General features: G+C 65.6%; 48 protein-coding genes and 1 riboswitch (2 of these 49 running past the window's edge). Of the genes, 22 read left to right on the top strand and 26 right to left on the bottom strand.

The annotated features are described in order from the left end of the window. Nucleotides 1-19, top strand: partial view of a hypothetical protein gene (locus C8J42_RS14230; RefSeq protein WP_132833614.1) — the final stretch only. It extends 221 nt beyond the left edge of the window; only the last 19 of its 240 coding nucleotides appear in the window; its start codon lies beyond the left edge, outside the window; the stop codon is at nucleotides 17-19. 541 nt (nucleotides 20-560) lie between these two features. Further along, complete coding sequence (locus C8J42_RS14225) at nucleotides 561-962, top strand: excalibur calcium-binding domain-containing protein (RefSeq protein WP_243644447.1); 402 nt, start codon at nucleotides 561-563, stop codon at nucleotides 960-962. A 21-nt stretch (nucleotides 963-983) separates the two neighbouring features. Here the strand turns inward: C8J42_RS14225 and ychF are convergent, their stop codons facing one another. Continuing rightward, the gene (ychF, locus tag C8J42_RS14220; RefSeq protein WP_056047251.1) at nucleotides 984-2,081 is read right to left on the bottom strand and encodes a redox-regulated ATPase YchF; all 1,098 of its coding nucleotides are present in this window, start codon (nucleotides 2,079-2,081) and stop codon (nucleotides 984-986) included. A 327-nt stretch (nucleotides 2,082-2,408) separates the two neighbouring features. On the opposite strand from ychF, the gene C8J42_RS14215 reads away from it, so the two are divergent. Beyond that, nucleotides 2,409-3,473 (top strand): NAD(P)-dependent alcohol dehydrogenase, encoded by a 1,065-nt coding sequence (locus C8J42_RS14215; protein ID WP_133020587.1) that lies wholly within the window; start codon nucleotides 2,409-2,411, stop codon nucleotides 3,471-3,473. Nucleotides 3,474-3,666: 193 nt separating this feature from the next. Here C8J42_RS14215 and C8J42_RS14210 read toward each other — a convergent pair whose 3' ends face one another. From C8J42_RS14210 to C8J42_RS14195, 4 genes are all read right to left on the bottom strand, one after another. Further along, nucleotides 3,667-4,272, bottom strand: a complete 606-nt coding sequence (locus C8J42_RS14210) for a TIGR02466 family protein (protein ID WP_133020586.1) — start codon at nucleotides 4,270-4,272, stop codon at nucleotides 3,667-3,669. Next, nucleotides 4,269-4,838: an aminoacyl-tRNA hydrolase gene (gene pth, locus C8J42_RS14205; protein ID WP_133020585.1), complete on the bottom strand. Its 570-nt coding sequence runs from the start codon at nucleotides 4,836-4,838 to the stop codon at nucleotides 4,269-4,271. The genes C8J42_RS14210 and pth overlap by 4 nt, the downstream gene beginning before the upstream one ends. A 249-nt stretch (nucleotides 4,839-5,087) precedes the next feature. Further along, nucleotides 5,088-5,786 (bottom strand): 50S ribosomal protein L25/general stress protein Ctc, encoded by a 699-nt coding sequence (locus C8J42_RS14200; RefSeq protein WP_056488652.1) that lies wholly within the window; start codon nucleotides 5,784-5,786, stop codon nucleotides 5,088-5,090. 252 nt (nucleotides 5,787-6,038) lie between these two features. Beyond that, a complete protein-coding gene (locus C8J42_RS14195; RefSeq protein ID WP_347812412.1) occupies nucleotides 6,039-6,959 on the bottom strand; it encodes a TraB/GumN family protein in 921 nt (306 codons plus the stop codon). Nucleotides 6,960-7,105: 146 nt separating this feature from the next. Here C8J42_RS14195 and C8J42_RS14190 point away from each other — a divergent pair, with 146 nt between their 5' ends. From C8J42_RS14190 to ppdK, 3 genes are all read left to right on the top strand, one after another. Beyond that, on the top strand, nucleotides 7,106-7,945 hold the full coding sequence (locus tag C8J42_RS14190) for a glycine--tRNA ligase subunit alpha (RefSeq protein ID WP_093398883.1): 840 nt from the start codon (nucleotides 7,106-7,108) through the stop codon (nucleotides 7,943-7,945). A gap of 226 nt (nucleotides 7,946-8,171) precedes the next feature. Continuing rightward, entirely contained in the window at nucleotides 8,172-10,634 is a 2,463-nt protein-coding gene (gene glyS / locus C8J42_RS14185) for a glycine--tRNA ligase subunit beta (RefSeq protein ID WP_133020584.1), read from the top strand. Nucleotides 10,635-10,725: 91 nt separating this feature from the next. Then, complete coding sequence (ppdK, locus tag C8J42_RS14180; RefSeq protein WP_133020583.1) at nucleotides 10,726-13,389, top strand: pyruvate, phosphate dikinase; 2,664 nt, start codon at nucleotides 10,726-10,728, stop codon at nucleotides 13,387-13,389. Nucleotides 13,390-13,432: 43 nt separating this feature from the next. Here the strand turns inward: ppdK and C8J42_RS14175 are convergent, their stop codons facing one another. Together C8J42_RS14175 and C8J42_RS14170 are read right to left on the bottom strand one after the other, a co-directional pair. Then, entirely contained in the window at nucleotides 13,433-15,457 is a 2,025-nt protein-coding gene (locus C8J42_RS14175; protein ID WP_243644445.1) for a GDSL-type esterase/lipase family protein, read from the bottom strand. 156 nt (nucleotides 15,458-15,613) lie between these two features. Beyond that, complete coding sequence (locus C8J42_RS14170; protein ID WP_133020581.1) at nucleotides 15,614-17,737, bottom strand: alpha-glucuronidase family glycosyl hydrolase; 2,124 nt, start codon at nucleotides 17,735-17,737, stop codon at nucleotides 15,614-15,616. Nucleotides 17,738-17,891: 154 nt separating this feature from the next. Here C8J42_RS14170 and C8J42_RS14165 point away from each other — a divergent pair, with 154 nt between their 5' ends. Genes C8J42_RS14165 through C8J42_RS14145 form a run of 5 tightly spaced genes read left to right on the top strand, consistent with a single transcriptional unit; the run spans nucleotide 17,892 to nucleotide 25,227 of the window. Beyond that, entirely contained in the window at nucleotides 17,892-20,261 is a 2,370-nt protein-coding gene (locus C8J42_RS14165; protein WP_133020710.1) for a glycoside hydrolase family 3 N-terminal domain-containing protein, read from the top strand. Nucleotides 20,262-20,271: 10 nt separating this feature from the next. Continuing rightward, nucleotides 20,272-21,483: a D-mannonate dehydratase ManD gene (manD, locus tag C8J42_RS14160; protein WP_133020580.1), complete on the top strand. Its 1,212-nt coding sequence runs from the start codon at nucleotides 20,272-20,274 to the stop codon at nucleotides 21,481-21,483. Beyond that, nucleotides 21,477-22,766: an MFS transporter gene (locus tag C8J42_RS14155; RefSeq protein WP_243644473.1), complete on the top strand. Its 1,290-nt coding sequence runs from the start codon at nucleotides 21,477-21,479 to the stop codon at nucleotides 22,764-22,766. Before manD ends, C8J42_RS14155 begins: the two co-directional genes overlap by 7 nt. Further along, nucleotides 22,763-24,175, top strand: a complete 1,413-nt coding sequence (gene uxaC, locus C8J42_RS14150; protein WP_133020579.1) for a glucuronate isomerase — start codon at nucleotides 22,763-22,765, stop codon at nucleotides 24,173-24,175. The genes C8J42_RS14155 and uxaC overlap by 4 nt, the downstream gene beginning before the upstream one ends. Further along, nucleotides 24,172-25,227, top strand: coding sequence for an SMP-30/gluconolactonase/LRE family protein (locus C8J42_RS14145; RefSeq protein ID WP_133020578.1), 1,056 nt, complete (start codon nucleotides 24,172-24,174; stop codon nucleotides 25,225-25,227). The genes uxaC and C8J42_RS14145 overlap by 4 nt, the downstream gene beginning before the upstream one ends. Before the next feature lie 228 nt (nucleotides 25,228-25,455). On the opposite strand, the gene C8J42_RS14140 is transcribed toward C8J42_RS14145, so the two are convergent. The 3 genes from C8J42_RS14140 to C8J42_RS14130 all read right to left on the bottom strand — a co-directional run bounded on the left by C8J42_RS14140 (nucleotide 25,456) and on the right by C8J42_RS14130 (nucleotide 30,720). After that, nucleotides 25,456-28,449, bottom strand: coding sequence for a TonB-dependent receptor (locus tag C8J42_RS14140; RefSeq protein ID WP_133020577.1), 2,994 nt, complete (start codon nucleotides 28,447-28,449; stop codon nucleotides 25,456-25,458). A 203-nt stretch (nucleotides 28,450-28,652) separates the two neighbouring features. Beyond that, nucleotides 28,653-29,384, bottom strand: a complete 732-nt coding sequence (locus C8J42_RS14135) for an FCD domain-containing protein (protein ID WP_133020576.1) — start codon at nucleotides 29,382-29,384, stop codon at nucleotides 28,653-28,655. Further along, entirely contained in the window at nucleotides 29,374-30,720 is a 1,347-nt protein-coding gene (locus tag C8J42_RS14130) for a gluconate:H+ symporter (RefSeq protein ID WP_133020708.1), read from the bottom strand. Before C8J42_RS14130 ends, C8J42_RS14135 begins: the two co-directional genes overlap by 11 nt. Before the next feature lie 285 nt (nucleotides 30,721-31,005). Between C8J42_RS14130 and C8J42_RS14125 the strand changes: the two genes are divergently transcribed. Together C8J42_RS14125 and C8J42_RS14120 are read left to right on the top strand one after the other, a co-directional pair. Next, entirely contained in the window at nucleotides 31,006-31,263 is a 258-nt protein-coding gene (locus tag C8J42_RS14125) for a LuxR C-terminal-related transcriptional regulator (RefSeq protein WP_243644443.1), read from the top strand. Between the two features lie 87 nt (nucleotides 31,264-31,350). Continuing rightward, nucleotides 31,351-34,380, top strand: a complete 3,030-nt coding sequence (locus tag C8J42_RS14120; protein ID WP_133020575.1) for a glycosyl hydrolase family 28-related protein — start codon at nucleotides 31,351-31,353, stop codon at nucleotides 34,378-34,380. A 17-nt stretch (nucleotides 34,381-34,397) separates the two neighbouring features. Here C8J42_RS14120 and C8J42_RS14115 read toward each other — a convergent pair whose 3' ends face one another. The 4 genes from C8J42_RS14115 to C8J42_RS14105 form a co-directional block, all read right to left on the bottom strand. Beyond that, a complete protein-coding gene (locus C8J42_RS14115) occupies nucleotides 34,398-35,603 on the bottom strand; it encodes an MFS transporter (RefSeq protein ID WP_207897136.1) in 1,206 nt (401 codons plus the stop codon). Nucleotides 35,604-35,700: 97 nt separating this feature from the next. Continuing rightward, the gene (locus C8J42_RS14110; protein ID WP_243644441.1) at nucleotides 35,701-37,128 is read right to left on the bottom strand and encodes a deoxyribodipyrimidine photo-lyase; all 1,428 of its coding nucleotides are present in this window, start codon (nucleotides 37,126-37,128) and stop codon (nucleotides 35,701-35,703) included. Between the two features lie 110 nt (nucleotides 37,129-37,238). Then, a complete protein-coding gene (locus C8J42_RS20650; protein ID WP_279388751.1) occupies nucleotides 37,239-37,370 on the bottom strand; it encodes a hypothetical protein in 132 nt (43 codons plus the stop codon). A gap of 140 nt (nucleotides 37,371-37,510) precedes the next feature. Next, nucleotides 37,511-37,912 (bottom strand): GNAT family N-acetyltransferase, encoded by a 402-nt coding sequence (locus tag C8J42_RS14105; RefSeq protein ID WP_133020573.1) that lies wholly within the window; start codon nucleotides 37,910-37,912, stop codon nucleotides 37,511-37,513. 185 nt (nucleotides 37,913-38,097) lie between these two features. On the opposite strand from C8J42_RS14105, the gene C8J42_RS14100 reads away from it, so the two are divergent. The 5 genes from C8J42_RS14100 to C8J42_RS14080 all read left to right on the top strand — a co-directional run bounded on the left by C8J42_RS14100 (nucleotide 38,098) and on the right by C8J42_RS14080 (nucleotide 43,275). Further along, entirely contained in the window at nucleotides 38,098-38,433 is a 336-nt protein-coding gene (locus tag C8J42_RS14100) for a hypothetical protein (RefSeq protein ID WP_133020572.1), read from the top strand. 299 nt (nucleotides 38,434-38,732) lie between these two features. Beyond that, nucleotides 38,733-38,842, top strand: a riboswitch (TPP riboswitch). 71 nt (nucleotides 38,843-38,913) lie between these two features. Further along, a complete protein-coding gene (locus C8J42_RS14095; protein ID WP_133020706.1) occupies nucleotides 38,914-41,205 on the top strand; it encodes a TonB-dependent receptor in 2,292 nt (763 codons plus the stop codon). Between the two features lies 1 nt (nucleotide 41,206). After that, nucleotides 41,207-42,340, top strand: coding sequence for a phosphotransferase (locus C8J42_RS14090; RefSeq protein WP_133020571.1), 1,134 nt, complete (start codon nucleotides 41,207-41,209; stop codon nucleotides 42,338-42,340). Next, nucleotides 42,337-42,894: a nicotinamide riboside transporter PnuC gene (gene pnuC, locus C8J42_RS14085; RefSeq protein WP_133020570.1), complete on the top strand. Its 558-nt coding sequence runs from the start codon at nucleotides 42,337-42,339 to the stop codon at nucleotides 42,892-42,894. Before C8J42_RS14090 ends, pnuC begins: the two co-directional genes overlap by 4 nt. Before the next feature lie 24 nt (nucleotides 42,895-42,918). Further along, the gene (locus C8J42_RS14080; protein ID WP_133020569.1) at nucleotides 42,919-43,275 is read left to right on the top strand and encodes a hypothetical protein; all 357 of its coding nucleotides are present in this window, start codon (nucleotides 42,919-42,921) and stop codon (nucleotides 43,273-43,275) included. 48 nt (nucleotides 43,276-43,323) lie between these two features. Here C8J42_RS14080 and C8J42_RS14075 read toward each other — a convergent pair whose 3' ends face one another. Genes C8J42_RS14075 through C8J42_RS14040 form a run of 8 tightly spaced genes read right to left on the bottom strand, consistent with a single transcriptional unit; the run spans nucleotide 43,324 to nucleotide 50,944 of the window. Beyond that, a complete protein-coding gene (locus tag C8J42_RS14075) occupies nucleotides 43,324-43,716 on the bottom strand; it encodes a hypothetical protein (RefSeq protein WP_133020568.1) in 393 nt (130 codons plus the stop codon). A 53-nt stretch (nucleotides 43,717-43,769) separates the two neighbouring features. Continuing rightward, nucleotides 43,770-44,762, bottom strand: a complete 993-nt coding sequence (locus C8J42_RS14070) for a type II secretion system F family protein (protein ID WP_056488706.1) — start codon at nucleotides 44,760-44,762, stop codon at nucleotides 43,770-43,772. 10 nt (nucleotides 44,763-44,772) lie between these two features. Further along, nucleotides 44,773-45,738: a type II secretion system F family protein gene (locus C8J42_RS14065; RefSeq protein ID WP_056065440.1), complete on the bottom strand. Its 966-nt coding sequence runs from the start codon at nucleotides 45,736-45,738 to the stop codon at nucleotides 44,773-44,775. Between the two features lie 46 nt (nucleotides 45,739-45,784). After that, nucleotides 45,785-47,074: a pilus assembly protein CpaE gene (locus C8J42_RS14060; RefSeq protein WP_056064990.1), complete on the bottom strand. Its 1,290-nt coding sequence runs from the start codon at nucleotides 47,072-47,074 to the stop codon at nucleotides 45,785-45,787. Continuing rightward, nucleotides 47,074-47,706 carry a CpaD family pilus assembly protein gene (locus C8J42_RS14055; RefSeq protein WP_133020567.1) on the bottom strand — a complete coding sequence of 211 codons (633 nt, stop codon included), beginning with the start codon at nucleotides 47,704-47,706 and terminating at the stop codon, nucleotides 47,074-47,076. The genes C8J42_RS14060 and C8J42_RS14055 overlap by 1 nt, the downstream gene beginning before the upstream one ends. A 47-nt stretch (nucleotides 47,707-47,753) precedes the next feature. Beyond that, nucleotides 47,754-49,376: a pilus assembly protein N-terminal domain-containing protein gene (locus tag C8J42_RS14050; protein WP_243644439.1), complete on the bottom strand. Its 1,623-nt coding sequence runs from the start codon at nucleotides 49,374-49,376 to the stop codon at nucleotides 47,754-47,756. A 1-nt stretch (nucleotide 49,377) separates the two neighbouring features. After that, a complete protein-coding gene (cpaB, locus tag C8J42_RS14045) occupies nucleotides 49,378-50,421 on the bottom strand; it encodes a Flp pilus assembly protein CpaB (RefSeq protein ID WP_056064983.1) in 1,044 nt (347 codons plus the stop codon). 49 nt (nucleotides 50,422-50,470) lie between these two features. After that, the gene (locus C8J42_RS14040; protein ID WP_133020566.1) at nucleotides 50,471-50,944 is read right to left on the bottom strand and encodes a prepilin peptidase; all 474 of its coding nucleotides are present in this window, start codon (nucleotides 50,942-50,944) and stop codon (nucleotides 50,471-50,473) included. Between the two features lie 78 nt (nucleotides 50,945-51,022). Between C8J42_RS14040 and C8J42_RS14035 the strand changes: the two genes are divergently transcribed. Both C8J42_RS14035 and C8J42_RS14030 read left to right on the top strand, forming a co-directional pair. Beyond that, nucleotides 51,023-51,970, top strand: coding sequence for an alpha/beta hydrolase (locus tag C8J42_RS14035; protein WP_133020565.1), 948 nt, complete (start codon nucleotides 51,023-51,025; stop codon nucleotides 51,968-51,970). Continuing rightward, complete coding sequence (locus tag C8J42_RS14030) at nucleotides 51,958-53,058, top strand: FAD-binding oxidoreductase (protein WP_279388749.1); 1,101 nt, start codon at nucleotides 51,958-51,960, stop codon at nucleotides 53,056-53,058. The genes C8J42_RS14035 and C8J42_RS14030 overlap by 13 nt, the downstream gene beginning before the upstream one ends. Nucleotides 53,059-53,061: 3 nt before the next feature. Here the strand turns inward: C8J42_RS14030 and rnhA are convergent, their stop codons facing one another. Genes rnhA through ispH form a run of 3 tightly spaced genes read right to left on the bottom strand, consistent with a single transcriptional unit; the run spans nucleotide 53,062 to nucleotide 55,431 of the window. After that, entirely contained in the window at nucleotides 53,062-53,526 is a 465-nt protein-coding gene (gene rnhA / locus C8J42_RS14025; protein WP_056064977.1) for a ribonuclease HI, read from the bottom strand. Further along, nucleotides 53,523-54,473, bottom strand: coding sequence for a homoserine kinase (gene thrB / locus C8J42_RS14020; RefSeq protein ID WP_133020564.1), 951 nt, complete (start codon nucleotides 54,471-54,473; stop codon nucleotides 53,523-53,525). The genes rnhA and thrB overlap by 4 nt, the downstream gene beginning before the upstream one ends. A gap of 1 nt (nucleotide 54,474) precedes the next feature. Next, the gene (ispH, locus tag C8J42_RS14015; protein ID WP_056064973.1) at nucleotides 54,475-55,431 is read right to left on the bottom strand and encodes a 4-hydroxy-3-methylbut-2-enyl diphosphate reductase; all 957 of its coding nucleotides are present in this window, start codon (nucleotides 55,429-55,431) and stop codon (nucleotides 54,475-54,477) included. A 121-nt stretch (nucleotides 55,432-55,552) separates the two neighbouring features. Between ispH and C8J42_RS14010 the strand changes: the two genes are divergently transcribed. Continuing rightward, the gene (locus C8J42_RS14010; protein WP_243644436.1) at nucleotides 55,553-56,191 is read left to right on the top strand and encodes a hypothetical protein; all 639 of its coding nucleotides are present in this window, start codon (nucleotides 55,553-55,555) and stop codon (nucleotides 56,189-56,191) included. Nucleotides 56,192-56,272: 81 nt separating this feature from the next. Here C8J42_RS14010 and C8J42_RS14005 read toward each other — a convergent pair whose 3' ends face one another. Beyond that, nucleotides 56,273-56,881, bottom strand: coding sequence for a DNA starvation/stationary phase protection protein (locus C8J42_RS14005; RefSeq protein WP_107954496.1), 609 nt, complete (start codon nucleotides 56,879-56,881; stop codon nucleotides 56,273-56,275). Nucleotides 56,882-57,047: 166 nt separating this feature from the next. Between C8J42_RS14005 and C8J42_RS14000 the strand changes: the two genes are divergently transcribed. Then, a protein-coding gene (locus C8J42_RS14000) for an ROK family protein (protein WP_133020563.1) crosses the window boundary here: on the top strand, nucleotides 57,048-57,671 show its 5' portion. It continues 291 nt past the right edge of the window; the window shows 624 of its 915 coding nt (coding positions 1-624); its start codon is at nucleotides 57,048-57,050; its stop codon lies beyond the right edge, outside the window.

The raw sequence follows: 57,671 nt of genomic DNA, 5'->3' as shown, positions 1-57,671 counted from the left end.
TACCAAGGCCAACGGCTAGGGCTCAATTGCGGGCATAGACACAGTAGGGAAACATTCGGTCATGCCGATATGCTCACTTCGTTACGCTCGAACCATGGCGGCCCTACTTGTTACCGTAATTGCTGGAAGTTGCAGCAGCTTGCCCAAGCGCCTGAATGTGTCCGAAAGCCGCACCTGCCTAGGCCAAGGAGGATATGAGAGCCGCAGCGCTTTCGGCTTCCCAATCTGTCAATCCCGCTACGCCGATGGCGGAAAGATGTGTGCCGACAAGGCGGATTGCCAAGGTCGGTGTCTCAGAAGCGTCGATGGACCGGGGCAGACACCTATTCCACCGGCTGGCGAAGCAGCAGAGGGGCTATGCCAAGCTGAACGATACAATCCCGGATGTTTCGCGACGATCGAAGGTGGTAAAATCACAGCAGCAGGTGAGGTGTGCGAGGACTGATAGCTACGGCTGCAATCTTATTAACACCGACATCAAGTCTTTCACCATCTTTGCCTTGCCCTAAAACAGCAACCCAACAAACATTCGTAAACCACTACGCCCGTATGGTGGCGTCATGGAGCGTTCCTTTATCACAGTCACGGCAATCGCCTCGACATTGATGTTTGCCGGTGTCTGGAAAGCCACTGAGCCGCAGCCCATTCCTGCCCCGGCTATCGTCGATACCAAGGCGGTCCCCGATATGGCGATCGCCGCGCCGCCGGTGGTGCGGCGACACGCCGTCGCGCCTGCACGGCGCGTAGCAGACGCCGAGCCCTACAACGTCGTTCGCCCAGCATTTGGATCATCGCCACCGGCCCGCCGTTCGACCAGCTCCCAGTCGGAAAGCTCGGTATTCTACAGCGGATGCCGCGAAGTGCGGGCGGCGGGGGCCGCGCCGCTTCACCGCGGTCAGCCGGGTTATCGTGCCGGCATGGACGGTGACGGCGACGGGGTAGCCTGCGAAAACTATCGCTGACCCACCGCCGCCGCCGAACCCTCAGCTATGCAGGAAGTGCATCACGTCGCCGTCGTGGACGACGTACGCCTTGCCTTCCGCGCGCAGCTTGCCGGCCTCGCGTGCCTTCGATTCCCCACCCAGCGCGATGAAGTCGTCGAACGCGATCGTCTCGGCGCGGATGAAGCCCTTTTCGAAATCGCCGTGGATTTCGCCCGCCGCCTGCGGTGCGGTCGCGCCCTCGTGGACGGTCCAGGCACGCGCTTCCTTCGGCCCGACCGTGAAGAACGTCAGCAGGTGGAGCAGCTTGTACCCGGCGGTAATGACGCGGGCGAGGCCGGTCTCCTCCAGCCCCAGTTCGCCGAGGAACTCGCCGCGATCCTCCGCCGGCATCGTCGCGATTTCCGCCTCGATCGCCGCCGACACCACGACCGCCTCGGCGCCCTCGGCCTTCGCCTTCTCGAACACCCGCGCCGACAGCGCATTGCCGTTCGCCGCATCGCCTTCGTCGACGTTGCACACGTAGAGCACGGGCTTCGCGGTCAGCAACTGCGCCTGCGCGAACACGCGCGCCTCGTCCTCGTCCTTCGGCACGGTCAGCCGCGCGGGCTTGCCTTCGCGGAGCAGCTCCAGCGCCTGGCCGAGCACGGCGGCGCCGATCTTGGCTTCCTTGTCGCCCTGCATGCCCTTCTTGGCGAGGTTGGGGACGCGCTTCTCGAGGCTTTCGAGGTCGCTCAGCATCAGCTCGGTATCGACCGTCTCGGCGTCGGCGATCGGATCGACCTTGTTATCGACATGCGTCACGTCGCCGTCCTCGAAGCAGCGCAGCACGTGGACGATCGCGTCGACCTCGCGGATGTTGCCGAGGAACTGGTTGCCGAGCCCTTCGCCCTTCGACGCGCCGCGCACCAGCCCGGCGATGTCGACGAAGCCGAGCTGAGTCTCGATGATCTTCTGCGATCCAGCGATCTTCGCCAGTGCGTCGAGCCGCTTGTCGGGCACGCCGACGTTACCGACGTTCGGCTCGATCGTGCAGAACGGATAGTTCGCCGCCTGCGCCGCGGCCGTCTCGGTCAGCGCGTTGAAGAGAGTGGACTTGCCGACGTTCGGCAGCCCCACGATGCCGCAGCGAAAACCCATGATATGCCCTTGGTATAAGAATGTGGTGGCGCTTTAGGGCAGGGCGGTCCGGAAGGCCAGCAAGGACACCTCTTCCTAATCCTCCCCCGCCAGGGGGAGGTGGTAGGCACTTGCCTGACGGAGGGGGAGGCCGGCGCAACCGCTGTTGCGTGTTCCTCCCCTCCGTCGCTTCGCGCCACCTCCCCCTGACGGGGGAGGATCGGCAGGAGCGGGTCTGATCGAACCACTCGATTGCCGCAATGCAGCAAAATTATCATACCGCTCGGTAGAGATATCGCCGCTCGCTGGTTATCATGAGCCCCTCCCCCAGAAATTCCCAGGAATTCCATGACCACGACCGCCCACGGCTACGCCGCGCAATCTCCCGAAACCCCGCTCGCCCCCTTCAGCTTCGAGCGCCGCGAGCCCGGCAAGACCGACGTCGCGATCGACATCGCGTTCTGCGGCGTCTGCCATTCCGACCTCCACACCGCCAAGGGCGAGTGGGAAGGCACGCTTTACCCCTGCGTCCCCGGCCACGAGATCGTCGGCCACGTCACCGCCGTCGGCAGCGACGTCACCAAGTTCAAGGTCGGCGACGTCGTCGGCGTCGGCTGCATGGTCGACAGCTGCGGCGAGTGCCCGTCGTGCAAGGACGGCGAGGAGCAATATTGCGAGACGACCGGGTTCGTCGGCACCTATAACGGCCCAGATCCCGTGCTCGGCGGGCACACCTTCGGCGGCTATTCGGACAAGATCGTCGTCGACGAAGGCTTCGTCCTGAAGGTCTCGCATCCCGAAGCCGACCTCGCCGCGGTCGCGCCGCTGCTCTGCGCCGGCATCACCACCTATTCGCCGCTCAAGCACTGGAAGGTCGGCCCCGGCCAGAAGGTCGGCATCGTCGGTCTCGGCGGTCTCGGCCACATGGGCGTCAAGATCGCCAACGCGATGGGTGCCGAGGTCTATGTCTTCTCGACCTCGCCCAACAAGCGCGACGATGCCAAGCGTCTCGGCGCGAAGGACCTGATCGTGTCGAAGGACGAAGCCGCGATGGCCGAACACGCCAACAGCTTCGACTTCATCCTCAACACCGTCGCGGCCAGCCACAACCTCGACACGTTCACCGCGTTGCTCAAGCGCGACGGTACGATGACTTTGGTCGGCGTCCCCGAGCACGCGCATCCGTCGCCCTCGGTCGGCAACCTGATCTTCAAGCGCCGCGCGATCGCCGGCTCGCTGATCGGCGGCATCGCCGAGACGCAGGAGATGCTCGATTTCTGCAACGAGCACGGCCTGGTGTCGGACATCGAGATGATCCGCATGGACGAGATCGAACCGTCCTACGAGCGCATGGTGAAGAGCGACGTGAAGTACCGCTTCGTCATCGACATGGCGACGATGAAGACGGCCTGATCGGGCAGGGGGCGGGGCGTTACCGCGCCGCCCTGATTCGAGAGAGCACCGTTCTCCTGCGAACGCAGGAGTCCAGGGTCAGGAACGTCGCACGATGTAACCCTGGGTTCCTGCGTCCGCAGGAAAACACCACCTCCGTCATCCTGACTTTCGTCGGGATGACGAGGTAGCGGCGAGCTGTTTCAGCCCCCAATCACCACCGATAGTTAAAACTGATACTAATCCGCTCGCCCTTGGCAGCATTCGGCACGACCTCATGCCGCAACCAGCTCTCCCACAAAAACACACTCCCCGGCTTAGGCTCGGCATAAACGAACGTCCGCAGATCCTCCGCCGCATCCTCAAGCCGGGTCGGCGCCGCCATCATCATCGGCAGCCGCGGATCCTCCAGCTTCAACGCCCCAGCCCCTTCCGGAATCGCCACATACATCGTCCCCGAAACGACGCTGTGCGGATGGATATGCCCCGAATGCGCGCCACCCGGCTTCAGGACGTTCACCCAAAGACTATCCAGCTTCAACTTCCGCCCGCCCAGATCGAACGCGCAATCCTTCGCGAACTGCGCGACATGCTTGTTCAGCACCCGCACCAGATCCCCGAACCGCGGATCGCGCAACGGCAGGTCGTTCAGCGACGCATACGACGTGTACCCGCGATACCCGTGCGCCTTCGACCACGCGACCCCGGCGCGATCTGCCTTCGCCAGTTCGAGCGCCGCGTCCTCGAGTTCTTCGACCAGATCGTCGTCGCCGAGATCGGCCTCGTAGAACCGCGTGGCAAACAGAGAGCGGGTGGTCATGGCTGCATCCTCAACGCGACATCGTTCATAAAGCGGACGTCGTCGCCTTCCGCCAACCACTTGGCCTCCGCCGCGACCGCGCCGAGCATGTCGGACAACGGCTCGATCTCGGCCTTCGCATAATTCCCGAGCACATAGCCGGTGACGCGATCCTTGTGCCCGGGATGCCCGATCCCCAGCCGCACGCGGCGAAACTCCGGTCCCAGATGCTGGTCGGTCGAGCGCAGCCCGTTATGCCCCGCGGTCCCGCCGCCGGTCTTCACCTTCACGCGGAACGGCGCGATATCGAGTTCGTCGTGGAACACCGTCAGCGCCTCGACGCCGAGCTTGTAGAACCGCAGCGCCTCGCCGATCGCGCGGCCGCTTTCGTTCATGAAGGTGGCTGGCTTCAGCAGCAGGATCTTCTGCGAGCCGATCCGCCCCTCCTGCGTCCAGCCCTGGAACTGCTTCTTGACCGCGCCGAAGCCGTGCACCTCGGCGATCGCGTCGGCGACCATGAACCCGACATTGTGCCGGTGCATCGCATATTGCGCCCCCGGATTGCCGAGTCCCGCCCAGATCTGCACGTGTGATTCTCCAAGAAACGGTCGTTGCCCGTGCCCCTACCGTCATTCCCGCGGAGACGGGAACCCATATTGGCGAACCTCTCGATTCCTCAGAAAGGTCCGAGGGTCTGGATCCCCGCTTGCGCGGGGATGACGGGGAGGGCGAGGGGATGGCGGTTTTGGGTGGTGCGAACAGCTACAAAACGAAACGGGCGGGAAAGCCCTAGCTTTCCCGCCCGCCAGATCATCCTAAGACGAAGGGCTGAACCCTCAGTCCTTCTTCTGCGGCGTGATCTTGTCGTCGTCATTGTCATCGTCGTTAGGCTCAACGACCGGCTCTTCGTCCGAAGCAGCCTCGGCAGCCTGAGCTTCGGCGACTTCAGCCTCGAGCTCTTCGTCCTCGACGGTCGGCACGGTCGGCGGCACGATCGTGGCGATCGCGAAGTCGCGGTCGTCGATCGCGGGCGTCGCGCCCTTGGGCAGCTTCACGTCGCTGATGTGGATCGAATCACCGATCTCCAGACCGGCGAGCGAAATCGTGATCTCGCTCGGGATGTCCGAAGCGTCGACGACCAGTTCGATCTCGTGACGCGTGATGTTGAGGACGCCCTTGCCCTTCTTGATGCCCGGTGCGTCGTCCTCGTCGGTGAACGCGATCGGCACGGCGACCGTCACGGTCGAATGCTCGCCGATGCGCAGGAAGTCGACATGGATCGGGCGATCCGAAACCGGGTGGAACGAGACGTCCTTCGGCAGCGTGCGCACGCCGTTGACCATCACCACGGAATTCATGAAGTGGCCGGTCATCAGCGCCTTCATCAGCGCCTTTTCCTCGAGGTGAACCGAGGTTGGTTCCTGGTTCAGGCCGTAGATCACGGCAGGCACGCGGCCATCACGACGCAGCGCCCGGGAGGCTCCCTTGCCAACCCGGTCACGCGTCTCGGCTGCGAGCGTCAACTGGTCGCTCATCTGTATTCTCCGAAACTCGTTTGTTGTCCTTCCCGCCCACGCCTCCAGGGATGACCATGGACCGGAAGCGCGGGCGCATAGCGGAACTGGCGAGGAAAAGCAATTCTACCCCTCTCCCCTCGGGGGAGAGGGAGGGAGGCGCGCTTGCGCCGGAAGGGTGAGGGCACGCGCTTGCGGCCGACCGTGCCCTCACCTTCCCACTGCTTCGCAGCGCGCCCCTCCCTCTCCCCGGAGGGAGAGGGGTTTAGTCGCTCAATACTTGACCCGCTCGGCCTTCACCCCAAGCTTCGCCAACTGCGCCTGGACGCTATCCTTGCCCGCCAGGTGCCCAGCACCGACCGCGATAAACACAGTCCCCGGCGTCCCGAGTCGAGTCTTCACCCACTCGGCCCAACGCGCATTGCGATCCACCAGCAAAACCTTGGCCACCTCGGGCGAGTCCTTGAGGCTATCGTTCATTTCCTTAGCGAGAGCTTCAGGATCCCCCTTCGCCCACTCGTCCACCATCGTCGCCATCGTGCTCTCGAGCTTGGGCAACTCGTCGATCGTGCTCCCCAGAAACTGGATCTGCGCCTTCTGCGACAGCCCCCCGAAATACCCCAGCTGCTGCTCCGCCGTCTCCAGCCCGATCACCGGCTTCCCCGCAGCCTTCGCCGCCGCCGTAATCACCTGTTCCGGCCCATTAGCCGAGTCGTACCCAAGCTTCGACAGCGGTGCGATCGACAGGTTGGTCGCCGCCAGCCACGGCTTGAACCGATCGAACGCATTCGCCGGCAGCCCCAAATCGGTCACCGCCTTGGCATACGCCGCACGCTTGTCCGCGGGCAGCTGCTCGGTCAGCGTCGGGCCGTCCTTCGACACGCCGGTCGCCATCACCAGCGACTGCATCTTCGCAGGATCGGGCATCACCAGCTCCAGCACCACCTGGTTCGACCGATCGAACGCGGTCTTCACCGCCTCGTCGAACCACGTCATGCCGGGCTTCAACACATGGATCGTCCCGAACAGGTAGATCGTCGTGTCCTTGTCCTTCACCACCCAAAGCGCCGGATCGGCATCGTTCGCGGCCTGAGCCGGCTTTGGCGCGACCTGCGCACAGGCGGGCAGGGCGAACGCCATGGCGATGGCGGACAGCGCGGATCGGAACGAAACGATCTTCGAAAACAGCTTCAAGGTGACGGCATCCTTATCGTTGATGCAGCCCATGTAGGACGCCCGGCCGCAACGCACCACTTGCCTCCCGCACCCCCATCCGCCAAAGCCCGCGCGTGACCCAGCCCCAGATCCAGCCAACGATAAAGCCTCTTAGCTTCCAGCGCATGATCCTCACGCTCCACGATTACTGGAGCGAACACGGATGCCTGATCCTGCAGCCCTACGACATGGAAATGGGCGCGGGCACCTTCCACACCGCGACGACGCTCCGCGCGCTCGGGCCGAAGCCGTGGAACGCCGCGTTCGTGCAGCCCTGCCGCCGCCCGACCGACGGCCGCTACGGCGAGAACCCCAACCGGCTCCAGCATTACTACCAGTATCAGGTCATCCTGAAACCGAGCCCCGCCAACCTCCAGGAACTCTACCTCGGCAGCCTCGCGGCGATCGGCATCGACATGCTGAAGCACGACATCCGCTTCGTCGAGGACGACTGGGAAAGCCCGACGCTCGGCGCCTGGGGTCTCGGCTGGGAGGTCTGGTGCGACGGCATGGAGGTGACGCAGTTCACCTATTTCCAGCAGATGGGCGGCTTCGACATGAAGCCCGTCGCGGGAGAACTCACCTACGGGCTGGAGCGCCTCGCGATGTATATCCAGGACAAGGACTCGGTCTACGACCTGGCGTTCAACGACGCCGGGGTGACCTATGGTGACGTATTCCTGGAGAACGAGCAGGAGATGTCGAAGTGGAACTTCGAGATCGCCGACACGGACTCGCTCTTCGACCAGTTCCGCAAGCATGTCGCCGAATGCGAGAACTCACTGGCCGCCAAGCTCCCGATCCCAGCCTACGAGCAGGCGATCAAAGCCAGCCACATCTTCAACCTGCTCCAGGCCCGCGGCGTAATCTCCGTAGCCGAACGCCAAGCCTATATGGGCCGAGTCCGAGACCTCGCGAAGGGCGCCTGCGCCGCCTGGATGGACAAGCACGGATGGGCAGCATGATGCGCTCGTTAGAAGGTATGTTCACGCGGAGACGCGGAGACGCGGAGCAGAAGGGAGAAGGGGTGTCTCGCTTCCGCATTCTTTCGCCCGTGCTCCAGCCTCATGTTCCGAGACGCCTGCGGCGTCGAACAGCCGCGCGCAGCGCTGAAAGCCTGTCTCCCCTTCTACTCCGCGTCTCCGCGTCTCCGCGTGAACTCAACTCCTTCTTCTTCGCGTGCGAACCCAAATGACCGACTTCCTCCTAGAACTCCGCTCCGAAGAAATCCCCGCCCGGATGCAGTCCAAGGCGCGTGAAGACCTCGCGAAGCTGTTCACCGCCGAGCTCGCCAAGGCCGGCATCGCCACCGGCGCCATCGTCACCTACGCGACCCCGCGCCGCCTGACGCTGATCGCGCGCGACCTGCCGCTCGAGACCGCCGCCGTCTCCGAGGAAACCAAGGGCCCCAAGACTTCCGCCCCCCCCCAGGCGCTCGAAGGCTTCCTCCGCAAAACCGGCCTCACGCGCGAGCAACTGATAGACCGCAACGGCACGCTCTTCGCGGTCACCGAAAAGCCCGGCCGCGCCACCGCCGCCGTTCTGGCCGAAGCGATCCCCGCGATCGTCCGCGCGTTCCCGTGGCCGAAGTCGATGCGCTGGGGCGATGCCTCCGCCAGCACCGAATCGCTCCGCTGGGTCCGCCCGCTGCAAGGCATCGTCGCGCTGCTCGGCGAAGAGATCGTGCCGTTCGAGATTGCCGGCATCGCCAGCGGCGCCGCCACGCTCGGCCACCGCTTCCACCACCCGTACCAGATCACGATCGGCGGCGCGCACGACTATGTCGAGAAACTGCGCGCCTGCCACGTCATCGTCGACCACGACGAACGCGCCACGCTGATCCGCGACCACGCCCGCGAAGCCGCGGCGCAGGCCGGGCTCGAACTGATCGAGGACGAAGGCCTCGTCGCGGAGAATGCCGGCCTCACCGAGTGGCCGATTCCCCTGCTAGGCCAGTTCGATCCCGCGTTTCTCGACGTCCCGCCCGAGGTGATCCAGCTCACGGCGCGCGTGAACCAGAAATATTTCGTCTGCCGCGGCGCCGACGGAAAATTGGCCAACGCCTTTGTCTGTACCGCTAACATCGCCGCCCACGACGGCGGCGCGAAGATCGTCGAGGGCAACCGCAAGGTCCTCGCCGCGCGCTTGTCGGATGCGAAGTTCTTCTACGACACCGACTTGAAGGTCCCGCTCGCAGAGCAGGCGGACAAGCTGTCGAAGATCGTCTTCCACGAAAAGCTCGGCACGGTAGCCGACAAGGTCGACCGCGTAGCGAAGCTCGCCCGCTGGCTGGTAGAAGAGGGCATCGTCACTTCTGCTCCCTCTCCCCTCCGGGGAGAGGGTCGGGGTGAGGGGCTGCCAAGCAGCGCAGCGCCCGGTACTGCCCCTCACCCCAACCCTCTCCCCGCAGGGGAGAGGGAGCAGTTGGCCACCCTAGCAGACCGCGCAGCCCGCCTCGCAAAGGCAGACCTCGTAACCGGCATGGTCGGCGAGTTCCCCGAGCTACAAGGCCTGATGGGCGGCTACTACGCTGCCGCGCAGGGCGAGCACCCGGCCGTCGCCACCGCCATCCGCGACCACTACAAGCCGGTCGGCCAAGGCGACGACGTCCCCACCGACCCGGTAACGGTGGCCGTGAGCTTGGCGGACAAGCTGGATACGATTGCTGGCTTCTTCGGGATTAACGAGAAGCCAACGGGCTCGAAGGATCCTTTTGCTCTACGTCGAGCGGCGCTGGGTGCCATCCGCATCATTACCGTCAACCAACTGCGACTTGGCTTTCGTCGGGCTTTGATTCAGGCACTTACCCAGCACGGCGTGTTTTGGTGGAACCGGTTGCTGGCTGGCGCGCGTCGGGTAGACGAAATTTCGGACGACCGGATGGCAGCGTTCTTTTCCTTGGCATCCCAACACGACATCCAAACGGAAGGTTTGCGGGGCGGGAGTTTAGAGAGCGTTCTGACTGCACGCCTGTCCGAAGACCAAGTACCCGCGGCAGTGTTCGCCTTCGCTGATATGAAGCAGCAAGAGATCGTTCCGTTTTTCGGGGAAAGACTCTCGGTCCAGCAACGCGAAGCCGGCGTCCGGCACGACCTGATCGACGCGGTGTTCGCGCTAGGCGGCGAGGACGATCTCGTCCGCCTGCTCGCGCGCGTCCACGCGCTTCAGGCGTTCGTGACCACCGAGGACGGGGCGAACCTGCTCGCCGGTTACAAGCGCGCCGCCAATATCCTGAAGAAGGAGGCGCCGAAGGACGACGCCGCCTCTTCTGCTCCCATCCCTGAAAGGGAGGGGCCGGGGGTGGGTAGCCCTCGTGGGAACGTCGCGCCCGCCTCGGACCGACCCACCCCCGACCCCTCCCTTCCAGGGAGGGGCGAAGAGGAAACGCTGTCCTACACCCCCGAACCGGCAGAGGCTGCGCTGATGACCGCGCTCGACTCCGCCGAACCCCTCGCCACCGCCGCGATCGCACGCGAGGATTTCGCCGCCGCCATGGCCGCGCTCGCGTCGCTCCGGGCCCCGATCGACGCGTTCTTTGATAGCGTTATCGTCAACGATTCCGATCCCGCCAAGCGATCCGCTCGTCTCGCGCTACTTGAGCGAGTCCGCGCCGCAGTGCACAACGTCGCGGATTTCTCGAAGATCGAGGGGTGATTTGAGGCGAAGTGCAGATGCTCCCAGCGTCTGCACTTTGTGCACTTCCGCGCCGTCTTGCGGGTAAAAACAAACACTTAGAGGACCGACCATGACCCAATATGTGTATCGCTTCGGCGGCGGTGTTTCGGATGGCGGCAAGGGCGACAAGAACCTGCTCGGCGGCAAGGGGGCGAACCTCGCCGAGATGGCGTCGATCGGCCTGCCGGTCCCGCCGGGCTTCACGATCTCGACCGATTTCTGCGCGGTCTATTACGACGAGGGCGGCCAGTTCCCGCAAGGCCTGCGCGACGAAGTCGCCACCGGCCTCGCGCACATCGAGGGCGTCACCGGCAAGAAGTTCGGCGATCCCGCGGACCCATTGCTTGTCTCTGTCCGCAGCGGTGCCCGCGCTTCGATGCCCGGGATGATGGACACCGTCCTCAACCTCGGCCTCAACGACCAGACCGTCGAAGGCCTCGCCGCCAAGTCCGAGGACGCGCGCTTCGCCTGGGACAGCTATCGCCGCTTCATTCAGATGTACGCCGACGTCGTCCTCGAACTCGATCACGGCGCGTTCGAGGAAGCGCTCGAGATCGCCAAGGAAGACCAGGGCTTCACGCTCGACACCGAACTCTCCGCCGACGATCTCCGGAAACTCGTCGCGGAATATAAGGGCCTCGTCGAGAAGCTCTGGGGCAAGCCTTTCCCGCAGGACGTCCACGATCAGCTCTGGGGCGCGGTCGGCGCGGTGTTCGGCTCGTGGCAGTCCGAGCGGGCGAAAGTCTATCGCCGCCTCAACGACATCCCCGGCGGCTGGGGCACCGCGGTCAACATCCAGGCGATGGTGTTCGGCAACATGGGCGACACCTCGGCCACCGGCGTCGCATTCACGCGCGACCCGTCGAAGGGCGACCGCGCCTATTATGGCGAATTCCTGATCAATGCGCAGGGCGAGGACGTCGTCGCCGGCATCCGCACGCCGCAGTATCTGACCAAGACCGCGCGCGAAGACGCCGGCGCCAAGCCCGCCTCGATGGAAGAGGCGATGCCCGAGGTCTATCACCAGCTCGCCGACGTGTTCGACACGCTCGAAAACCACTATCGCGACATGCAGGACATCGAGTTCACGGTCGAGAAGACCAAGCTCTGGATGCTCCAGACCCGCGCCGGCAAGCGCACCGCCAAGGCCGCGCTCAAGATCGCGGTCGACATGGCCAACGAAGGCCTCATCACCCGCGAGGAAGCGATCCTGCGCATCGAGCCGATGGCGCTCGACCAGCTCCTCCACCCGACGCTCGATCCCAAGGCAACGCGCGACGTGCTGACCAAGGGCCTCCCCGCATCGCCGGGCGCAGCCTCGGGCGCGGTCGTGTTCGACGCCGATGCCGCCGAGAAGAAGGCTGCGGACGGCGTTGCGGTGATCCTCGTCCGGACCGAGACCTCGCCCGACGACATCCACGGCATGCACGCGGCGAAGGGCATCCTGACCGCGCGCGGCGGGATGACGTCGCATGCTGCTGTGGTGGCACGCGGCATGGGGCGCCCCTGCGTCTCGGGCGCCGGCACGCTCTCCATCGACGCCAAGGCGAAGATCATGCGTTGCGGCGGCCGCGAGGTGAAGGAGGGCGACCTGCTCACCATCGACGGTACCACCGGCGAAGTGATGATCGGCGCGGTCGCGACCGTGCAGCCCGAACTGTCGGGCGATTTCGCGACCTTGATGGTCTGGGCCGACGAGGTCCGCCGCCTGAAGGTCCGCGCCAACGCCGAGACGCCCGAGGATTGCCGCGTCGCGCGCGAGTTCGGCGCCGAGGGCGTCGGTCTCTGCCGCACCGAGCACATGTTCTTCGAGAGCAGCCGCATCACCAACGTCCGCCAGATGATCCTCGCCTCGGACGAGAAGGGGCGTCGGGTTGCTTTGGAGAAGCTGCTCCCCGAACAACGCAAGGACTTCACCGAGATCCTCGAGGTGATGGCCGGCCTTCCGGTGACGATCCGTCTGCTCGATCCGCCGCTCCACGAATTCCTCCCCCACGAGGAATCCGAATTCGCCGAAGTCGCGACCGCGGCGGGCGTCGACGTCGACACGCTCAAGCGCCGCGCGGCGGAGTTGCACGAGTTCAACCCGATGCTCGGCCACCGAGGCTGCCGTCTCGGCGTGACCTACCCCGAGATCTACGAGATGCAGGCCCGTGCCATCTTCGAGGCGGCGGTCGACGTCGCGGAGAAGTCCGGTGCGGCGCCGATCCCCGAAGTCATGATCCCGCTGGTCGCCACCCGCCGCGAGCTGGAGCTGATGAAGGCCGTCGTCGACAAGGCCGCCCAGGCCGTGTTCGCCGAGAAGGGCCGCACGATCGAATACCTCGTCGGCACGATGATCGAACTCCCCCGTGCAGCCCTCCGTGCTGGCGAGATCGCGGAAGTCGGCGAGTTCTTCTCGTTCGGCACCAACGACCTGACGCAGACCACTTTGGGTGTCAGCCGCGACGACGCCTCGCGCTTCCTCGGCGCCTATGTCGAGCAGGGCATCTACGCGAAGGACCCGTTCGTCAGCATCGACGTCGAAGGCGTCGGCGAACTGATCGAGATCGCCGCCGAACGCGGCCGCAAAACGCGGGCAGGAATAAAGCTCGGCATCTGCGGCGAACACGGCGGCGACCCAGCGAGCATCGCGTTCTGCGAAAAGGTCGGCCTAGATTACGTCTCCGCTAGCCCCTACCGCGTCCCGATCGCCCGCCTTGCGGCAGCCCAGGCCGCGCTCAACAAGAAGTGACGTGAAACCCTCTCTCCCGATCCGCGGGAGAGAGGGACGGCAATCAGCTACACAAGCCCGCCGGCGGACCGGCCAGCGCGGGCTGGGCAGGCGGGCCGGCGAGCGACGGCGTCGGTCCCGGCAGCGAAAGGTCGACCGCCCGCGCATAATAGGGATCGGCTTCCGCTTCGGGCAACGTCACGAAACGAAACCCCATCTCGCGGTACAGCGCGAGTAGCTTCGGCAACATCCGCGCATCGAACGCGCCGACATGCATCAGCAGGACATAGGGAATATCTCGTCCCACCTGAGCCTTGGCCCGCGCCCGTGCCGCCAACGCCGCAGCCCGCGCATCGCCGAGAAAGCTAGCCTCCAGCCTGGCAATCGCCCCCGCATCCCCCTTCACCGAGCAAGCAGCGTAAACTGGGTTCCAGCTAAAATCGTTGAAACTCATAGTCACCGCCGCAGCCCGATACCCCCGAGCCCTGAGGTCGGCACGAGCCGCGTCGCGAACCGCCGGTGTGCTACCCTCCGAAAGGAAAGGATACCGAAACCAATGCCAGTCGGTCCCCTTGGCGGCAGCAGCAAGCGGCGCTTCGTTCCGCACCACATCGGCGGAAAACGCAGCCGCGCCCACCTTGTCGAGATTGGCATGCGAATAAGTGTGGTTGCCAAGCGGCAGGCCAGCGGCGCGCCACGCCGCTATCGCCTTCGCAGCATCATCCGGCGCATCCAGCCCGAAACCCGCATTCAGAAACCCGAACGCCGGCGCCTTTGCAGCGGCCAGCGCCCCGGTAATCGCCTGAATCACATCCACCCGAGTTTGCCCCGGCACGAGCGGACCATGGGCAGGAATATCGTCGAAGGTGAACGCGATGGCAGGCCCCTTGGCCACGCCGCGCTCGGAAGGACCGACCGGCACAGGGGTCGCAGCGCCAATCACCGATCGCGACCGGGTCGACGCGCGTGCGCCGCCGAACAGACTCAGCGGTACGGCTTCACCCATCGTCTTATAGCCAACTTCGGACGGGTGCAGATGGTCACCGGAGTCATACGCGGGGGACAGCCGATCGGGATGCGCCGGGTCGCGCATCAACCGGTCGAAATCGATGACGGCGTCGAACACCCCGGACGTGCGGATGAACGTGTTGACGGCCTGCCGATCCGCCTCGTTCTCCGCGGTGGGATGATAATAGGTGTTGCCACCGAACGGCATCACCGTTCCCCCGATCACCTTGATCCCGTGAGCATGCGCCCGCGCGACGACCTGCGCGAAGCCGGCTGTGATCTGCGCGACGATCGCGGCGTGTTGTGCAGGCGTGGCGGGTGCGTCGCGGGTCAGCACGCCGAGGTCGTTCACGCCCTCCAGCACGATCGCCCAGCGCACGCCGCTGCGTGCGATAACGTCGCGATCGAAACGCGCGAGGAGATTTGGGCCAAGTCCGTCGAGCAGAACGCGATTGCCGCCGATCCCCGCATTGACGACGCCGATCGCGCGTTTTGCCGTAGTTCCGCGAAGCCTCTGCGCGAGCACGTCGGTCCAGCGAGTGTTGCGTTCGGGCTTCACGCCGTAACCGTCGGTGATCGAGTCGCCGATCGCGACGATCGTACCCGCCGTCGGTGCCGCGGCGACCTCGACGTCCGCGAGTGCATACCAATGCGTCGTCGGCGTCGCGCCCGCCAGCGTCGCATCCGCCACCGCGTTGCCGGCCAGCGTGAAACTCGTCGCGCGCGAGCCGGGGTGGCCGGTCTGCGGGCTTGCGGCTTCCGGGAGATATAGGCTGATCGCTAGATCTGCACCGGCTGTGACCGGGAACGCGACAGGGTCGCTGTACATTTCCGCGCCGGGCGGGATGACCGCGTCGCTACGGCCGGAGAAGGTCAGCCGCGCACCGCCTTCGATCCGCGGCGTACCGGGGGCGACCGATCGGGCGACGTGCGCGCCGCCGATCGGCAGTGGGCGCGTGCCGAACGCGTTGGAGAGCCGGATGCGTACGCGCTCACCGCCCGCCGACACCCGCACGACCTGGCGCAACGTGATCGCGCCGGCCCGATCGGCCGGGAGCGCATTGTCCCCCTCGGCGATCATCTGCGACGATCCCCATGTTGCAATCCAATGTGCGTCTCGGGGCGGCGCAGTGTCCCGCGCGCCCGCGCCTGTCACGATAAGGGCGCTCAACACCAACGCTACCGGCCACCGTCTCTTCATCGCGTCCTCGTCCTCTTATTTAGTGTCAGCGCGCAGCTATTGCGGGTTGCCGGGCGCGTACGGAAAGCGCTGTGCCTTGTACCATGCCAAGTCATGTGCGGGTGCCGCGGCGCCCGCCGGTAGCGGCAGGCCGTTGACCGACATCCAATAGGCAAGGCTCGCATCGCGCCACCAGCGCGCCTCGCGCTCTTGGACCGCTAGATGCGTCGCGGTCTTTGCCCAACGCTCGGCATCGACCTCGGTCTTCACGCCGTCCCACTGCCGACGCATGCCGGCCACGTAGCCCACGCCCGCATCGTAATCATGGACCATTTCCGCCCACACCGATCGCCCTGAGTTCGTCCGGTACGTCCAAGGCACATGGTGGAACCACAGCAGGTCGCGCTCCGGCGTCGTTGCAGGGGCGGCCAGCTTGCGGGAAAGCTCGGGCGCGTATTGCGCAACCGCGTTGCTTCCCGTCTTGGTCCGATCGAAGCCGATCCCCGCCTTGTCGGCACGGTGGTAATAGACCGGGTTCCATTCCGGACGCTTGAGGTCGGCTACCCACGGACCGGGGCCGTAGTGATGCCCCGTCGCCATGACGTGTGCTAGGCCGAGCGGGGTCATATAATCGACCACGGCCTCGCGCGATCCCATCATCATCGAGACCACCGGATCGATGACGGCGGGGGAGGGGGCGAACGTCATCGCCGCCCATTCGCGTGCGACCGGGGCGGCGCCGAGCGTCGGATCCCACGCCATCCGGCCGAACGCGTACCAGTTCGCCTGGTTGAACGTCGAGCCCGCCCAGTCGGGGTCGCGGCCGATATTCGCCACGCCCGCCATGCCGGTAAGTCTATGGCCTTCGACCGAGCCATCGACGACCTTCGCCACGGTTTCCCCGGGCGTCCGCATCGTCTGACTGCCGAGCGTCTCGGCGAACATCGGCCCGAGATAGGCGAGGTGCGTTGCGAAGCCGAGATACTCCTTGGTGATCTGGAACTCGATCATCAGCGGGGTCTTGGGCATCGCGCCGAACAGCGGGTGGAACGGCTCGCGCGGCTGGAAGTCGATCGCGCCGTTCTTGACCTGGACGATGACGTTGCGCGCGAACTTGCCGTCGAGTGGCTTGAATTCGGTATAGGCCTGCTTCGCGCGATCATCGGGGTCGGTCTCGGCATAGACGAACGCGCGCCACATCACGATCCCGCCATGCGGGGCGACCGCGGCGGCGAGCAGGTTGGCGCCGTCCGCATGGCTGCGGTGGTAATCGCGCGGGCCAGGCTGGCCCTCGCTGTTCGCCTTGACCAGAAAGCCGCCGAAATCGGGAATGCTGCGATAGATCTCGTCGGTCTTCGCTTTCCACCACGCAGCGACCTGCGGATCGAGCGGATCGGCGGTCTTGAGGCCGCCGAGCTCGATCGGCGCCGAGAACCGCGCCGACAAATATACCTTGATCCCGTACGGCCGAAACACGTCGGCGAGCGCGGCAGCCTTGGCGATATACGGCGCGGTCAGGCTCTCCGCCTTCGCGTTGACGTTGTTCAGGACGGTACCGTTGATCCCGATCGACGCGTTGGCGCGCGCGTAGTCGGTGTAGCGCGGGTCGCGGAAATCGGGGAGCGTCCACCAGTCCCACAGCGATGCGCCGGCATAACCACGCTCGACCACACCATCCAGATTGTCCCAGTGATTGAGCACGCGCAGCTTCACGCGCGGGGTCGAGGTCAGGTCGATTCGGTCGATGCTGCCTCCGGTCTGCAGATGTCGCAGCAACGCGAAGCTGCCGTATAGAATACCGCGATCGGTGTTAGCGGTGACGAGCAGGACATGGCGGCTGCCGATCGTGACCTGGCCAACGCGGTATCCCTCGTCGCCAAGCGCGGCCAAGGGCAAGCGGAGCGCCGCGACGTCGCGATCGTTGGCGGTGGCCAGCAGGATCGTCGGCGTGTTCGTCCCGAACAGGCCCACGCCGCGTCGCAATTCTTCCGCCGCCACACGCAGCGTAGGCGTATCGCCGCGCGACTCGATCGTCGGCACACCGCCTGCATGCGCAGCCGCGGGGGCCTGATGCCGCAGCCAGAGATCATAACCGTCCTCGGCCTGCGCCGGTCCGGTCAAACCAATTACTGCCCCGAACAGCAGCGCGAACTTACCGATCCATCGGCCGAATTGCGTCATAATCCTCTCCCGCCGTTCCGCGCCACATTGACAGGATCGCGGATGATCAGCCATGTTATCGCTATCACGACGACGGCTTCGACAGCAATGCCGCGTTTCATATTAGGAGATAATCTTGGCCGGTACGAAGACAGCAGGGAACGCGCCGACCTTGATGCCGACGCGGCGTGACCTTTTCGGCCTACTCGGCTCGGTCTCCATTACAGGGCTCATTCCCGGCGTTGCGTGTGCCGCTACCGCGTCACCCACCTACCGCGATCCCCGCGCGCCGGTCGATCTTAGGGTACGTGACCTGATGGCGCGGATGACGCTGGAGGAGAAAGTTGGCCAGACCATTTCCTTGTGGGCGACCAAGGCTGACGTGATGGTGTCGGGCGGGCTCGATTTCGACCCGGCGCGGGCGATCGCGGCGTATCCGGCGGGGTTCGGGCAGGTCACGCGGCCGTCCGACAAGCGCGGCGGGCCGTCGGTCGCGGTGACGGCGGGGGGCACCGGGGCCGCGTGGCGGGGGACGGCTTCGACGATCGCGTTCGTCAACGCGGTCCAGCGTTGGGCGCGGGGGACGCGACTCGGCATCCCGGTGATCTTCCACGAGGAATCGCTGCACGGCTACATGGCGCCCGACGCAACGATGTTCCCGCAGGCGATCGGCATGGCTGGCGCGTTCGACCGCGACCTGATGCGGCGCGGACAGGCGATCATCGGTCGCGAGGTACGCGCGCACGGCAGCCACCTCTCGCTGTCGCCGGTCGTCGATATCGCCCGCGATCCGCGCTGGGGCCGGATCGAGGAGACGTTCGGCGAGGATCCGTATCTGTGCGGCGAGATGGGCGTCGCCGCGGTCGAGGGGTTGCAGGGCGACAGCACGACATTGGCGCCCGGCAAGGTCTTCGCGACGCTGAAACACATGACCGGGCACGGCCAACCCCAGGCCGGTAACAATATCGGTCCCGCTCCGATCGGCGAGCGCGAACTGCGCGAGAGCTTCTTCCCGCCGTTTCGCGCGGTCGTGACGCGGACCGGGATCGGCGCGGTGATGCCCTCGTATAACGAGATCGATGGCGTCCCGAGTCATGCGAACCACTGGCTGCTCGGCGACGTGCTGCGCGGCGAATGGGGATTTTCGGGCGCGATCGTCAGCGATTACGGCGCGATCGAGGAACTCGACACGATCCACCACGTCGCGCGTGACCTGAACGGGGCGGCGAAACTCGCGCTGGCGGCCGGCGTCGACAGCGCGCTGCCCGACGGACTGGCCTACCGCACGCTCCCCGCCCAGGTACGCGCGGGGACGGTGCCGATCGCGCAGGTCGACGCCGCCTGTGCGCGCATGCTGGCATTGAAGTTCCGCGCCGGGCTGTTCGAGGAGTCGCCGGTCGATCCCCGCGCCGCCGCTCGCCTGACCGGTAACGCGGAAGCGCGCGGCGTCGCGCTGGAGGCTGCCCGCAAATCGATGTGCCTGCTGACCAACGACGGCACGCTGCCGCTCGCGCCCAAGGGCAAGATCGCCGTGATCGGGCCCAATGCGGCAATCGCGCGGCTCGGCGGCTATTCTGCGCCGCCTCGCCAGTCGGTGACCTTGCTTGACGGCGTGCGTGCGCTCGTGGGGAACGCGGCGACGATCGTCCATGCGCAAGGCGTGTTCATCACCCAGAGCGAGGATCGGTCGCAGGACGAGGTGTTGCTCGCCAATCCGGAAAAGAACCGCGCGCTGATCGCCGAGGCGGTCGAGGTCGCACGCGGGGTCGATACGATCATCCTCGCGATCGGTGATACCGAGCAGACCAGCCGCGAGGGGTTCTCGAAGAACCATCTCGGGGACCGCACCACGCTGGACCTGCTGGGCGAGCAGAACGCGCTGTTCGACGCGCTGCATGCGCTGGGCAAGCCGATCGTCATCGCCGCGATCAACGGCCGTCCACCGAGCTGGCCGGGCGTGATCGCGAAGGCGAACGCGGTCCTCGAATGCTGGTATCCGGGGCAGGAGGGCGGCACCGCGATGGCCGAGGCTTTGTTCGGGCGGATCAATCCGGGCGCAAAGCTTCCCGTGACCGTGGTGCGCGAAGTCGGCCAGGTGCCGTTCTATTACAACCGCAAGCCGTCGACCCAGCGCGGTTATCTGTTCGCAGAGACGACGCCGTTGTTGCCGTTCGGCCACGGACTCAGCTACACGCGCTTCGACGTGAGTGCACCGCGGCTGTCGGCGGCGAAGATCGGCATCGCCGGCAGCGTGGGCGTCGAGGTCGACGTCGCCAATATCGGCCAGCGTGCTGGCGACGAGGTCGTGCAGGTGTATGTGCGCGACCAGGTTTCGTCGGTCGCGCGGCCGGTGATGGAGCTTAAGGGCTTCGAACGCGTGACGCTCGCGCCCGGCGAGCGGCGGACGTTGCGCTTCACGCTCGGCCCCGACGCGTTCGCTTTGTGGGACGTTGACATGCGCGAGGTCATCGAGCCCGGCCTGTTCACGATCATGGCTGGGCCGAGCTCGGCACAGCTAAAAACCGCCATCCTCGAAATCGCCTGAAGGACCTGCGATGCCCAAGATCGTTTCCGCCGGCGTCATCGTCACGTCGCCCGGCCGTAATTTCGTCACGCTGAAGATCACGTGCGATGACGGCACCACCGGCCTCGGCGACGCGACGCTCAACGGCCGTGAACTCAGCGTCGCAAGCTACCTGACCGACCATGTCGTGCCATGCCTGATAGGCCGTGACGCGCACCGGATCGAGGACGTCTGGCAGTATCTCTACAAGGGCGCCTACTGGCGGCGCGGCCCTGTGACGATGGCGGCGATCGCTGCGGTCGACACGGCGTTGTGGGACATCAAGGGCAAGCTCGTGGGGATGCCGGTGTACCAGTTGCTCGGCGGCGCGGCGCGCGATGCGTGCATGGTCTACGCGCACGCCAACGGCACGACGATCGAAGATACGATCGCGGTCGCGAAGGCCGAGCAGGCCAAGGGGTACAAGGCGATCCGGCTGCAATGCGGCGTGCCGGGGCTCGCCTCGACCTACGGCGTCGCCAAGCACGGCGCGCGCTACGAGCCCGCCGACGCCGACCTACCCAGCGAGAGCGTGTGGTCGACCGAGAAATACCTCCGCGTCGTCCCCGAACTGTTCAAGGCCGCGCGCGAGGCGATGGGCTGGGACGTCCACCTGCTCCACGACATCCACCACCGGCTGACGCCGATCGAGGCGGGGCGGCTGGGCAAGGCGCTGGAGCCGTATAATCTTTTCTGGATCGAGGACCCGACGCCGGCCGAGAACCAAGAGGCGTTCAAGCTGATCCGCCACCACACGACGACGCCGATCGCGGTCGGCGAGGTGTTCAATTCGATCTGGGACGCGAAGGACCTGATCCAGAACCAGCTGATCGACTATATCCGCGCGACCGTCGTGCATGCGGGTGGCATCACGCATCTGCGCCGGATCGCTTCGCTTGCGGATTTGTATCAGGTGCGGACCGGGTGCCACGGCGCGACCGACCTGTCGCCGGTGGCGATGGCGGCGGCGCTGCATTTCGGGCTGTCGGTGCCAAATTTCGGCGTGCAGGAGCATATGCCGCACACCGACGAGACCGATGCGGTGTTCCCGCACGCATACAGTTTCGACGACGGCATGATGCATCCGGGCGAGGCGCCGGGGCTCGGCGTCGACATCGACGAGGATCTTGCCGCGACCTACGACTACAAGCGCGCCTATCTCCCGGTCGCGCGTCTCGAGGATGGCACGCTGTGCAACTGGTGAACGGGGCCGCTACTCCAGCGACCGAAAAACCGCGCGGCAAAGTGCGGTGGATCGTCTGCGCGCTTTTGTTCGCCGCCGTCGCGCTCAGCTATATCGACCGGCTCGTCTTGCCGGTGCTCAAGCCCGAACTCCAGGCACGCTACAACTGGAGCGAGCAGGGCTATGCCGATCTCGCGATCGCGTTCCAGGCCGCGTACGGCATCGCTTATGTCCTGTTCGGGCGGTTCGTCGACCGGGTCGGCGCCAAGATCGGCTATGCGGTCGCGGTGACGCTGTGGACGATCGGGCATGTCGCGCATGCGCTGTTCACCAGCGCCGGCATGATGATCTTCGCGCGCATCCCGCTCGCGATCGGTGAGGCCGGCGCATTCCCAGCCGCGCTGGCTGCTGCGAACGAATGGTTTCCGCAACGCGAGCGTGCGCTGGCGATCGGCATCTTCAACGCGGGCTCGAACGTCGGCGCGATCCTCACCCCGTTGATCGTGCCGGTGATCGCCGTGACGTTCGGCTGGCGGATGGCGTTCATCGCGACCGGCGCGCTGACCGTGCTCTGGCTGGTCACCTGGCTCGCCTTCTACCGGTCGCCGCGCAAGCATCCGCGCGTCACCCCTGAGGAACTGGCGTGGATCGAGGCCGATCCCGTGCCCGCCGCCAAGCCTGTTCGCTGGCGCACGCTGCTGCGCTTGCGACAGACCTGGGCGTATATGCTCGGTCGGTTCCTGATCGATCCGGTGTGGTGGACTTTCCTGTTCTGGCTGCCCGATTTCTTCAACCGGCAATACGGTGTGAAGATGCTCGATTTCGGCCCGCCGCTGGTCGCCGTGTACGTGCTGGCGGATGTCGGATCGGTCGCTGGCGGCTGGTTCTCGTCGCGGCTGCTGGCACGCGGCCAGACGCCGAACCGCGCGCGCAAGACCGCGCTGTTCGCCTGCGCGCTGTTCGCGCTACCAATCATCTTCGCCGCGCAGGCACCGGGATTGTGGTGGGCGGTCGCGGCGATCGGACTGGCTTGCGCATGCCACCAGGGTTTTTCCGCCAACGTGTACGCGATCCCCGGCGACCTGTTCCCACGCGGCATGGGCGGATCGGTGATCGGTCTCGGCGGGCTGGCGGGCGCATGCGGCGGCATGCTGATGGCCAAGTTCGCTGGCACGATCCTCGCCGGCGTCGGCAGCTACGGCCCGATTTTCGCGGTCGCCGGATGCGCCTATCTCGTCGCGTTGCTGGTTATCCACCTGCTCGTACCGCACTATACTCCCGTCGATCCGGAACGCCTCGCATGACCCATCCGCTACGCCTCCACCCCGACCGCCTGTTTCCCAGCGAAGGCCGTACCCGTGACATCGCCCGTGCGCTTCATGCGGGGGTGAAGGACCTGCCGATCGTCAGTCCGCATGGTCACACCGATCCGGCATGGTTCGCGCGGAACGAAGCGTTCAGCGATCCCGCCTCGCTGCTGATCGTTCCCGATCACTACGTGTTCCGGATGCTCTACAGCCAGGGCGTGCCGCTCGACGCGCTCGGCGTACCGACGGTCGATGGCAGCCCGACCGAGAGCGATCCGCGGAAGATCTGGAACATCTTCGCGGCGAACTACCATCTGTTCCGCGGCACGCCGTCGCGGATGTGGCTCGACTGGGTGTTCGCCGAAGCGTTCGGAATCGACGTGCGCCTCGAACCCGCGACTGCGGACCTTTACTACGACACGATCGACGCGGCGCTGAAGACGCCCGAATTCCGCCCGCGCGCGCTGTTCGACCGGTTCGGCATCGAACTGATCGCTACGACAGAGAGCCCGCTCGACCCGCTCGAACACCATGCCGCGATCCGCGCGAGCGACTGGAACGGCCGTGTCGTCACCGCCTATCGCCCCGACCCGGTCGTCGATCCCGAGACGCCAGGCTTCGCCGCCAACGTCCGCCGTTTCGGCGAGACCGCGAACGCGGATGTCGGCAGCTATGCGGGCTATCTCGCGGCACATCGCTTCCACCGCGCGCGCTTCCGTGATGCGGGTGCGACCTCGACCGATCACGGTCACCCGTCAGCTGCGACGGCGGACCTGACGCCCGCCGAAGCCGAGGCACTCTATGCGCGCGTCATGGCGCAGCCGACCGCGGCGGAGGCCGAACTCTTCCGCGCGCAGATGCTGACCGAGATGGCGGCGATGTCGGTCGAGGACGGTATGGTGATGCAGCTTCACCCTGCCGTCTCGCGCAGCCACAACGCCTCGGTGCTGGCACGTTTCGGCCGCGACAAGGGCGGCGACATCCCGCTGCCCGGCGAATTCGTCCGCGCGCTGAAACCATTGCTCGACCGGTTCGGCAACGACCCCCGGCTCACGCTGATCCTCTTCACGCTGGACGAGGACACCTACTCGCGCGAACTCGCCCCGCTCGCCGGGCATTATCCGTCGCTGCGGCTCGGCCCGCCCTGGTGGTTCCACGATAGCCCGGAGGGCATGCGCCGGTTCCGCGAACGCGCGACCGAGACCGCCGGCTTCTACAACACGGTCGGCTTCAACGACGACACCCGCGCCTTCCTGTCGATCCCCGCGCGGCACGACGTCGCGCGCCGGATGGACTGCGCGTTCCTCGCGAAACTCGTCGCCGAACACCGGCTCGAAGAGGATGAAGCGCACGAGGTCGCCCGTGCGCTTGCCTACGACCTCGTCAAGCAAGCCTATCGACTATGAAGCAGCCCGTCCTCGAGCGTTGCGCGAAGGAAGCGTTCCAGCCGGGACGTCGCGACATTCTTTTCGGAGCGATGGCGATGGTCGCCGCGCCTGCTTTTGGTGCTGGAGCCGCCGCCGAGCCGCGTATCCAGCGTTTGTCGCCCGCGTTCGACCGAATGGTCGCGCCGGGCACGCGGGTCGAGACGATCGCGACCGGCATTCGCTGGGCGGAGGGGCCGGTATGGGTGGAAGCCGGCCAATATCTGCTGTTCTCCGATCCTCCTGCCAATATCGTCCGTCGCTGGCGCAAGGGTGGACCGGCCGTGCCGTTCCTCGATCCGTCGGGGGCAGGAGGCACCGATCCGAAGCTCATCCGCGAACCGGGCGCGAACGGACTTGCGCTCGACCGTACGGGCCGGTTGTTGATCGCGAACAGTGGTGGGCGCTCGATCGACCGGGTCGATCTGGTTACGCGGCGACGCGAGGTGGCGATCGACCGGTATCAGGGCAAGCGGTTCAACAGCCCGAACGACATGCATGTCGCGCGCGACGGGACGATCTACTTCACTGATCCGCCTTACGGCTTGACCGAAGGCGATACCTCGCCGCTGAAGGAAATGTCGGTGAACGGCGTCTATCGGCTGCGTCCCGGTGGCGTGGTCGAACTGCTCGAGGGCGGCCTGACGCGACCGAACGGCATCGCGCTGTCGCCCGACGAGACGCGACTCTACGTATCGGTGTCGGACGAAATCGCACCCCGGATCATGGTCTACGATCTCGATGCCAAGGGCGTGCGCAATGCCCGGGTGCTGCTCGATGCTAAGGCGATGAAGGCGCGGGGCGGGGCGGGGCTGCCCGACGGCATGAAGGTCGCGCGGGACGGGACGCTGGTGTGCTCGGTGCCCGGCGGAATGATGTTCATGACGCCCGATGCGGAGCCGCTCGCGCTGGTGTCGACTGGCGCGCCCATCGCCAACTGCGCGTTCGGGGAACGGGGGCGGGCGTTATACATGACCGCCAACGACCGCGTCCTGCGCCTGCCGCTCCGTGCGGGTTGGCAAAGCGAGGGCTGATTGCGGCAACTAGGCGGGGCTTGCACCCGTCGCGAAAGAACCTCCCCGGCGAAGGCCGGGGCCCAGGTGGGGAACGAAGGTAACGACGGACGCGCCTCCGTTACGTTGACCTTCCCAACTGGACCCCGGCCTCCGCCGGGGAGGGGGACGCTTTGAAATCGATCGGTTTATACGGGTCCTGCGGCGCTACTGTTCCCCCGGTAGCAATGGCTACCGGGGAGAGGTCGATTAGAACCGGGCGCGGACGCCCAGGCGGTAGAAGCGGCCGAGCGTGTCGTACAGTGCCGGGTTCACGTCGAGGCCGGTGTTGGTCTGCGGCGCGGGCTCTGGGTCGTGATCGAACAGATTGTCGACCTTGAAGAACATGCTGACCTGCTTGGTCAGGTTCACCGAACCGCCGAGGTCGATGTAGAAGGCACCCTTCATCTTGTTATAGTCGATGGTCGGGTGGTTGGCGGTCGAGACCGGGCAAGCGCTGGTGCAGACGACATATTGATTGCCGAACACGCCGTCCGAGAACCAGCGCTCCTGCAGGTTGAGGCTGAAGACGTCGTTGTCGTAGCTCTGCGTCGCCAGCCATTTCCAGTCCGGCGTCGCGCCGTTGTTGGCTCCGGCCTGGTCGACGACGTCAACGCCGGCGATCCCTGCGTCGACGAGGAACTCCTTCACATGCGTACCCAGCACGCGGAGCGTGAAGTTGCCAGGAATGCCGAGCGGCTTTTTCCACTGATAGCTCGCCTCGATGTCGAACCCGCTGGTCTTCCACGATGCCAGATTGAACGGCTGGACGTTGATGAAATTGCCGCCCTGGGTCGGGCTGTTCAGCACGAAGCCTCCGCAGAACGCCTGATTGCCCTCGAAGCAGAAGCGGACGATCTGGTCGGGCGACAGTGTCGAGACGACGCCGTCGAGCTTGATCTTGTAGTAATCGAACGACAGACCGAGACCCGGTGCCCATGACGGGTGTGACAGGACGATACCGACCTCGGTATTGCGCGCGATTTCCGGCGTCAGATCTGGGTTACCGACGGTGTTCTGGAACGCCTGCACGCCGCTACCGGAAAAGGGATTGGTAAAGTTCGGCAGCGTAGTGACGGTCGGTGCGGCAAACAGTTCGGACAGGTTCGGCGCGCGGACGTCGCGCGACGTGACGGCGCGCAACCGGATACCGTCCAACGGCGTATCCCAAGTGCCGCCGGCCTTCCACGCCCAGACCGTGCCCGACGTTGAGTAGTGCGTCACGCGACCGGCGCCGTTCAGGTTGGCACGACCGATGGCTTCGCTGTTGAACAAGGGCAGGTTGAGTTCGAGGAACCCCTCATACACCTCGTACTTGCCGCGGCCGTTCTTATAGTTGCCGGCTGCCCAGTTACTGCCCAGCGCAGAATTCAACAGCGGATCGGCAGGATAGGCGGTGCTGTTGGGGCTAAGTGCGGTTACGCCCGCACCATAGGGATCGCCGTGGACACGGTAGAATTCGCGACGATACTCGCCACCGAAGGCAACCGCCAACGGCCCGGCCCACAGGTTGAGCGGCTCGCCGGAGAAGTTGAGGCTGGCGACGTCCTGCGTCAGCTTGGTGCGCTGGAGCGGTCCGTTGGCAGGCGTGACATAGGCGAGCGCCGATGCCGATGGCACCGCACCGCCGAAGATGTTGATTGGCTGGCATCCGGCGGCGCGCGCGACCGGGTCGGCGCAGACAATCGCGCCGTTCAGCGTGATCGCGTTGGTCGCCGCGACATAGCGGGGCTGCAACACGGTGTTGTCGACGTCGATCGCCGCCTTTGTGATGCCGTGCTCGTAATATGCATCGTAGGTCCAGGGCGTGCTGCCGATCTCGAATTTGCCCTTCAGGCCGCCGACGAAACGGTATTGGCGCCGGTCCGTCTGGACCAGCGGATCGGGGAAGCTGCCGTTGCTGGTACCGAAGTTGAACTGCGTGATCCCTGGAGTCCCGGTAGCGGGATTTATCGCCGTCGCACACCGATCCCGCACCAGCTGCGGCAGGAAGGGGTTGGCGCATTGCACGGTCAGGTTCGGGCGATTGTACCCCGGGCTCGGCTGGTTGCTGGTCTTCACCTGCGCGACGTTGACGGTGACATAGGCCTCGTTGTTTTCGGCAAAGTCGAAGCCGATCCGCCCGAAGCCGTTGAGCCGTTCCAGCGAAGATTTGAGTGATGCGCCCGAGCCCGGCGCGCCCGACAGGTCGCCGCCGACGCAGAAGCTGTTGGCGGGGAAGCAGTTGGTGACGCCGCCGGTGCCGGTCGGACGACCGTTCGAGCCATAGTTGAAATTATACGGCGCGCCGTTCTGGTCGAACGCGATGCCCTGTAACGGGCCGTTGTTGATCAGGCCGAAGCGCGCATATTGATAAGGCTGGGCATAGTCGCGGTAGTTGAACTGCGGCAGGCCGTTGTTCGTTTGTCCGGTGTTGACGAGCGTAGTGGCTCGGTACCAGTCGCGACCCTTGGCGAGGTCGGTGCCGAAATCGCCCGGGCCGACGCCGTCCTCGTCGTCATATTCGCCGCTGACGATCAGGTGCAGCTTGTCGCCGAACAGCGCGGTGCCGAACGCGGCCTGGACCAGGCCTTGCTTGTCGTCGCCGTAATTGGTGATGCCGCCCTGGACGTTCGCCTTGAAGCCCTTGAAGCGCGTGTCGGTGATGAAGTTGACCACGCCGCCCACCGCGTCCGAGCCGTAGGAGGCGGATGCGCCGCCGGTGACGACGTCGACGCGCTTGACCAGCAACTGCGGGAACATGCTGATGTCGGGTACGCCGGAGACGTTGGCGCCGACGACGCGCTGGCCGTCGAGCAGGGTCAGCGTACGGATCGGGCCGAGGCCGCGGAGCGAGAAGGAGCTCAGTCCTTGCGTACCGCTGGACGTGCTGAACGTGCCGGTGGAGGCGCCGGTCGAACCCTGCAGCGACGGCAGCTGCGCGACCGCGTTGAAGATATTGGGCTGTGCGTTCTTGAGGATCTGGTCCTCGCCGATCACGGTTGTCGGCGTCGGTGCGTTGTAGCCGCTCGAGACGATGCGCGACCCTGTGACGACGATGTCCTTGTCCGGCGCGGCCTGCTCTTCTGCAGCGGTCTGCGGGGTCAGCGTCTGAGGCGGCGCTGCCGGATCGGCCGATTGAGTCGAAGCGGGCAGGTCGGACGGCGGGGCAATTGTCTGGGCTGCGGCAGGGGCGCAGAGCAACGCGGTGGCCAGCACGATCATGCTGGTTGCGTTAACATTGAAAGATCCGACTGACCGTCGACTGCGCGTAACCTTGTTCATCCGTCCATCCCCTTGTCGCACGTAGCGCGTGCCGTGGTCCGGCTTGGCGACGTGTCATTCTTGTCGTTCTCTACGATATACTGAGCGCGGTATCATCTACGACCATGGTCGCAGGCGCGGCGCGTGAGCCGAAGCCTGATGCGTCAGGGCATCAGGCGCTTGCGGCCTTGCGAGAGATGCCAGCGCATCGCCAGCGCCGCGCCGTCCGCATCCTGCGCGCGGATGGCTTCGACGATCGCGTCGTGCTCGTCCATCATCGCCTTGATCACTTCCGGCGCACGCGACCGCGAGATGTCGACCCCGGCGCGGAGGATCCGCATCACCGCATCCTGGAGGTGATCGAAGACCGGCAGGAACGCGGCGTTGGCGGTCGCCTCGGCGATCGCGCGGTGCAGCACCCAGTCCTCGTCATGCGCCGGCGCGTTCGACAGCAACGCGGTGCGCAATGCCTCCAATGCGTGTTCGATCGCGTCCATCTGGTGGTGCGACCGGCGTTGTGCCGCGAGCCGCGCCGCTTCCGCCTCCAGTACGAAGCGGACTTCGTAGGTGCCGAGCGTCGCCGCGATGTCGGCCATCTGCATGTGCGACCCGAGCCGCTCCGACGGTCGCCGCTTGACGTAGGATCCCGCACCGCGCCGCGCCTGCGTGATGCCGTCGGACGCGAGCCTCGCCAGCGCCTCTCGGACGATCGTGCGGGACATGCCGAACATCGTCGCCAGCTTGTCCTCGGCCGGAAGCCGGTCGCCGACCGCGAGATGCTCGTCGAGGATGATCTGGACGATCGCTGTATAGGCGCGATCCGCCAGCCTTATGCCGTTCGCGGCGGGCTTGTCCGGGACGATCGGCGGCGGGGTGCTCGGAGTTTCAGATGACATGGCTGAGCGCCAGGACGAACGCGAGGCCGACCACCGAGATCGACGTTTCCAGCATCGACCAGGTGCGGAACGTGTCCGCGGTGCTGGTGCCGACATAGCTTTTGACGAGCCAGAAGCCGGGATCGTTGACGTGGCTGAAGAACACGGAGCCCGCGCCGATTGCGAGCACGACCAGTTCGGGCGATACGCCGGAACTTGCGACCACGCCCGGCATGATGCCGACCGCGGTGATCGTCGCTACGGTAGCCGAGCCAGCCGCCAGGCGTATGCCGACCGCGACCAGCCAGCCGAGCAGCAGCGGCGAGATCGAATACATCAGTACCGTGCGCGCCAGCAGGTCGGACAGGCCTGCGGTCACCAGCACCTGCTTCAATGCGCCGCCCGCGCCGATCGCCAGCAGGATCGCGCCCGCGGCGCCCATCGTCTCGTGCCACACCGCGTTCTGGATCGCAGCCTCGCGCAGCCGGCGGCCGAACAGCAGCGGGAGCGCGATCAGGTTGGTCAGCAACAGCGCGACGACCGGGTTGCTCGCCGCGACCAGCCATGCGGCTCCTTTCATGCCCGGGATCATCTGGCCCAGCTCGCCGGTCGCGATCATCAGCACCGGCAGCAGCACGATCAACAGCGACCACAGCCGTGGCGGCGGGGCGATGCCGAGCCCCGGATCATGCAACACCGGCGCTTCCAGCCGCACGCCGCGCGTGGTGAACTTCGCGAGCAGCGGACCGGAGATGATCGCCGTCGGGATGGCGATCGCGATGCCGTAGAGCATCGTCTTGCCGAGGTTGGCGCCCAGTGCCTCGACCGCCAGCAACGGGCCGGGGTGAGGCGGGACGAGCGCGTGGACCACGCCGAGCCCTGCCAGCGCCGGCATGATAAGCCTCAGTTTCGCGGCATCGCGCTCCGCACCGTCCTTGCCGGTCATCTCCTCGGCGGCCGCGACGACGATCGGCAATAGCAGGACGAGGCCGGTCTCGAAGAAAAGCGGAAGGCCTACAACGATCGCGATGCCCAGCGTCGCCCATGGTGCCGCTTGCTTGCCGGTCAGCTGCAAGGCGCCTTTGGCAAGCGACGCCGCGGCGCCGGACAGATGCAGCATCGCGCCGAGCGACAGGCCGAGCGCGACCACCAGCCCCGTGCCGCCGATGATGTCGCCGACCCCCTTCTGCACCGCCTTGGCGACGTCGGGGAGGGGAAGTCCGGCGAGCAGACCGACGGTGAACGCGCCGCACAACAGGCCGATAAAGGGGTGGAGTCGACCGCGAACGATCATCAGGACGGCAAGGAATATCCCCGCGAGTGCAGCGATCACGAGTCGCATGTCGGGGCTGATCATCGGCATGCGGGTCGCAGTTGCGCGCGCTCGTCCAGTGCTCGTGACATCACGCCCCTCCCGTTGGTCGGCGGCGCCTTCGCCTGCCGATATGATGGCAGATCTGTACGACAGGTCTTTTCGATCTGACAACAAAAAAGGCTTGATTGCGTCCGATCGCACGGCCCATAGTCAAAATCTGTCCAACTGAATCCGCGTAACGGATCACTGGATCAACAGCGACAGCCACCGCGTCTCGGCCACCCATCGGCCGCTACGACTTCGGCCGGCGCACAGGGAGGGATGACCATGGAACGGCCTGGATACGATACGCATCAAGCTTCGGTCGCGACCACTGCCGCGTCGTGCGCCGCGTCGCCGCGCCTGACGCCGACGCAGATCAGGGTCCTTCGCGGGGTCCATTCGGGTCTGCTCAACAAGCAGATCGCCTTCGATCTGGGCATCGCCGAGGCTACCGTGAAGGTTCACATGACCGCCCTTATGCGCAAGCTGAACGTCCGCAACCGGACGCAGGCCGCGATCGTCGCGCAGACGCTGGCGATCTGACACTTGCCTTCGAATACGACCTTCGTCGCAGATGAAGCTGGCCTCCACGAACGGTAGGACTGCTGTCCTGATAACGGGAGACGGACGATGGTTGCGAAATGGCTGCTCTGCGGAACGGCGCTTCTTGTCGCCAGCCCGGCCGTTGCAAAGACCGTGGCTGCAAAGACGGCGGCGCCAACCAAGTCGGTCTCGGTCTATCTCAGCCAGCCCAATGATCCGCAGGCGGTAACCGTCAAGGGCGTCGGCGATGGCCGCGCGGACGATAGCGCGGCGATCCAGCAGGCGATCGACGCGGCGGCGGCTGGGGGTCATGGCGGCGTCGTGTTCTTGCCGTCGGGACGCTACCGGATCACCCGCACGATCTTCATCCGGTCCGCCGTCCGCGTCTTCGGCGTCGGCGCGACCCGCCCGGAGATCGTTCTCGCCGACAATAGCGCGGGCTTCGGATCCGGCGTGGCGGCGATGGTCAGTTTTACCGGCGAGGACCAGTATCGCGTCGGCAAGGCACCCGTACCGCCACGCACCAGCGTGCCGTTCGATCCGGCGATCTTCGACGCGACCTCGAGCACCTTCTATTCCACGCTGTCCAACGTCGATTTTCGGATCGGCGACGGCAATGCCGGTGCGGTCGCGGTGCGCTTCCGAGTCGCACAGCACGGCTATCTTCGGCACGTCGACTTCCATATCGGATCGGGTCTCGCCGGCGTCTATCAGGCGGGCAACGAGTTCGAGAATCTGCGCTTCTACGGCGGTCGCTACGGCATCATGTCGGAGAAGACGTCGCCCGCGTGGCAGTTCACATTGCTCGATTCGGAGTTCCAGGGCCAGCGCGACGCGGCGATCCGCGAGCATGAGGTCGACCTGACTCTCGTCAACGTCGCGATCCGCGATACGCCCGTCGGGATCGAGATCGACCGCGGTTATTCGGATTCGTTCTGGGGTAAGGACGTCCGGTTCGAGAACGTATCGCAGGCGGGCATCGTCGTTTCGGCGGAGAACAGCGTCTTCACGCAGATCGGCTTCGACAATGCGGTCGCCAGCAATACGCCGACCTTCGCGCGCTTCCGCGACAGCGGCAAGACGATCGCCGCCGCGGGGCCGACCTACCGGGTCGCCGACTTTTCCTACGGCCTGAAGCTCGCGGGCCTCGGCACGATCGGCGAATATGCGACCGACGTCTCGATCGCGCCGCTCGCACGCCTTCCTGCCCGACGCGCGCCGGCGATCCGGGCCATGCCGGCCGTGCGCGAATGGGCGAACGTGCATGATTTGGGCGTCAAAGGTGACGATACCACCGACGATACCGCAGCCTTGCAGCGCGCGATCGACACCCACCGTGTGCTGTATCTTCCGGTCGGTCGCTACCGCGTCACCGACACGCTGAAGCTGCGGCCCGACAGCGTGCTGATCTCGCTGCACCCGAGCCTCACGCATCTCTATCTCCCCGACGAGACGCCGGCCTATATGGGCGTCGGTGGCCCGAAGGCTCTGCTGGAGAGCGCGAAAGGCGGCAACGCTATCGTCTCCGGCCTGGGGCTGTGGACCGGCGGCGTGAACCCGCGTGCGACCGCGCTTCTCTGGAGGGCGGGCGAGGCGTCTATGATCAATGACGTCAAGATCCAGGGCGGCGGCGGCACCGTCCTGACCAAGGGCAGCCCGATCGGATTCGGCGATCCGCGCGCGCGCTTCGATGGCCAGCACCCCAGCATATGGGTGACCGACGGCGGCGGCGGCACGTTCGCGGCGATCTGGTCGCCGAACACGCTGGCATCGGCTGGCTTCCACGTCTCGAACACCAAGACCCCCGGCCACGTCTACGAACTGTCGGCCGAGCATCATTATCGCGCGGAAATCGTACTCGACAACGTCGAGAACTGGGAATTCCTCGCGCCGCAGACCGAGCAGGAGGTGCGCGACGGCGTCGATGCGATCTCCACCGAGATCCGCAACTCGCGCAACATCCTGTTCGCCAATTATCACAGCTACCGCGTCACACGGTCGATCAAGCCGATGGACGCTGCGGTAAAGCTCTACAACTCGGGCGATATCCGTTTCCGCAACGTCCATGTGAACGCCGAAAGCGGGTTCGCGAGCTGCGATGCGAAGGGCTGCGGCACGTATCTGCGCGCGAGCAAGTTCCCGTTCGAGAACACGATCAAGGATATGACTCGCGGGCAGGAAGTGCGCGAACTCGAATTTGCCAAGCTCGATGTGCCGGCCGCACCTGCAACGGCGGTCCAAACCCCGATACCGGCAACGCCCGGCGTCGAGAAGCTGGCCGACGGTTTCTATTCGATCGCCGGCGGTGCGGTCGATGCGCAGGGCAAGCTGTACTTCATCGATCGCCGCTTCCAGCGGATCCATGGCTGGTCGAAGACCGAAGGCCTGTCGATAGTGGCGGAAGCGCCGCTCGACGCGGTGAACCTCGCGGTCGCCAAGTCCGGCGATCTGCTGGTGCTGTCATCGGCCGGGCGAGACGGGACCGTCTACAGCATCGATCCGACCAAGCCCTCCGACGTCAAGGTCATCGCGCCGACCCCAGCCAAGGCGCGACGCGGTGCGGCGACGGTGCTGCCCGTCAACGTCTGGGCGAACGGCGAGTTCGCCGACCGGATCGATCCCACGACGTACCAATATCCACCGCTTGCCGATTTCTTCACCGGCAAGATGGGCGAGGCGAAGGCGCAGGAATATGTCTCGCCCGACGGCTCGCTGGTACTGCCGGCGTTCCGCGTGTGGAATCAGGGGCCGGACGATCATCAGGGTTGGCGCTGGTCCGATACGCTCGACTCCTATGGGTTCGTCACGGCGCCCCCCGGCGAACGAGTAGTGCTGACCAACGGATCGGAGAACCGCACGTATAGCGGTCTGGTCGGCGACAATGGCCGGGTGACGGACCTCAAGGTCGTCGCACCGCGCGGCGGCGAGAGCGCGGCGCGCGATGCGGCTGGCAACCTGTACGTCGCCAATGGACAGGTGTTCGTCTATCGGCCGGACGGCTCGCTGTTACGCCGTATCGACGTCCCGGAACGTCCGCTGCAACTCGTCATCGGTGGCGCGGATCGTCGTACGCTGTTTATCCTGGCGCACCACGCACTCTACTCTATCGGACTGTAAGCGCGTCGGGCGATCGGTCAGATCGCCCGCTTGCGCCGCACCAGGCTGGCCGTCTGGATCAGCGTCGCCAGTGCGGTCAGTACGATGCCGAGCATGGCCACGCCGAACCAGCCGGCCGCGGCCCAGGCCTGCGTCGCGGCGGCGGACCCGACCGCGCCGCCCAGGAACATCCCGCCCATAAAGATCGTGTTGAGCCGCGCCCGCGCTTCGGGGCGCAGCGCGTAGACGATGTGCTGGTTGGAGACGAGCGCGCTCTGGACGGCGAAATCGAGTACGATGACACCGACGACCATGCCTGTGATCGACGTCCACACGCCGAACAGGATCCACGATACCAGCGTCAGCGCGGCGCCGAGCGCGATCACCATATGCGGTCCCTTTCGATCCGCGTACCGCCCGGCGATCGGTGCGGCGAAGATGCCGACTGCGCCGACGATGCCGAACAGGCCCGCGACGTCGGCGCCCAGCGCATAGCGCGGCTCCTGAAGTCTGAGCGCGAGGATCGTCCAGAACGCGGTGAACGCGGCGAAGATCAGCGACTGGGTGACGGTCGCCAGCCGCAATGCGCCGAACTCGCGCCATAGCCCCACGAGCGAGCGGAGAAGACCGCCATAGGATAGCGTCGCCGCTGGCTGGCTGCGGGGCAGCTTGATCGCCATCCAGAGGCCGACCGCGAGCGCCATCGGCACGCCCAGCCAGAACATCTCACGCCAGCCGGCATGCGTGGCGACGAAGCCGGCGAGCGTCCGGCTCAGCAATATTCCGCACAAGAGGCCTGACATGACCGTGCCGACGGTCGCCCCCCGTCGGTCCGGCGCGGCGAGGTTGGCGGCCAGCGGGACGATCTGCTGTGCGACCGTGGAGGCGATGCCGACCAGAAGCGAGGCAGCCACGACGAGTCCAGCGGTGGGCGCGATCGCGGCGGCGACCAGCGCGGCGGCCAAGACGGCGAACTGGATCACGATCAGGCGCTTGCGCTCGACCAAGTCGCCGAGCGGTACGAGGAAGAACAGGCCGGCAGCATAGCCCAGCTGCGTCGCGGTGGGGATCAGCGTGGACAGCTTGCCCGGCAGATCCTTCTCGATCACGCCGAGCATCGGCTGGTTGTAATAGATGTTGGCGACCGCAACGCCGGCAGCGGCGGCCATCGCGAACGTCACGCTGCTCGTCAGGACATAGCCCGTCGTACGGGGTTCCGGGCGATCTTGCGCAGTCGATGTCATGGTCAATTCCGGTGTATGGCGCTGCGCCTGACGGGCGCGCCTTGCTTGCAGGTGAATGGGTCGGGCTGTCGGTAGCGGGCGGCGACGCGCGCTCGGGTTAGATGGGCAGTTCGCCCGTAAGGTAAAGTGCGGACGGCAGGCCCGATGGCAGCGTAGGTTCGGGCGCGGTACGCGTTGCGGCGGTACGAAGCCACTCCGGGCCACCGTCGCGGTGCCGGGTCGAGCCATCTGACCGCGTCGGCACCTTGCCGTAGATCGGCGGCCCGTCGCGGCCGGGCGATCCTGCACCGAACGACGCCGCGATGTTGCCGTAAGTCGACGGATCGCGCCCGTCGAGACTGAGCCGGTCGTTCAGGTAACAGGCAGTCGCCCATGCGGTCTCGGGATCGGGCGTCAGGGCGATGATCCGCTTGGCCCAGTACATCCGCAGATTATTGTGCATCCAGCCATCGACCAGGAACTGGCGCTGGCAGGCGTTCCAGGTCTCGTCACGCGTGGTGCCGTTGAGCAAATTTGAGAGCGTTTCCACTTCCAGACGAGGGTCAGAAGCGTGCGCTGCGAGCGTTTCGCGGGCCCATTCCGAGACGCGGTCGTAGCGTTCGGGCGAGCGAAGCGCGCGAGCCTGGTAGTGGAACCACTCGCGCCATGTCAGTAGTTCGTCGGCGAATTTGGTCTTGGCGGCAACTGGCGCATTGGCGGCTTCGACTGTGGCCATGACTTCGCGCGGGCCGATCACGCCGAAATGCAGATAGGGCGAGAGCATGCTCGCACCGACCGGTTTGGTCGCATCGTTGCGGGTCGTCGCATAGGTCGGCAGCACCGTGTCCATCAGCCGTTCGAGCTTCGTCAAGGCGCCGTCGCGGCCGGCCGGGAAGTCCGGACTGAGCGCAAGCGAATGATCGATCGCCGCGTTCTTGACCAGCCGGTCCAGGTCGGCGTCGCTGCATGATTCGAGACGATCGGACGTGAAGGGCAGGGGGCCGTCATACGCGGCGATGTCCGCCTGAAGGTCGTCGGTCGCTAGCCAATCCGCACGCACTGCCTCGTGCTTGCGCCGGAACGCGGTGGTCGAGCCGATGCCGTCGCCGAGCAGCGCGGGGGGTACCAGACATGCGGCATTGACCGCGAACATCGCAACTTCGGTGCGGGCGGCGACACGGTCCGATTGCCAGCGCGCGACGAAGGTCGGCTGGTCCTCGACGAACACCGCGGCGCTGTCGGCGGCCAGCCGGTAGACCAGACCCTTCTCGCGAGCGTCGTCGCGGTCGATATGCTGGACGCAAGCGAGGCCGCGCTGGCGGCAGTCGCGCGCCAGATCGCGGCTCGCACCCAGAATGAAGCGGTGAAGGCGATCGGATGCGTAGGGGTAGTCTTCGCGTAGCCCGTGATAGACGAGGACCGGCAGGCCGAGATCGTTGCCGAGACGGATAGCCGCGTCGATCACCGGATTGTCGCGGGCACGCAACGCCTGTTGCAGCCAGCAGAGAACGTAACGCCCGCTTGGTCGGATGTCGGCTGCGTTCATCCGACGAACGCGAGGCGCCTCCGACCAGGATTGTAGCGACGGAACGTTCGAAGCTTGCAGGAATTGCGGTACCATTGTCGCCCAACACGCAGGCTTCGCTCTACGATCCCTTAAGGTCGTGAGTATGCCATTGCATCGAGCGCTTCGGAGATCAGCGCGGCGACGACAGTCTGGCCAAGCGCATCCGCCTCCACCAAGGCATCCTCAAGATGCTCGCGAAGCCGTTGATCGGGATTTAGCATCCGTTGTGGCATATCCGAATATACCGACCGAAACGTCTGACTACAGAAGTCGTCTCTTCTACTAGTCCCGCAAAAATACCACTTCGGCCCATTAATTCCAAAAAGGTATCGCTACCTTACGCAGCGGCCGAATTTTCGAATCATAAATCGCGGTAGTAAAAGATTTCTGGTTCGTCTGCCGGACGTAAGCCGACGATCTGCCCTGCCGGTTGCCAGTTGGTAAGCCTCAAAAGTCCGATTGCTGCGCTGTTGTCGGCACCGGTCGAAATGAAAATCCTGCCGTTCAAGATCGAATTCAGTTCGGCTATCAACGATTGGGCGATGCCGCGGCGGCGATAGTCGGGGTCGACGACCAGTTTATTGACATAGTCCATGCCGATGCATCCCCCTGTCTGCCATGCGACGTATCCCGCGATGACGCCGTCCACCTCGGCTACCAGCATGCGTTGTTCGACGATCTCGGCGATTCGGTCTCCAGGGAAGGAATCGAATGCCATCAACCGGGACAGGTCATGGGGTTCGGCGGCTCGGATCGCGGTCATGCTCTCTCCCTGCTGCCACCGATCGCTGGGTCCAGGTCGGCGGCTTGAAGGGCAGAACGGACGTTCCGGCTGGAAGTCTCACGAGTTGCTTTAGATTATAGAGATTCCTGGTACGTTCTCGCTGCGGGTAGCGGCCGTGCGCGAACGAGTTGCCTGGACCGTGTTCGCGCGGATAAGCTGGCGGAATGGAAAACACCGCACCGCAGCTCGATCTGTTCACCCGCCTCGAAATCGCGATCGAGGAGCGCAACGAGGCCGCCGAAGCCTTCGACGTTTTCAAGCAGGATGCCGTGATGGCACACGCCCCGGCCGCGGGAGCGGAGCCGGCCGTGACGAGCGAGGACGCCGCCGATGCCGCCGCGGGCGAGGTCGACGACTTCAACGCCGAGGTGAACGCGCTGTTGCAGGGCGCGACGGACGCGGAGCTTGCCGGCGCATACGACCAGTCGGGTGGCGAGGTCGGCAACCCGGTGGCCGAGGCGCTGCTGGGAGAGATCAAGCGTCGCGAGGGTCGCGCCTGACTGTGCGACGTCGCCGTTAGCCGGGACATTTCACGGCACGATGAGTCTAAATGCCGCGCTGCAACGTATTTGTCATACCGTTGCGGCGTTGGCGCTCCCTTGCCGACCCGGACGGTGCTCGTTGATCGAGCTGCCAAGGCGGTCGGCCTACCTTGTTTTCACAGCATGTTTTCTGGGTAGGCCGGCCGCTGTGCGCCGTTCTTCGGAATGGTCTTGAGGTTTGCCAGTGCACGACGTGAGGCACTCCAGCCAGATCAACGCGATAGCCCTTTCCACCACCCGCCCAACCGCCTAAGCGGCACGTATCCCCGGGGGGCCGCTGATGTGCGGCTGAGAGGTGGGCAACAGCCCATGACCCGCTGAACCTGATCCGGCTTATACCGGCGTAGGGAGGGTCTGCGGCTGGCCCGTCGTCCCTCCGATTGGAGTGGACGTGACGTTTTTTATTGCTGGTTATTCGTTGTGACGCGCCCGTTTATAGTGCGTGGCCGCCCCGCTCTTCGGGTAGTGCTGACCCTCTCGGCGAGCCTTGCCGCGTCCTGTGCAAGCGCGCAGGTAGCGTCCGAGCCGGTCGAACCCGCCGAAATCCGCGTGGTCGGCAAGCAGGATCCGGCGGGTTTGCTGCCCGACCAGAAGGTGCCGCGCGCGCAGAGTGCGATGTCCGCCGACTTCATCGTCAAGCAGGCGCCGACGCTCAACGCGTTCCAGTTGGTGACGCTGCTGCCCGGCGCGAACGTCGCGTCGAGCGATCCGTACGGCTTGTCGACGAGTTCGAGCCTGACGTTGCGGGGGCTTGGCCAGGACGAGATCGGCGTGCTGATGGAAGGCGCGCCGCAGAACGACATCGGCTATTATTACGCCTATCCGTCGCAGTTCGCCGATCCGGAGAATTTGAAGCGCATCTCGCTCGCGCAAGGCTCGGTCGATATCGATTCGCCGACATTGGGCGGCGCAGGCGGTCTGTTGTCGCTGTCGCTCGACGATCCGAAGGCGCGTCCCGGCGCGCTCGTCGATCTGTCGCTCGGCAGCTACGCGGCGCGGCGCGGCTTCTTCCGGGTCGATAGCGGGACGATCGGCAACACCGGGCTGAAGGCGTTCCTGTCCTATTCCAACACCCGCGCGGACAATTGGCGGGGTGCCGGCTACGATACGCGCCAGCATATCGACGCGAAGATCCTGGGCGAATGGGGCGCCGGCAACCGCGCCAGCCTCGCGCTGTCGTACAACGACGCGAACTCGTCGAGCTATCCGAGTCCGACGCTCGCCGAATGGAACGCGCAGGGTCGCGGCTTCAACTACGACAAGCACTACACGGCGGGGAATACCAACTACTGGCGACTGTACCGCGCGCCGTTCCGCAACCTCTACGCCTCCGCGCCGGTGCACCTGGTGCTGACCGGTCGGCTGGCGCTCGACAGCACCACCTACCTCCAGTTCGGCTACGGCAACTCGCCCTACGGGACGCAGCTGACGACCGAAGGCAATTTCCTCGGCACCGAGGAACTGGCGCAGCCGGTCGCACTGCCCGGTGCGGTTGACGGCGTCGCGACCGTGCTCGGCAATTACACCGGCGACCAGATGCGGACCGGCAACGTCAGCAAGCTTACCTTCAAGACCGGCGCGCATACCCTCACGGCGGGGCTCTGGTTCGACTACGGCACCGACCGCGTCACGCAGTCGTACACTTCGATCGACGATGACGGGCAGCCGACCGACCGCTTGGGCTACCGCGCCAAGGCGATCCGTACCGCCGACGGCCGGCTGCTCGCCTATGAGAACCAGCGCACCGTCACCGTGACGAAAGGCTTTTTCCTCGCCGACAGCATCGCGCTGACGCCGCGGCTGACGATCGATGCCGGGTTCAAGGGCGTCAACGTCCTGCGCAATGGCCGCAATTACCTCCCCGGACCGCAGGACAAGGTCCGCAACGACAGCTTCGCCGCGTTGCCGCGTGCCGCGATCCACTACCGTATCGACGATCGCCAGCAGCTGTTCGCCAACATCACCACCAACTTCCGCACGCCCAACGAGTTCACGCTCTACAACAGCTATTATGGTGGCGAAGTGGTCGGACAGGGGACCAACGCGCTCAAGAACGAATATTCGGTCTCGCAGGAGATTGGCTACCGCTTCATCGGCGAGCAACTCTCTGCCTCGGTGACCGGCTTCCACTACAAGTTCCGCAACCGGCAACTCGCCACCGTGCTCGACCAGGGCGGTGCGCAGGTGACCGCCACCCTCAACGCCGGCGGCCAGACCTCGTACGGCGTCGATGCGGAGATCGACTACCGCCCGGTAGCAGGCGTCAGCCTGTACCTCTCCGGCGAATATCTGCACGCGCGGATCGACGACGATTTGCCTGTCGGCGCGGACTTCCTGCCGACCAGGGGCAAGCACGCGGTGTCCAGTCCGACAGTCCAGTTCGGCGCCGGCGGGATCTATGACGACGGGCGATTCTTCGGGAGCGTCGCGTCGAAATATATCGGCCGGCAATATGCGACCTTCATGAACGACGAACGGATCAAGGGCTATGCGACGCTTGATCTGTCAGTCGGCATGCACCTCGCCGACTGGCTGGACGGCAAGCGCACCGACCTGCGCGTCAACGCGATCAACGTCACCGATCCACACGTCCTCGCCGGCGTCCAGTCGGTCAGCACCAACGCGCAGGACACGATCGGCCGCAACGGCACCGTGATCGCCGGCTCGTCGCCCGCTTATTACATCGGCAGTGGCGCAGCGGTCATGGCGACGATCTCGCGGGCGTTCTGAGGTGGCGTCGCAGCTGAAGCATCTCGTTCATGGCATGGGCACCGCGATGGAAGCGCCGACTTGGCCTGCCATCGCCGAGGCCGAGGCCGAGCCAGTGCTGGCGCATTTTCCGGCGGCCGGGCGGATGACCGGGCTGCACTGGCATTCCCCGCGCCCCTTCTCCGCCGCGACGCTGGTGCACACGACGAACGGCGCGTTCCTGTTGAAGCGCCACCATTACCACGTCCGCACGGTCGAAGGGCTTGCCGAGGAACACGCATTCATCGTGCATCTCGCCGGTGCGGGCGTGTCGGTCCCCGAAGTGATGGCGACCGCACAAGGGGCGAGCGCCGTCGCGATCAGCCCCTGGTCGTACGAACTGCACCGCCAGGCGCCGGGCGAGGATTTGTATCGCGACCGGCTGTCCTGGACGCCGTTCCTGTCGCTCGACCATGCCCATGCCGCCGGCGTGGCGCTGGCGGAACTGCACGTCGCGGCGCGCGGGTTCGATGCGCCAGCGCGACGCCGACAACCCTTGGTCTCGAGTTTTACGATACTCCCCGCCGCCGATCCCCTGGCCGCGGCGAGCGCGTATGTCGCCGCCCGCCCGGCACTGGCCACGTTCCTCGCGGACCGCCCATGGCAGGCGCAACTCGCGCGACTGTTCGAGCAGGCCGATAGCGACCTGCCGTCACTTCTCGCGAAACAGACGCCGTTGTGGACGCACAATGATTGGCATCCCTCCAACCTTCTCTGGACGCGAGAGGGCGCGGTGCGGACCGTGTTCGACTTCGGGTTGGCGGATCGCACGAATGCCGTTCACGACATCGCGACGGCGATCGAGCGGACGGCGGTGCGGTGGCTGGATCTGGGGCAGGGGGCTGACGATGCGATCGCCGATCCCGAGACGGCGCTGGCGCTGGTGGCAGGCTATGCCACCGTCCTGTCGCTGAGCCATGCGGAGATCGCAGCGATCGTGTCGCTGTTGCCGCTGGTCCATGCCGAATTCGCGCTGTCGGAGGCCGATTATTTCACCGCCGTCGTGGCGGATGCCGAGTCCGCCGCAATGGCCTGGGAGGGGTATCTGATCGACCACGCCAATTGGTTCTTCTCGCCACCGGGCCAGGAATTCCTGCGCCGGATCGCACTGTCATGACGCCGCTTGAGATCGTCGCGGTCGTCGTCAGTTTTGCCGGAATATGGCTGACCGCCAAGCGCAACATGCTGTGCTGGCCGGTCAATTTCGTCGCGTGTGCGCTCTACTTCAAGCTGTTCCTCGACGTGCGGTTGTACGCGGACATGGTGCTCCAGGCGCTGTTTGCGATCGCCATCGTCTATGGCTGGCTGGCTTGGGCGCGCGGCAAGGACGATAAAGGCGATGTCGTCGTGGAGCCGTTGCGGCCATCGCGTGCGCTCGCCGGCCTCGGCGCGGGGGCGGTCGGGGCGTTCGCTATCGGCTGGTTCATGAGCTGTTACACCGACGCGGCATTGCCCTGGGCCGACGCCACGCTCAGCAGCTTCAGTCTGGTCGCGCAATATTGGGTCGCGCGACGTCATGCGGCGAACTGGCTGCTGTGGATCGCGGTCGACGTCCTGTATGTCGGGATGTTCGTGTATAAGGGGCTCATGCTCACCGCCGGACTGTACGCGGCGATGGTCGTGCTGGCTGTGATAGGATATCGGCGCTGGCAGGCGCGCTCTACCGGCTAGTGCGCGCGAAACGGAGATCGGGCGTTGGCGGACAAAAAGGACTGGGACGGCGACGCGGTCCGCAAATGGCTGGACGCACGGGGGATTGCCGCACGCTCCGAACAGGTTGTGGCCGAGCGTGGCGGCCGTGAATTGCAGGATGACTGCGACAAGGCATCAGCCGAGGAAATGGTCTGTGCGCTGATGAGCCGCAAAGGCGTCGCGGACAGCCAAGCGACGTTTACCGCGGCGCTTGCTGCGCTGTTGGACCGCGACGAGTATATCTGGCGCGGCGTCTACAACGATACGCGCTTCGACCGGCACGTGCGGTCCTACGCTAGAAAGCTGGTCAAAATGGCGAAGACGAACACCGGTTTCGAGAACGTCGCACATTACCAATAGGCTTCGATAAGGCGGCCCGCTCGGTGGTGAGTGGGCCGCCTTAATATATTAGCGACGGTCGAAGTCGAACCAGCCGCGCTTCGTGCCATCATTATTATAGGCCGGGCGGGCCGACGACGCGGCTACGGGACGCGTGTCAGGCGACACGAAGATCGAGCGATCCTCTACCGGCGCACGGGGCGTCGTCACGGGGGCGACCGGCGCTACCGGCGTGGCCTTTACGAGGCGCGCATTCTCGTGTTCGGCCTCGACCGCACGCTTTTCGGCGGCGGCGGCGCGGATGTCGGCGTCCTTCTTTGCGACCGCGTGCGCGTCACGTTCGGCGTGATAGCGCGCCTTCCACTTCTTGCCGCCGGGATGGCTCGCCAATCCGAACAGCCAGCCGGCGACGAAGATCAGTGCGAGCGCGGCGAATTGCGTAGGCGTGGAAAACAACGGCATCGAAAAACCCTCCTGTTACGGGGGCTCAACGATCCGTTGGCGTTGCGGTTGCCTTAGCCCTTCAGCAGCGCGTCGGAGATCGAGCAGGCGGCCGGCCCGAGAATGACGACGAACAGCACCGGCAGGATGAACAGGATCAGCGGCACGGTCATGATCGCGGGCAGACGTGCCGCCTTTTCCTCGGCGCGCATCATGCGTTCGTTGCGGAATTCGCCCGACAGTACGCGCAGCGCGGAGGCAAGCGGCGTGCCGTATTTCTCGGTCTGGATCATCGTCGTGACGACGCCCTTCACCGCGTCCAGCTTCACGCGCAAAGCAAAGTTCTCGAATGCGCTGCGGCGGTCGGTCAGGAAGCCCAGCTCGATCGCGGTGAGGGTGAATTCCTCGCCTAGTTCGGGATAGGCGCGGCCGAGTTCGCGCGCGACGCGGTGGAACGCGGCATCGACGGTCAGGCCGGCCTCGGCGCAGATCACGAGCAGGTCGAGCGCGTCGGGAAGGCCCTTGCGGATCGCATCCGAGCGCTTCTTGATCTTGTTGTCGAGATACAGGTCCGGCGCCTTGTAGCTCAGGATGAAGCTCATCGCGACGAGCCCGTATTTCTTGAGCGGACCCCAGGTCGCGAAACCGTCGGTGCCATAGACCCAGTAGAGCATCGCCCCGCCGATCACGATCGGCAGCACCAGCCGTCCGAAGATCACCGCCGGCGCCCATTCCTTCGAACGGATGCCAGCCTGCATCAGCTTGACCTGGACCGCCTTGACCTGGCTGTCCTGCAGCACTTTCATCGACGACAGGATGCCGCGCATCCGGTCCGCGGTGTCGTTGCGCGTGACCAGTTTCGCGCGGCGCTTGGTCGAGGCGGTGATACCGGCCTTCAACTGTTCGCGCCGGTCGTTCAGTGCCTTGACGCGTTTCGCCATTGGATCGTGAACCGTCGTCACCGCATAGATCGCGATCATCACGGCGAACGCGGCGACGCCCGACAGGATCGTCGCGACCCAGAGTACGTCGACCCCGAGCAGGGTAGGTCCGGCGGTCTCGCCCATCGTCAGTCCCTCAGATCTCGAAGTTGATCATCTTGGCCATGATGAAGGCGCCGATCGCCATCCACGTCATGCCCCCCATGCCGATCATTATCAGCCGCTCGTCGACGAAGAACCGCTGCATGTAGGTGCCATTGATGAACCAGATCAGCCCGAACACGATGAACGGCAGCGCGCCGATGATGTACGCCGACGCCTTCGATTCCGACGACATCGCCTTGATCTTCAGCTTCATCTGGCCGCGCATGCGCAGCACGTTGGCGAGGTTCGCCAGCGTCTCCGCAAGGTTGCCGCCGGTCTCCCGCTGGATCGCGATGGTGATGACGAAGAACTGGAATTCGGGCGTGCCGAGCCGGTCCGCGGTTTCCTGAAGGGCGGCGTCCATCGTCCGCCCGATCTTCATCTTGTCGCTGACCGAGCGGAATTCCTCACCGACCGGGCCGTCGAGTTCCTGGCCGACGACGCCGATCGTCTCGCTGATCGGCAGGCCGGAGCGCAAGCCCCGGACGAGCAGTTCGATCGCATCCGGAAACTTCGCGGTGAACTTGGTGACACGCCGCTTGATCGTCTTGCCGACGACCAGATGCGGCAGGCCGATGCCGACGAACAGGCCGAACAGCAATGCGAGCAGGATCGGCATGCCCTTGAACAGCATGAGTGCGGCGACGACCAAGGCGATCCCCGCGGTCGCCATGCCGTATTGGCCGACGGTCCAGTCTTTGCCCGTCATCGCGAGCCGCTTTGCGAGCTGCACCGGGTTGGGCAGGATGCGACCGAACGCCAGGTCCATCTTAGTGTCGCGGGCATGCGAAATGCGCCGCATGTGCGCGTCCGCCACGGTGATCTCGTCGCCGTGGCGTTCGCGTAACGCCACGAGCCGACGCGATTTCGCGCGGCCCGGCGATGGCCCGGCGAACGCGAACACGATCATCCCCAGCACGATGCTCGCGCCGATCATCACGAGCAGCAACGGCGCCATGCCGGTCATTGTTCGGCGCTCGTCATCTGGGCGTGACCATGCGCGGTCATTTCGCTTTTGCCGGCTTCAGCGTGCGCTTGGTCATGAGCCCGCGGAGTTCGCCGAACTTGCCCATCAACGACCGACCCCTTGATGCCTTCGCACCGTCGAGGCCGCAGTCCGCGACCGCGGCGGCGAGCGCGCTGGCGAGCGCGACGATCGGCGTGATCGTCTTGCTAGCCTTGCCGACCTCGACGATCGGCTTGCCGAGCTTGGCCGACTGCGCCGCGAGCTTCTGGTCGAACGACACGAGGTAGTCGATCTTGCGCTCGATGGAGCCCTCGAAATCCTTGCGGCTGATCTCGAGCTGACCGCCGGTGTGCACGCGGTTGGCGACGACGAACAGCTCGATCTGCGGCGCATTCGTCTTCAACCACGACAGGATACGGATCGTGTCGCGCGCGGCCGCCAGCGTCAGGTCGGTGACGATCACCGCGAGCTTCACGTCGCTGATCAGATGCGGGTGCTGGATCATCATTGCGCGCGGCAGATCGACGACGGTGCATTCGAAAGCCGCGCGCATCTCCTCCTGCAACTGGTAGAAGGCGGAGCCGTCGGTGACCACCGGCGAGCTGATCGGGGCCTCCGCGCTGAGCACCGACAGGTTCTCCGTCGCCTTGACCATCGCGCGTTCGATGAACAGCCCGTCGATGCGGCTCGGGTTCTCGATCGCATCGGTGAGGCCGCGGCCGGGCTCGAGGTCGAGGCTGAGCGCACCCGTGCCGAAATGGACGTCGAGATCTAGCAGTGCGGTCGAGCGCTTCTCCTTGTCGGCGAGCAGCCATGCGATCGAGGTCGCGATCGTCGATGCACCGACGCCGCCACGCGTGCCGATCACGCCGACCGAGCAATGCGGACGCTCCGGCGACAGGTCGACGGGCTTCGGTGCATTGAGCATCATCTGCGCATGAACGAACGCCTCGCGCAGCATGTCGGGATGGAGCGGCTTCAGGAGGTAATCCTGGATACCGCTCGCGACGAGGTCACGGTACAGGCGAACGTCGTTCACCTGGCCAGCGGCGATCACCACGGTGCCGGGCTCGCAGACTTCGGCAAGCGCGTGGATGTCGTTTAGCGGATCGCCCGACTCGGCGAGATCGACGAACAGGATTTGCGGGGATGCGGCAACCGACAGCGACTGGATCGCGTTGCGCAGTCCGCCCTTGTAGATCTTGTCGACCGACCAGCCGAGTTCGGTCGCGATCGGGCGCAATGCCGCCGCGGTCGTCTCGTCGCAGACATAGGCGGTGAAGGGATCGCGACTGGCGGCGCCAGCGGGCTTCCACGGAGCGTTCATCACTTGCCTCCCGGCGTAGCTGCGGCGAGCGAACCGGCACCGGTCGGCGCTTTCTTGCGGTACGTGTCGATCGCCTTGTACGAGGCCGCGGTATCGGTGGTCTCCGCCCCTTCCTTGCCGCGCACCAGGTCGGCCGGATTGGCGATCATCGCCGCGAGGTTGCTGTTGATCGCGCAGCCGAAGTTGGACGACGTGTTGGATTCGAACTCGTTGGTCGCGTTGCGCGACCAGTCCGGGCAGTGCGGCACCTGCGCGCGCATCCGGCTGACGACCACCCGGATCGATCCCGGCGTGACAGAGGCCGGGGTGACCGGCGCGTCGTCGCTCAGCAACAGGCCATAGCTCGCGACCACCGCGGCGACGTCGCCGTGCGCGGCGGGGCCTTCGCCCGCGGGATCGTCGATGGCTACGCGGTCGCCATAGCCAAGCCGCATCGCGTTCATCCAGCCGGCAAGCCGTTGCTGTTCGCCCGGCGCCAGTGCACCGCCCGACACGCCAAGATCGAGCGCGTAGTCGGAGCGGCTGACGACCGGTTGGTGGACCGATTCAAGACCGCGATTCTCGGTACCCATGCACCCGCCGAGCAGCAGCGCGGGGACGAGGGACGCTAACAGGATCGACTTGGTGATCATCGGAAATCCTTGATGCGGTGTTCGCGAGCAGCGGAGCAGGGGCCGGCTCAATTCGAGAAACCTGGCGCGGGCACGGCGCCCTTCTTGGTCTTGGCGCCATTCCCGTTGGCAGGGCGCGCGGCGATATCGTCCTCGCTGCGGCGGACGTCGCTACGCGGCATCGGCATGACCGGGGCGGCGGCACCGATCGCCGGTGGAACATAGGAAGGCCGCGCGATCGTCGGCACAGGCCGCTTGCCGCCGCCGGTGGCGCTGAGCGTTCCCAGCAGCACGCGGTCGATATCGGTCGGTGCGCGCGCGCCATCGGTCGGCAGCGCGATGTCGCTGGCGTTGTTGACCGGCTTCACCAGATACGGCGTGATGACGATCACGAGTTCCGTCTCGTTGCGCTGGAAGGCGTTCGAGCGGAACAGCGCGCCGATGATCGGCAGGTTCGCCAGCCCCGGCGTCTTGTCGTAGCTGTTGTTGTTGTTGTTCGACAGCAGTCCGCTGATCATCATGCTCTGGCCCGAGCCGAGTTCCACCGTCGTCTCGGTACGACGAGTCGTGAGGCCGGGCACGCGCGTGCCGCTGAGCGTGATCGCGTTGGCGTAATCGAGCTGCGACACTTCGGGGCGTACCCGAAGCGAGATCCGACCATCCGACAAGACCGTGGGGGTGTAGGCGAGGCTGATGCCGTATTGCTTGTACTCGACCGAGATCGTGCCGAGCGCCTGAGCCAGCGGGATCGGTATCTCGCCGCCTGCCAGGAACGTGCCCGTTTCACCCGACAAAGCAGTCAGGTTCGGGTTGGCGAGCATCGTCACCTGACCCAGCGTTTCACCGAGATCGATCGCGCCGAGCAGGTCCATGCCGAGCAGGCGCCCCGCCAGGCCGATAGTCGAGCCGATCGCGGCCTTGGCAGGAAAGCCGAAGAGCGTGTTGCCGGGGAAGGCGCCATTGGCGTCGATGGGCGCATTGGGAGCATTGATGACGCCGGGCACGGTCGTGATGGTGCCTTGGCGACCCTGGGCGATGTTGAATAGGAAGTTACCCGAACTCCGGCTCGTCAGGTTCACGCCGATGTTCTTGACGAAGTTCCGCGTGACTTCGGCGACGCGTACCTGGAGATTCACCTGCAGAGGCGTCGCAGTCTTCAGTCGCGACAGGACCTTTGTCGAATCACCGACGAACGCCTGCACCAGCCGCTCGGCTTCGGCGGCATCCTCGGGTGCGGCGACCGTACCCGTGAGCAGGATCAACCCGTTCATCGGCGTCGCGACGACCTGTGCTTCGGGCATCGCGAGCCCGAGCATCTGCTGCACCGAATCGAGGTTGTTGCCGACGCGGATGGTCGAGGCGTAGACGACGCCGCCGCCCTTCGCGGTTGCCGAGATCGTCGTCTCGCCGGTCTTCTTGCCGAACACGTAGAGCTGCGTCGGCGAGCGGACCTGAACGTCGGCGATGGTGTCGTCGGCGACGAACAGGTCGCTCATCGGCCGCGCCAGCGTGACGAGACGTCCGCGACCGGTGTTGACCTGGACGACGGGCAGTCCCGAGGGGGCGGCCTGCGTACGAGCTTGTCCGCGCTGGGCGAGTGCAGGGGCGGAAGGAGCTGCGGTCGCAGCGACCAGCGCGATTGCGAGCGGCCAGCCGATATGGGGCAGGCGGCGCGTCATGGAGATACGCATCTTAATTCTTCCCCCCGACCGGAACGAAGGTCACTGCGTTGCCGCGGGCGACCCGTACTGCCGGGCCTTGCGTCACGACGGTGCCGCCGCCGCTCGGCTGTGGACTGTTCATGACCTGCATCGGTCCACCATTTGGTCCGCCGCCTTCCGGTGGCCGGCCGGGCACCGTGCTGCGCCGATAGCGCGAGACGTCGGCGCCGGTCTGATAGCTGGATGCGCCGGAGATGGGCTGGCTGGCGACCCGCACCAACATCGCCTTCTCGGCTTTCGGGTCGGTGCCGTTGGGCACGCTAACGGCGCCCGACGCGATCGCTTCCTCCAGCTCGGCAGAATTGTCGGCGATCGACCGTAGCGACAATGACAGCGAGCCGAGCGTCTGTGCGAGCGCAACCTGCTCCGCGATCTTCGGCGTCGCCTCGATCGTCACGTTGGAGAAGGTCTTGACCTCGGTCTTGCCGTCGGATCCCACCAGATTGTCGGTACGCTGATCGGTCGCAAGCACGCGGATGTTGCGCAGGATCGTCTCCGACACCTTGAGCGGCTCTCCGTCGCCACCGCCCTTGACCTCCTGGGTAAGGACGAGATCGATCCGATCGCCCGGGAACACGAACCCGGCGACTGCGGCCTGTGCCGAGACGGGGACGGTGACCGCGCGCATGCCGGGCCCGAGTGCCGCGGCGAGAAACCCGCGATCGCCGGGCTTCACGAGGGCACCCTGCGTCACCGGCTGCCCGGCGGTGATGATGCTGCGCACTACCGTGCCCTGCAGCGATTTCAGGTCGGTCTTGTCGCGGAGGTAATAGGCGTTGTCGACCAGCTCCTTCGGCCAGGGCTGGAACTTCAGCGCCGTGGCGTCGAGGATCGTGCCGACCGGGAGCGAGCGGGTTGCGACCAGGACTTCGGGGCCGTCGATGATCGGCGCGGCGATGGCGGTGGCGCCAGCTTGCGGCGCCGAACTGCCGGCGATCAGCGTTCGGGCGAAGAAGGCCGTGACGGCTGCGACTATAAGCGCGCCGACCAGCAAAATGATCTTGCGTGTATCCATGACTAGATCGTGCCTTTCAGGCGCCGCGAATGTATTTCGACGTTAATCATCACTGAAACTGGTTAAGGAGTGGTTCGCGCAGCGCGAGAAGGCCTGCGATTGCTATTGCCACGCCGTAGGGGACCTCGATCTGTCCGGCGTTCTTCTTGGCACGATGCTCGATCATCATCACGAGCGTGACGAGGCCGCCGACGATCGACATCACCATCAGCATCGACAGGAACGCCGGGAACGGCAGCCACAGCGAGAGCGCGACGATCAGCTTAACGTCACCGCCGCCCATCATGCCGAAGTGGAAGGCGAGCAGGAACAGAGCGAAGACGACGAGCGCGACGCCGATCTGCAACGCCATGTCGGGCCACGGATCGAGTCCGTTCGCATACCACCACAGCGGCGCCAGCAGAGCGACCCCCGCGGTCTTCCAGTTCGCGATTTCCCGCGTTCGCGCATCCTGGATACCCGCCGAGACCAGCAGGCCACCGAGCACCAGAATCAAAATTGGAAGAGCAATGTTCCATCCCATCGGCTAGTCCCTAACGGACATGGCTTTCGAAAAAGTAACCGTCCCTGGAGAATTTCGAATGGTGGCACGGGTTTGCGCATGACGATCGATCCGCCGGCGGTGCGTCGGACGATTCCCGACGAAGCGCGCATCGGCTATTGGACCGCGCCAGACGGCTGGAAGTTGCGCCGATTCGACTGGCCTGCGCAGGCGCCACGAGGGCGGATTCTGTTCCAGACGGGGCGTGGCGATATCTTCGAGAAATATCTCGAGACGTTCGCGTACCTGCATGCATCGGGGTGGTCGGTGACGGCGTTCGACTGGCGCGGGCAGGGCGGTTCCGGGCGCTTGTCGAGCGATCCGCATGTCGGCCACGCGAGCGACTATCGCGTCTTCGATGCCGACCTCACGGCGTTCTGGTCGGATTGGAGCGCGGAGGACGCGGGCCACAGCCTGCTACGCGTTATACTCGGCCATTCGATGGGCGGGATGATAGTGATGCGTGCGCTCAGCGATAGCACGATCGCGCCCGATGCGGCGATCCTGGTCGCGCCGATGATCGGGTTGAAGGCGCCGTTCGGGGCGGCGTTCAGCGCCACGATTGCGCGGTGGATTGCCGGTCGTGGCGACCCCGCGCGGGCGGCATGGCGCAGCAACGAGCGGCCGGGATCGGTCGCCTCGCGCCAGTCGCTGCTGACGCACGACGCCAATCGCTACAGCGACGAAGGCTGGTGGCAGGCGGCGCATCCCGAACTCGTGTTGGGTCCGCCGAGCTGGGCGTGGCTCGCACAGGGGTTCGCGGGCGCTGCGGCGCTGGCGACCGATGCGCGGGTCGAGTCGATCGATACGCCCGTGCTGATGCTGATTGCGGAGGCCGACAAGCTGGTCGATCCGCGTGCGGCGCTCCGGCTTGCGGCGCGGCTGCGTAATGCGCAGGTCGTTCGGTTCGGTCCGGAGTCCGCGCATGAGATCCTGCGCGAGGCGGATGGCGTGCGAGATCGGGCGTTGTCGGCGATCGATTCGTTCCTGGCTGCGTGCGTGGCCTGACGGTGACGGGCGTGTACGATGTCGCGATCGTCGGCGCAGGCATGGCGGGGACAAGCTTGGCCGCGGCGATCGGGTCGCAGGCGCGGGTGCTCGTCCTGGAGGCAGAGGACACGCCGGGTTACCACGCAACGGGGCGCTCGGCCGCCTTCTGGTCGGAAACTTACGGCGGACCGGGTATCCAGCCGCTGACCACCGCGTCCGGTCCGTCGTTACGTGCGGGCGGCTATCTTGCTCCGTTGGGCTCGCTCCACATCGGCCGTGCCGAAGACGAATCGGCGATGGACGCGTTTCTTGCCGAGTTCGCGGATAGCGACGTGCGCCTGGACCGAGTCGATCCTGCCGATTCCGTGCCCGGACTGCGTTCCGAATGGACGCTCGGCGTGCAGGAGGCGAGCTGCGCCTATATCGATGTTGCCGCGCTTCATGCCGAAAGCATCGCCACTGCCCGGCGCGCCGGTGCGGACTTCGTCACCGATGCCGCGTTTGCCGGAGCGACGCGCGCCGACGGGATCTGGACGATCGAGACGAAGGCAGGTGCGTTCCAGGCAAGGACGATCGTCAACGCGACCGGGGCCTGGGCGGATACGGTCGCAGCGCGGGCCGGCGTCCGCCCGCTAGGCTTGCAGGCCTATCGCCGGACGATGGTGCAACTGCGTACCGACCCCGGCGCACCCGAAGGGCTGCCGCATATCGCCGACATCGCCGGGCGCTTCTATTTCAAGCCCGAGCCCGGCGGTCGGCTGTGGCTGAGCCCGCACGACGAGACGCCGACGGACCCGTGCGACGCCGCTCCCGAGGAGATCGACGTCGCGATCGCGATCGATCGGTTCGAGCAGGTCGTCGACTGGCGAGTCGCCGCCGTCGAGCGTCGCTGGGCAGGCCTGCGCACATTCGCACCCGATCGCCTGCCGATCTATGGTTTCGACCGCGACGTGCCCGGCTTCTTCTGGTGCGCAGGGCAAGGCGGCTTCGGCATTCAGACCGCCCCCGCGGCTGCGTTACTCGCCGCCAGCCTGCTGCTCGGCGTCAGTCCCGATCCCGCAGTCGCAGCGATCGACGCCGCACGCTATTCGCCCGGGCGGTTCTAGCTCTTACTTGCGCCCCGCCGCGACGGCGGCATCGCTTGCCAGCTTGTCGGCCCGTTCGTTCTCCGGGTGACCCGCGTGACCCTTGACCCACTGCCACTCGATCTTGTGCCGCGCCACCGCCGCGAGCAGCGCGTGCCACAGCTCGGCGTTCTTCACCGGCTTCTTGTCGGCGGTCTTCCAGCCGTTGCGCTGCCATCCCTTCACCCACTTGGTGAGGCCGTCCATCACGTATTTGCTGTCTGTATACAGCGTCACCGCGCACGGCCGGGTCAGCGCGTTGAGTGCCTCGATCGCCGCGGTCATCTCCATCCGGTTGTTGGTCGTCGGCGTCTCGCCGCCCGACAATTCCTTCTCGTGCGCGCCCATGCGGATCACCGCACCCCAGCCTCCGGGCCCCGGATTGCCCTTGCACGCGCCGTCGGTGAAGATCTCGACCTTGGTGATGGAAACGGGAGCTTCGTCAGTCATGCAAACAGGTCGTCCTTGAGATACGTCTCGAGCCGCCGCCAATAGGCGAGTGGATCCTTGCGCGTCACCAGCGCATCGGCCGGCGTGTTGAGCCAGTCCCACGCGCGCGTCAGCAGGAACCGCAGGCAAGCGCCGCGCGCCAGGATCGGCAGCGCGGCGCGTTCCGCATCGGACAGCGGGAAGCGGCTGGCATAGCCGTCGATCAGCGCCTTGCCGATCGCCGGGTCGTAATTCTCGCCATTGCCGTCGAACGCCCACGACGTGTGCATCACTGCCAGATCATAGGCGCGAATGTCGGTGCAGGCGAAATAGAAGTCGATCACCCCGGTCACGCGGTCGCCGAGCATCAGCACGTTGTCGGGGAACAGGTCCGAATGGATCGCCGCCATCGGCAGGTCGCGCGGCCATTTCGCCAGGACCGCCGTCAATGCCGCCTCGGTCCGGTCGAACAGCCCCGGTTCGATCGTGTCGATGTCGCGGCCGCAGCGCTCCAGGAACGGTCGCCACGTATCCGCACCGAGCGGGTTGGGGCGGACTTGGTCGAACCCTGCGAGGCTGTTGTGCATCTGCCCCATCGCCGCACCCGCCGCGAACGCCTGCGCCGCGGTTGGATGCGATACCGAAACCCCGGTCAGGAACTCGATCAGGCATGCCGATCGCCCCGCGAGCAGCTGGATTGCCACGCCGTCACGATCGGGCAATGCGCGCGGTACCGGATTGTCGTCCGCGGCGAGGTGATCAAGCATGTCGAGGAAGAACGGCAGGTCGTCGGTCGACGTCCGTTCCTCGTACAGCGTCAGGATGAAGCGGTCCGCGGTCGTCTCGACGAGGTAGTTGCTGTTCTGTACGCCCTCCGCAATGCCCTTGGCGGACAGGAGTTCGCCCCGATCGTACCGCGCGAGGAACGCGCCCAGCGCCTCCGCCGACACCTGCGTGTAGACCGCCATGCTAGGCGGCCGCCTCCAGTCCGCGTGGCAGCTTGAACGCGATCGTCTCGCGGTTCGTCTCGACCTCGCGCTCCGACACCGTGAAACGCTCCGACAGCCGATCGACCAGTTCGCGCACCAGCAGTTCGGGAGCCGAAGCGCCAGCCGTGATCCCCAGCGTGCCGACACCGGCAAGGAAGTCCCAGTCGAGTTCGCTCGCGCGCTGGATCAGCATCGCCGGCGTTCCCTCGCGCTCGGCGACCTCCACCAGTCGCACCGAGTTGGACGAGTTCGGCGCACCGATCACCAACACCGCATCGACGCTATGCGCGATCGCCTTGACCGCGGTCTGGCGGTTCGACGTCGCGTAGCAGATGTCCTCGCCACGCGGCGGCAACATCTGCGGGAAGCGACGCTGCAACGTTGCCACCACCGCGGCGGTGTCGTCCACCGACAGCGTCGTCTGCGTCAGGAAGGCGAGGTTGGTATGATCGATCGGCATGAACACCTCGGCGTCCTCGACCGTCTCGATCAGCGACATCGCACCCGCCGGAACCTGTCCGAACGTACCGATCACCTCGGGATGGCCGGCATGGCCGATGAACACGATATGCCGCCCCTGCGCTACCAGACGCTCGGCCTGGCGGTGCACCTTCGACACCAGAGGACAGGTTGCGTCGAGATATTCGAGCCCGCGATTCTGCGCATCGAGCGGCACCGACTTGGGCACGCCGTGCGCCGAGAACACGACCGGCGCGCCATCGGGCACCTCGTCGAGTTCCTCGACGAAGATCGCGCCTTGTGCCTTCAGCGTGTCGACGACGAACTTGTTGTGGACGATCTCGTGGCGAACATAGACCGGCGCCCCGTGTTTCTCGATCGCCAGTTCGACGATCCGGATCGCGCGGTCGACGCCTGCGCAAAAGCCTCGGGGTGCTGCGATCAACAGTTCGAGCGGCGGCTTGTCGATTGGGCTCATGATGCCAAGCCTCTACGCGATTGCTTGCCTGGACGATAGCCGGTTCCTATGGTGCGCCGCGACAGGGGCCGCTTGCGACATGCGGTGGCCCTTTCGCTCGTTCGAGAAGGTAAGCGTCGCCGTGAAAGCCCCTATCCTAGCCGTTTCTGCGTGTGCGATCTTGTTGAGCGGGTGCGCCGGCAAGGGCGAAGTCGATGCGACCGGCGGCATTTCCGCAGTCCGCTCGGTCTGCCCGCCCGTGGCGATCCCGGCAGCGACCGGCGACATCACGCTGTTCGATCCGGTCACCAGCCGCGACCAGTCGGCGATCGACGTCGCCGGCTTCATGACCAACGTCCGATCGACCTGCGCGGATGCGACTGACCAGGTCGTGACCAACGTGACGTTCGACATCCGCGCTCGCCGGACGCGTACCGACGCCGCGCGCGACGTGACGTTGCCGTATTTCATCACCGTCGTGCGCGGCGGCAGCGCGGTCGTCGCCAAGCGCATCGGCCGTGCGACGTTGCACTTTGCCGCCGGACAAGCGCTGGCATCGGCGTCGGCCACGACGACGGCAACGGTATCGCGGGCTGCGGCCACCTTGCCGGAAGACGTTCGGGAGAAGCTGACCCGCAAGCGCAAGGCAGGCGATCAGGACGCTGCGGTCGATCCGCTGAGCACGCCGGAAGTTCGCCAGGCCGTGCTGCGTGCGAGCTTCGAGGCGCTGGTCGGGTTCCAGCTCACCGACGATCAGTTGAAGTATAACGCCACGCGCTGAGCACGTCGGGCGGGCTATCGCCCACGGCATTGCCGGAACGAAAATACGGCCCCCTCTTCGCATGAAGAGGGGGCCGTAATCTTACTTGTCGCTGCGGACCAGTTCGGTCGCGGCGAGGTGTTCCGCCAAGAACCACACCTGCGGTTCGTGCGTGCGAATGATGTTGCTCACCAGCAGATCGTTGGTGCCGTCGTCACCCGATTCGTCGGCGGCTTCGGCACCCTCATGGGCCTGACGCAGAATGATCTCATGCGCTTCGAGCAGGCGCGCGAGCTGCGTCGGGACGTCTTCGCGACCCTTTGGCGGGCGGGGAATCGTCGTCATCTCCGCGACGTCGTGCGACATCGCGATCGAGATACCGCCAAGTGCCATGATGCGTTCGGCGACGAGATCGACGAGTGCTGCCTGCTCCTCGTAATGCTTGTCGAGCAGCAGATGCAGTTGGTAAAACGTTGCGCCCGACATCTGCCAATGATGCTTCTTGTACATGTCGCGGATCGTCATCGTGTCCGCGAGTACCTGGTTCAGCGTCGCGACGCTCTGGGCGCGGGCATTGTCCTCAAGTGCGATCGGGAGTTTCTTCAACGTCCCATAAGGCTGAATCTCGCGATATTCGACCTTGTACTGTGGCTGTGCCTCGACCGAAACATCGGTGTCCGTCTTGATCAGCTTCGCGGGTTTCTTCGCCATTCGGAATTCCTGTCTGCTCGGGTGAACTCGACCGGCATAACGCATCACCCGACAGATCGACAGCAGATCAAAATCCTCGTTCAGCGTGATCGTCAGAACCGACCTGCTCTTGACTGGACGGCGTCGGCGAAGGAAGCGGGCGCGGTAAACGTGTTGGGAGTTGAGGATGACGGAAGCACCGCTGGTCGCAGGTATCGAACTTGGCGGCACCAAATGCATCTGCATTCTTGCGCGCGGACCCGACCAGATCGAGGAAACCGTGCGGATACCGACCACGCGCCCCGAAGAGACGCTGGCCGCGATCGAGGCGGTACTCGATCGCTGGAGCGGGTTCGTGGCGATCGGTATCGCGAGCTTCGGCCCCGTCTCGATCGATCGCCATTCGGGCGATTACGGCCATATCACTTCGACGCCCAAGCCGGGCTGGGCGGGAACCGACATCGCGGGACGGCTGAGCCGGCGCTACGGCGTGCCGACCGGCTTTCACAGCGACGTCGTCGGCGCGGCGCTGGCCGAGGCGTTCTGGGGCGCGGCGAAGGGTTTGCCGGACATCGCCTATGTCACGGTCGGTACCGGAGTCGGCGCCGGCATGATCGCGGGCAACCGTCCGGTCGATGGCCTCACGCACTCCGAACTCGGGCATATCCGCCCCGCTCGGTTCCACGGCGACGACTGGATCGGCAATTGCCCGTTCCACGGCGCGTGCGTCGAGGGACTGGTAGCGGGACCCGCCATCGCGGCACGGATCGGCTTTCCGGCGGACGAAGCGCCCGCCGAGCATCCGGTCTGG

This window comes from Sphingomonas sp. PP-CE-1A-559 (assembly GCF_004340965.1).
Taxonomy (GTDB): Bacteria; Pseudomonadota; Alphaproteobacteria; order Sphingomonadales; family Sphingomonadaceae; genus Sphingomonas.
The sequence above is the reverse complement of the archived record's forward strand: the minus strand, read 5'-3'. Positions and strand labels throughout refer to the sequence as shown.

What these genes read in the sequence shown, in the direction of transcription:
- C8J42_RS14065 (WP_056065440.1), bottom strand. Translation starts at nt 45,738, where the DNA reads ATGGCGCCGTTGCTGCTCGTGATGATCGGCGCGAGCATCGTGCTGGGG.
- C8J42_RS14215 (WP_133020587.1), top strand. Translation starts at nt 2,409, where the DNA reads ATGACCACGACCGCCCACGGCTACGCCGCGCAATCTCCCGAAACCCCG.
- C8J42_RS14110 (WP_243644441.1), bottom strand. Translation starts at nt 37,128, where the DNA reads ATGAACGCAGCCGACATCCGACCAAGCGGGCGTTACGTTCTCTGCTGG.
- C8J42_RS14170 (WP_133020581.1), bottom strand. Translation starts at nt 17,737, where the DNA reads ATGACGCAATTCGGCCGATGGATCGGTAAGTTCGCGCTGCTGTTCGGG.
- C8J42_RS14190 (WP_093398883.1), top strand. Translation starts at nt 7,106, where the DNA reads ATGATCCTCACGCTCCACGATTACTGGAGCGAACACGGATGCCTGATC.
- ispH (WP_056064973.1), bottom strand. Translation starts at nt 55,431, where the DNA reads ATGAGCCCAATCGACAAGCCGCCGCTCGAACTGTTGATCGCAGCACCC.
- C8J42_RS14225 (WP_243644447.1), top strand. Translation starts at nt 561, where the DNA reads ATGGAGCGTTCCTTTATCACAGTCACGGCAATCGCCTCGACATTGATG.
- C8J42_RS14005 (WP_107954496.1), bottom strand. Translation starts at nt 56,881, where the DNA reads ATGGCGAAGAAACCCGCGAAGCTGATCAAGACGGACACCGATGTTTCG.
- C8J42_RS14040 (WP_133020566.1), bottom strand. Translation starts at nt 50,944, where the DNA reads ATGGGATGGAACATTGCTCTTCCAATTTTGATTCTGGTGCTCGGTGGC.
- C8J42_RS14035 (WP_133020565.1), top strand. Translation starts at nt 51,023, where the DNA reads ATGACGATCGATCCGCCGGCGGTGCGTCGGACGATTCCCGACGAAGCG.
- C8J42_RS14120 (WP_133020575.1), top strand. Translation starts at nt 31,351, where the DNA reads ATGGTTGCGAAATGGCTGCTCTGCGGAACGGCGCTTCTTGTCGCCAGC.
- C8J42_RS14140 (WP_133020577.1), bottom strand. Translation starts at nt 28,449, where the DNA reads ATGATCGTGCTGGCCACCGCGTTGCTCTGCGCCCCTGCCGCAGCCCAG.
- C8J42_RS14135 (WP_133020576.1), bottom strand. Translation starts at nt 29,384, where the DNA reads ATGTCATCTGAAACTCCGAGCACCCCGCCGCCGATCGTCCCGGACAAG.
- C8J42_RS14130 (WP_133020708.1), bottom strand. Translation starts at nt 30,720, where the DNA reads ATGATCAGCCCCGACATGCGACTCGTGATCGCTGCACTCGCGGGGATA.
- pnuC (WP_133020570.1), top strand. Translation starts at nt 42,337, where the DNA reads ATGACGCCGCTTGAGATCGTCGCGGTCGTCGTCAGTTTTGCCGGAATA.
- C8J42_RS14055 (WP_133020567.1), bottom strand. Translation starts at nt 47,706, where the DNA reads ATGATCACCAAGTCGATCCTGTTAGCGTCCCTCGTCCCCGCGCTGCTG.
- C8J42_RS14125 (WP_243644443.1), top strand. Translation starts at nt 31,006, where the DNA reads ATGGAACGGCCTGGATACGATACGCATCAAGCTTCGGTCGCGACCACT.
- glyS (WP_133020584.1), top strand. Translation starts at nt 8,172, where the DNA reads ATGACCGACTTCCTCCTAGAACTCCGCTCCGAAGAAATCCCCGCCCGG.
- C8J42_RS20650 (WP_279388751.1), bottom strand. Translation starts at nt 37,370, where the DNA reads ATGCTAAATCCCGATCAACGGCTTCGCGAGCATCTTGAGGATGCCTTG.
- C8J42_RS14105 (WP_133020573.1), bottom strand. Translation starts at nt 37,912, where the DNA reads ATGACCGCGATCCGAGCCGCCGAACCCCATGACCTGTCCCGGTTGATG.
- C8J42_RS14175 (WP_243644445.1), bottom strand. Translation starts at nt 15,457, where the DNA reads ATGATCGCCGAGGGGGACAATGCGCTCCCGGCCGATCGGGCCGGCGCG.
- ychF (WP_056047251.1), bottom strand. Translation starts at nt 2,081, where the DNA reads ATGGGTTTTCGCTGCGGCATCGTGGGGCTGCCGAACGTCGGCAAGTCC.
- C8J42_RS14070 (WP_056488706.1), bottom strand. Translation starts at nt 44,762, where the DNA reads ATGGGCGAGACCGCCGGACCTACCCTGCTCGGGGTCGACGTACTCTGG.
- manD (WP_133020580.1), top strand. Translation starts at nt 20,272, where the DNA reads ATGCCCAAGATCGTTTCCGCCGGCGTCATCGTCACGTCGCCCGGCCGT.
- ppdK (WP_133020583.1), top strand. Translation starts at nt 10,726, where the DNA reads ATGACCCAATATGTGTATCGCTTCGGCGGCGGTGTTTCGGATGGCGGC.
- thrB (WP_133020564.1), bottom strand. Translation starts at nt 54,473, where the DNA reads ATGGCGGTCTACACGCAGGTGTCGGCGGAGGCGCTGGGCGCGTTCCTC.
- cpaB (WP_056064983.1), bottom strand. Translation starts at nt 50,421, where the DNA reads ATGGATACACGCAAGATCATTTTGCTGGTCGGCGCGCTTATAGTCGCA.
- C8J42_RS14100 (WP_133020572.1), top strand. Translation starts at nt 38,098, where the DNA reads ATGGAAAACACCGCACCGCAGCTCGATCTGTTCACCCGCCTCGAAATC.
- C8J42_RS14210 (WP_133020586.1), bottom strand. Translation starts at nt 4,272, where the DNA reads ATGACCACCCGCTCTCTGTTTGCCACGCGGTTCTACGAGGCCGATCTC.
- C8J42_RS14200 (WP_056488652.1), bottom strand. Translation starts at nt 5,786, where the DNA reads ATGAGCGACCAGTTGACGCTCGCAGCCGAGACGCGTGACCGGGTTGGC.
- rnhA (WP_056064977.1), bottom strand. Translation starts at nt 53,526, where the DNA reads ATGACTGACGAAGCTCCCGTTTCCATCACCAAGGTCGAGATCTTCACC.
- C8J42_RS14075 (WP_133020568.1), bottom strand. Translation starts at nt 43,716, where the DNA reads ATGCCGTTGTTTTCCACGCCTACGCAATTCGCCGCGCTCGCACTGATC.
- C8J42_RS14050 (WP_243644439.1), bottom strand. Translation starts at nt 49,376, where the DNA reads ATGCGTATCTCCATGACGCGCCGCCTGCCCCATATCGGCTGGCCGCTC.
- C8J42_RS14165 (WP_133020710.1), top strand. Translation starts at nt 17,892, where the DNA reads ATGCCGACGCGGCGTGACCTTTTCGGCCTACTCGGCTCGGTCTCCATT.
- C8J42_RS14145 (WP_133020578.1), top strand. Translation starts at nt 24,172, where the DNA reads ATGAAGCAGCCCGTCCTCGAGCGTTGCGCGAAGGAAGCGTTCCAGCCG.
- C8J42_RS14115 (WP_207897136.1), bottom strand. Translation starts at nt 35,603, where the DNA reads ATGACATCGACTGCGCAAGATCGCCCGGAACCCCGTACGACGGGCTAT.
- uxaC (WP_133020579.1), top strand. Translation starts at nt 22,763, where the DNA reads ATGACCCATCCGCTACGCCTCCACCCCGACCGCCTGTTTCCCAGCGAA.
- C8J42_RS14060 (WP_056064990.1), bottom strand. Translation starts at nt 47,074, where the DNA reads ATGAACGCTCCGTGGAAGCCCGCTGGCGCCGCCAGTCGCGATCCCTTC.